Origin of the sequence: Streptomyces nymphaeiformis, from assembly GCF_014203895.1 — a bacterium.
Lineage (GTDB): Bacteria > Actinomycetota > Actinomycetes > Streptomycetales > Streptomycetaceae > Streptomyces > Streptomyces nymphaeiformis.
On sequence record NZ_JACHJY010000011.1, the window covers coordinates 1 to 55215 of the forward strand.

Genomic DNA, 55215 nt, shown 5'->3' on the forward strand with positions numbered 1-55215 from the left:
AGCGTTAGGGAAACGCCCGGTTACATTCCGAACCCGGAAGCTAAGCCTTTCAGCGCCGATGGTACTGCAGGGGGGACCCTGTGGGAGAGTAGGACGCCGCCGAACAATTTTTAGCCTCAACCCCTGGACTCTGTCCGGGGGTTGAGGCATTTTTGCGTTCTGGAGTTCTAGGGTGTGGTCATGCGATATGACTTGGTCATCTTCGACAATGACGGTGTGCTCGTGGACAGCGAGCCGATCTCCAACAAGCTGCTGGCCGGCTATCTGAGCGAGCTGGGGCATCCCACCACGTACGAGGAATCGGTACGGGATTACATGGGCTCCGCCATGCACCGCATCCACGAGCTGGTCGAGGAGCGGAGTGGGCGGAAGCTGCCCGCCGACTTCGACGACACGTTCCATTCCCGCGTCTTCGCTGCCTTCCAGGCCGAGTTGGAGGCCGTCGACGGGGCCGCCGACGTGCTCAAGGGGCTTGTCGCCGCCGGCGTTCCGTACTGTGTGGCCTCCTCCGGGAGCCATGAGCGGATCCGGGTCGGGCATCGGAAGACCGGGCTCGACGTCTGGTTCCGGGACGAGATCGTCTTCAGTGCCGACGACGTGGGTCGGGGGAAGCCGTGGCCCGATCTGTTCCTGCACGCCGCCGCGAGGATGGGGGTCGCCCCCGAGCGGTGTGTGGTGGTGGAGGACAGCGGGCCCGGGGTCCAGGCGGCCCTCGCGGCCGGGATGGACGCGTACGGGTTCACCGCGATGACGGCCGAGGAGAAGCTCGACGGGGCCAAGGGCTTCTTCCGGAGGATGGACGAGCTCCCCGCCATTTTGGGGATGTGATCCATCTACCCAGCGGTAGGTTCCGGCCGTACGCTGTGCGGCCATGACAGATGCGCGGTTGCGGCGTGGGCGGGGAGCCCTGGCGGTCAGTTTCTTCGTGCAGGGCGTCACCTTCGCCCTGCTCGTGACGCGAATACCGGCCATCCAGGACCAGTACGGGATCTCGGACGGCCTGCTGCCGGCCTTCCTCGCCGCGGTGCCGATCCTGGCCGGGGTGGCGAGCGTGGCGACCGAGAAGGTCGTCGCCCGGGTGGGGCCCGCGGTCGTGCTGCGGTGGGTGCAGCCCTTCGTTCTCCTGGCGCTCCTTGCCGTCGGCCTCGGGTCCCAGCTCTGGCACGCGGCGGTCGCCCTCGGGCTCTTCGGGCTCGCGGTCGGCGCGCTCGACGCCTCCATGAACATGCTGGGGGTCAGCCTCCAGCGGGCGTACGGCCGGAGCATCATGCTCGGCTTCCACGCCGCGTACAGCCTCGGTGGGATCGCGGGGGCCTCGCTGGCCTGGGTGGGGGCGCACTGGCACCTGTCGCTGTTCGTGTCCTACCTGCCGGTGGTGGCCGTGCTGCTGCCCGTCGCGTTCGTCGGCAGCCGGTGGTACGTGGCCGGTTCCGCGGAGGCCGGCGCGGTCGAGGCGGGGGAGGGCAAGGGGAGCGGTGTCGTCTTCAAGGTGCTGCTGCCGCTCTGCCTCGTGATGACCTTCGCGTACATCGGGGACTCGACGGTCTCCAACTGGAGCGCCAAGTACCTCCAGGACGTGCTCGGCAGTTCGGAGGAGCTGGCGACCGTCCCGTACAACGCGTACATGGTGACGACGCTGCTCGGGCGGGCCGTCGGGGACTTCGGGGTGCGGCGCTTCGGGGCCGTCGTGGTCGTCCGGGCCGGCGCGGTGCTCGCGGCGCTCGGGTTCGCGGCGGTCGCGGCGGCTCAGGGCGCCTGGGCGGGGATCGCCGGGTTCACGGTGCTCGGGCTCGGGCTGAGCGTGATCGTGCCGCAGACCTTCGCCGCGGCGGGGCGGTTGTTCCCGGGGGCCAGCGACGCGGCGGTCGCCCGGCTCAACGTCTTCAACTACGTGGGCTTTCTCGTCGGGTCTCCCCTGGTGGGGGCGCTCGGGGACGCGTGGAGCTATCGGGGGGCCATGCTGGTGCCGATGGTGCTGGTCCTGGTGACGGTGGTGTACGCCACGTCGTTCGGTTCGCGCGAGGCCCGATACCGTGGCGGGCATGAGCGGCCGCGCACTGTTGATGTGGGATGAAGCTGTCACGCAGTACGACTTCGGGTCCGAGCATCCGATGGATCCGGTACGGCTCGCGCTGACGATGTCGCTGGTGCGGGCCTACGGGCTCGACCGGGCGGTGGACGTGGTCGCGGCGAAGCCGGCGGGGGACTCGACGCTGCGGCTCGTGCACCGCGAGGACTACGTGGCGGCGGTGCGGGCGGCCTCGGCGGACCCGCGCCACGCCGACCAGGCGTACGGGCTCGGCACGGTCGACGATCCGGCGTTCGCCGGGATGCACGAGGTGTCCGCGCTGATCGCCGGGCAGTCGGTGGGCGCCGCGGAGGCCGTGTGGCGCGGGGAGGCCCGGCACGCGGTGAACTTCGCGGGCGGGCTGCACCACGCGATGCCGGGCTCGGCCTCCGGGTTCTGCATCTACAACGACGCCTCGCTCGCCATCGCCCGGCTGCTCGAGCTCGGTGCCGAGCGGGTCGCGTACGTGGACGTGGACGTGCACCACGGGGACGGGGTGCAGGCGGCGTTCTGGGAGGACCCGCGGGTGCTGACGGTGTCGCTGCACGAGCATCCGCGGACGCTGTTCCCGCAGACGGGCTGGCCCGAGGAGACGGGCGCTGCGGGGGCCGGTGAGGGCGGGGCCGTGAACGTGGCGCTGCCGGCCGGGACGGGCGACGCGGGATGGCTGCGGGCCTTCCACGCGGTCGTACCGGAGCTGCTCGCGGACTTCCGGCCGCAGGTGCTCGTGACGCAGCACGGCGCGGACACGCACTTCGAGGATCCGCTGGCGCACCTGGCGGTGTCGCTGGACGCGCAGCGGGCGGTGCAGGAGGCCTGTCACGAGCTGGCGCACGCGCACGCGGAGGGGCGCTGGCTGGCCCTGGGCGGTGGCGGGTACGCGGTGGTGGACGTCGTACCGCGGTCGTGGACGCATCTGGTGGGGATCGCGGCGCACGCCCCGGTGGATCCGGAGTCGGTGATCCCGGCGTCCTGGCGGGACGAGGTGTACGCGCGGACCCGGCAGCTCGGGCCGGCGCGGATGACGGACGGGCGGTGGCCGGTGGGCTTCCGGGACTGGGCCGAGGGGTACGACCCGGCGGACCGGCTCGACCAGGCGGTGCTCGCGACGCGGAGGGCGGCGTTCCCGCTGCGGGGGCTGCTCGCCTAGCGATCTGAGGCGTTCTTCCCGGGGCATCTAGAACGTTCTCCTGGGGGTTACGCCGACTGTGGGGTGTCCGGGAGGTTTGGACGTCCGGGCGGCGGTGTTCCGGCAGCATCGGACGGGTGTGGAGTACCGGGGCGCTGCGGGCGCATCTGTTGGCGTCGGGGTTGGCCGGGACGGTGGCGACTTCGCGGGAGGAGAACCTGCGGAGCTATCGGCTCTTCGCCGCGCGTGATCCGCGGGTGCTGCTCGGGCTCGACCCTGCGTGGGGGTGGGACGAGGCCGGGCTGCTGAGGCTGATGGCCGACAAGTGCGGGGTGTCGGGTGATCCGGCGCACCGGTCGGGGCCGGACGTGATCGATCCGGAGCGTACGGTGCGGGGGCTCGACGCCTTCGCGGCGCGCCTGGGCGCGGCGGCGGCGCGGCGGGTGCCGGTGCTGCTCGGGACGGGGCATCCGCACCGTCTGCTCGGTTTCTACGCCGCTCTCGCAGACGCCTTGTCGGCGGCGGGATGTCTTGTCCTCACACCGGCGCAGGGGAGATGTGTCGACATAACGACCCGGTTCGGCGTACGTACGTACCTCCTCGACTACGTACGCGGGGTCGCGTTGGTACGGGAACCGGGGCCGTCCGCCGGCGGGCGCGTGCCAGGGGCGCACTCCCACTCGCCGCTGCCGGTTAGGGCCGCTCTGGAGAGTGCGGCCGACGGTGGCGGGCCGCTGCCGGAGCTGGTGGTGGGGGACCACGGATGGGTCTGCGGGGCAGGTCAGCTGGGTATCGAGGCCATCGGTCTTGCCGATACGGATGATCCGGCGCTGTTCGTCGGGGAGGCGGAGGGGCAGGTGTCGGTGGCCGTTCCGCTTGATGACGGGGTGTGCTCCGCCTCGTACCTCCCGCTCACGCGCTATGTACTCAATCGAGCGTGTCTGTCACGGTAAACGGCCGATGGCAGCTCCTCTTCCCCACTCGTACCACCCGCCCCTAGTCTGGAGAGTGAGCGCTCGGCGACGAAGAGTCACCGGAGGGGAAGCCGGTGGGCGTCGCGGCGGAAGGTACAGGTGGGTCATGGCTGCTGGCGATCGACCTCTCAACGAGGTCAAGTTTCTGACCGTGGCGGAAGTCGCCTCGGTGATGCGCGTGTCGAAGATGACCGTGTACCGCTTGGTGCACAGCGGTCATCTGCCGGCGATCCGGGTGGGGAGGTCCTTCCGGGTGCCGGAACAGGCCGTTCACGAGTACCTGAGGGAGTCCTTCGTGGGGGTGGGGACCGCGTAGCGGGCGCGCTGCCGAACAGTCGGTGAGCGGAGTCCGGCCCTCGGATTACTTGCGCGGTGCTCGGGGCGGTAGGCTAGGCCGACGTAGGTCGTGTGGGCCCAGACGCCCCGCACCGATCCCCGCCGGGAGGCGGGGATGTTCCGAGAAGTGAGCGAGGGTAGTCGTGGGCTCTGTTATCAAGAAGCGGCGCAAGCGGATGGCGAAGAAGAAGCACCGCAAGCTGCTCAAGCGCACGCGCGTTCAGCGTCGCAACAAGAAGTAAGGCGACAGCTGCTTCGCAGCGTTTTGCGTCAGGCGTGGCCCTTCACCGTTCTTCGGTGGAGGGCCACGCTTTTATCCCCCGGAAATCTCCAGACGCTACGGTGGCGTCCAACGGAAGACGGACGGAAGGCGCTGATCTTGGGCAAGGTCGTGCTCGTCACCGGTGCCGCGCGGCATCTGGGCGGCCGCTTCGTGCGGCGGATCCAGCGGGACCCGGAAGTGGAGCGGGTGATCGCCGTGGACGCGGTGGACCCCGCGCACCAGCTCGGCGCCGCCGAGTTCGTACGGGCGGACATCCGCCGGCCCGAGATCGCCAAGGTGCTCGCGGAGCACGACGTCGACACGGTGGTCCATCTGGACGTCACCGGTACGGCGCTGGGCGGCGGCGGCCGGACGTCGGTCAAGGAGACCAACGTCATCGGCACGATGCAGCTCCTCGGCGCCTGCCAGAAGTCGCCGCGGATCGGGCGCCTGGTCATCAAGTCCAGTACGAGCGTCTACGGCTCCGCGCCCCGGGACCCGGCCGTCTTCACCGAGACGACGCCCGCGAAGTCCCTGCCGAGCGGCGGCTTCGCGAAGGACGCCGTCGAGGTCGAGGGGTACGTCCGGGGCTTCGCCCGGCGCAGGCCGGACGTGGCCGTGTGCGTGCTGCGGTTCGCGAACATCCTCGGGCCCCGGGTCGACTCCCCGCTCGCCGAGTACCTCGCGCTGCCGGTGCTGCCGACCGTCCTCGGCTACGACCCGCGGCTGCAGTTCGTCCACGAGGACGACGTCGTCGACGTCCTGCGCCTGGCGGCGCACGAGCCCCGCAGGGCGACCCAGAACAGCGGCACGTTCAACGTGGCCGGGGACGGGGTGCTGCTCCTGTCCCAGTGCGCGCGGCGGCTCGGGCGGCCTACGGTGCCGGTGCTGCTGCCCGCGGTCACCTGGGTGGGCACCGCGCTGCGCACGGTCGGGATCACCGACTTCGCGCCCGAGCAGATCCGGCTGCTCACCCACGGCCGGGTCGTCTCGACGGTCCACACGCGCGAGGTCCTCGGCTTCTCGCCGCGCTACTCGACGGCGGAGGCGCTCGCCGACTTCGCGCGCGGCCGGGGGCCGGGGCTGCTGCCGCCCGAGCTGCTCGCCGGGGCGGTGGACCGGCTCGCCGGGCGCCTCGCCACCCCTGACGCTTCCACCCTTCACCACGGCGCCTGAGGAGACCCGACTGCGATGGCGGACGCCAAGGTCATTCCGTTCGACGACGACCGCTCACGGGCCCGTCGGCGGCCCGCCAGGGCCGAGGGCGAGGCGGCGGCCGTGCGGGCCCTGCCGGGGCCTCAGCAGGCCCCCGGGGAGCCCGCTCCGGCTGCGGAGCCCGAGCCGGCGCCGGAGCCCGTCGCGGGTGGGGGGAGCGGCTGGGAGCGGCGGCTCGCGGGCGGGCTGGCGTTCCTGCGGCGGCGCGTCACCGGCGAGTACGAGGTCGACGAGTTCGGCTACGACGAGGAGCTCACCGACCAGGTCCTGATGTCGCTGCTCCGCCCGCTGTACGAGAAGTACTTCCGGGTGGAGGTGAAGGGCGTCGAGAACATCCCGGCCGAGGGCGGGGCGCTGATCGTCGCCAACCACTCCGGGACGCTGCCGCTGGACGGGCTGATGATGCAGGTCGCCGTCCACGACCACCATCCGGCCGGGCGGCACCTGCGGCTGCTCGCGGCGGACCTGGTCTTCGTCCTGCCCGTCGTCAACGAGCTGGCCCGCAAGGCGGGGCACACGCTGGCCTGTGCGGAGGACGCGGAGCGGCTGCTGCGGGCCGGCGAGATCGTCGGCGTCATGCCGGAGGGCTTCAAGGGGATCGGGAAGCCGTTCGGGGAGCGGTACAAGCTCCAGCGGTTCGGGCGGGGCGGCTTCGTGTCGACGGCGCTGCGGGCCGGGGTGCCGATCGTGCCCTGCTCGATCGTGGGCGCGGAGGAGATATACCCGATGCTCGGGAACGCCAAGACGCTGGCGCGGGTCCTCGGTTTCCCGTACTTCCCGCTCACCCCGACCTTCCCCTGGCTGGGGCCGCTCGGGGCGCTGCCGCTGCCGACGAAGTGGACGATCCAGTTCGGCGAGCCGATCCCGACGGACTCGTACGCGCCGGAGGCGGCGGAGGATCCGATGCTGATGTTCAACCTGACGGATCAGGTGCGGGAACAGATCCAGCACACGCTGTACAAGTTGTTGGTGCAGCGGCGGTCGGTGTTCTTCTGAGCCGTGGGGCCTGGTGGCATGAAGAAGGGGCGCCCCCCGTCCGTGGGGGCGCCCCTTCTCCTTGTCAGCGAGCGTCCTCGCTGTCGATGCCGAGGCCCGGAAGGAGGCCCGGCAGGAGTGGCGGCAGGGTCACGTCCGGCACGTCCGGGGTCGGCTGGCCCTGGGCGGGTGTCGTCGGTGTGCCCGTCGGGGACGGGTTGAGCAGTCCGCCGGTGTTGCCGCCGAGGAGGCCGTCGTCCTCGTGCGAGCCGGTGCTGCTGCCCGCGCTCGGGGTGGTTCCGGTGCTGGACCCGGACGGGCGGGGCGCGGCGGAGTGGCTGCCCGAGGGGGACGTCTCCTGGCCGGCCGGCGGACGCTGGGTGTCCGCGCCGGGGGTGTCCTTCGGGGTGCCGGGCCTGCTGCGCGGTCCCTCGGAGTCGATGGCGCCCTTGCCGGGGGTGCGGGGGAGCACCGACTGGAGCGGCTCGACGTCTTCGTCTATGGCGTCGAAGACGTCCGTCACCTCGCTGCCGACGTCCGCCAACTGGACGGGGAGCCGGTCGCGGAGGCCGTTCCAGGTGTTCCGGTGGGCCTGCGCGAAGGAGTTGAGCCGGGCCATCGGGCCGATCTCGCCGTCCCGCTCGTACGCCTCGCGGAGCAGCCTGTGGCCCTCGGAGGCGTCGTGCTTCATTCCGCCCAGGACCCGTCGGATCTCGGCGAGGGACTCGTGGTCGAGCTCCCCGGCGCGGCCGCGCTCCATGAGGCGGCGGGCCTCGCTGAGGCGGGTGGAGGCCTGGTCGAGGTAGATGCCGCCGCGGTCCGCGTCGTCGTCCGCCATGCCCAGCTTGATGTCCTCCATGCCCCGCTTGAGCCCGTAGAGCGAGTCACCGGGGAGGGCGTCGGAACTGGCAGCGGCCACTCCGCCGAAGGCGCCCGCCGCCACACCGACCGTGAGGCCGCCGGCGGCGAGGCCCTTGGTCCAGCGGGACCGGGGGCGCAGCTTCCGGAGCGGGGACGCCCGGTGGGTCCCCTTGCCGGTGGATGTCCGCTGCTCCGGCACCGTAGGGCCCCCGGCCGCGCTGCCCTCCATGAGCATCGCTTCCATGGCGGCGACGAGCTGGGCTCGCTGCACCACCTTGACCTCGGGGTCGAGCTGTGGCTTCGGCAGCTCGCCGAGGCCGTTCGCCAAGGCCAACAGCCGCCCCTGTTCGGCGGGTTCGGCCGGCTCCGCCGGGGCCTCGGGCTGTTCGGCCGCCGCGTCCTCGGACGCCCGGTCCTCCAGGGCCTGGGCGAAGGCGTTCGCCCGCCGGTGCGCCGATACGTTCGCGATCACTGGCGGCACCTCCTCTCGTCATGACGGTCGACTCCCCGGGGTGTCCGGAAGGTTGCACACCTTGAGCACATCCACACGAAAGAGTGAGTGGCTGCGGACATGGCGTGACCACAGGGAGCCTGCATCCCGCACAACGAGCGGCGCGGCACTTGGGTTACGCGCGAAAGATGATCGGACCAGTGCGTCATCGGGGCGTCACCGACTGTGAGTTGGACGGGGGTCGTGGGGATGTGGGGGGAAGGGTGGGCATGGGAGCGCGGGCCGGGGCAGGGGGGTGCGTGTGGGGGGCGCGGAGCGGTCAGCGGGCGTCGTCCGGGAGGAGGCGGGCCAGGGTGCGGACGGCCCGGTACTGGAGGGTCTTGATCGCGCCCTCGTTCTTGCCCATGACCCGGGCGGTCTCGGCGACGGAGAGGCCCTGGAGGAAGCGCAGGGTCACGCACTCCTGCTGCTGGGGGTTGAGGCGGCGGACCGCGTCGAGCAGGGCGGCGTTCGACAGGGACTCCAGGACGGAGTCCTCCGGGCTGCGCTCGACCTCGTTGGCGTCGAGCATCTCGCCGGTGGTGACTTCCAGGCGGAAGCGGCTGGACTTGAAGTGGTCGGCGACCAGGTTCCGGGCGATGGTGACGAGCCAGGCGCCGAAGTCGCGGCCCTGCCAGGTGAAGGTGGAGATCCGGCGCAGGGCGCGCAGGAAGGTCTCGCTGGTGAGGTCCTCCGCCGTCGCCTTGCCGCCGACGCGGTAGTAGATGTAGCGGTAGACCGTGTCGCTGTACTGGTCGTACAGGCGGCCGAAGGCCTCGGCCTCGCCGGCCTGGGCGCGCTCGACCAGGTCCATCATGCGGGCGCTGTCGCTGTCCGCGGTGGGGCGGCGGGCGGTGGTCGAGGCTCCTGAGCGGGCGCCGCGTCTGCTCACGGCGGCGCCGCCGTCGGCCAGGGCGTAGCAAGGGCCGACGGGTGCCGGTGCGGCGAAGGCGAAGGCGGGGACAGGGCCGGCGTACGCGGTGGGGACGAAGCCGCGCAAGTGGTCGAGGACCGTTGCGCGCAGCGTAGCCAGGCCCGAGGTGTCAACCCCGACGTGTGGGTACACGGGACTCCCAGAGGCAGAGCTTCCATCACGTGCAGTGCGGGACCGTTCACCCGTCGTGGCGACGTGAGGGGTCCTTTGTGCGTCTGAGGAGAATAACGCTTCGTACAGGCAGCGCTACACCGAGTTGCCTAAATCACCGGTTACGTCGTATCTGTTACTGCTTGTAGTCGCATCAAGGTGCGGTTCGTGACCGGTTGTTGATCGCTTTGCTTCCGACTGTGACTACGCGGGCGATGCGTTGTGCTCAAGTGCGGGGCGCGTGAGTGAACGGGGCCGCTGCGGGGTAAGGGGGCGGGAATGCCCGGGAGTCGACCTGTGCGGTGCTGTTCGACCACGGACGGGTGAGCGGGGCTGGTCCGGTGTTGTCGCAGATGATCGCAGCCGAAACGTATCGGCAGGACCCTCCCGTGAACCGGTGCCGGACCCGCGTCAGTGGCGGCGGCGGTGCAGGGCGACCGCGGCGGCCGTGCCGCCCGCCAGCGCGCCCAGGCCCGCGGCGGCGGGGATGCCGACCTTCGCGGCCTTCCGGCCGGTCCGGTAGTCGCGCAGCCGCCAGTCCCGGTCCTTCGCGTGCTTGCGCAGCTTGGTGTCCGGGTTGATCGCGTACGGATGCCCCACCAGCGACAGCATCGGGATGTCGTTGTGCGAGTCGCTGTACGCGGCGCAGCGGTTCAGATCGAGGCCCTCGGCGGCGGCCAGCGCCCGTACCGCCTCGGCCTTGGCCGGGCCGTGCAGCAGCTCGCCGACCAGCCGGCCCGTGTAGACCCCGTCCACCGACTCCGCGACCGTGCCGAGCGCGCCGGTGAGGCCGAGGCGGCGGGCGATGATCGTGGCCGTCTCGACCGGGGCGGCCGTGACCAGCCAGACCTTCTGGCCCGCGTCCAGGTGCGCCTGGGCGAGGCCGCGGGTCCCGGGCCAGATGCGGTCGGCCATGTACTCGTCGTAGATCTCCTCGCCGATCGACATCAGTTCGGAGACGCGGTGGCCCTTGACGATGGAGAGCGCGCTGTCGCGGGCCTCCTGCATGTGCGCCGGGTCCTCGACGCCGGCCAGCCGGAACCAGACCTGCGCCCAGGCGAAGCGCGCGAGTTCACGGCGCTGGAAGAACTTCCGCTTGTACAGGCCGCGGCCGAAGTGGAAGATCGCGGCGCCCTGCATCACGGTGTTGTCGAGGTCGAAGAAGGCGGCTGCGCGCACGTCGCCGACGACCGGGAACTCGGGCTCCGCGGCCTCGGGTTCGGCGGTGGTGGACTCCTCGCGCTCCTGTTCCAGCTGGAGCGAGGACTTGCGCGCCGCCTCGGCGGCGGCCTCGCCTGCCAGGACGCTGCGCGCGGTGGCGGAGCGCCTACGGGGGGTGAGCCATCCCAGTGCGGCCATGTCGTTGAGCATAGCCAGTCTGTTCGGTACTTCCCGACTTGTGAGGATGCCGTCGTGTGAACAGTGGGGACTCCACTGTTACCCGGCGCCAGAATGGACGCCATGTTCGGACGTACGAAGAAGAAGGCCGCCGCCTCGCGGACCGTCACGCTGATCGGCAAGCCGGGGTGCCATCTCTGCGACGACGCCCGCGCGGTGATCGAGGCCGTGTGCGCGGAGACCGGAGCATCCTGGGAGGAGAAGGACATCACCCGGGACGAGGAGCTCCACCGGGCGTACTGGGAGCAGATTCCCGTCGTCCTGATCGACGGTGAACAGCACACCTTCTGGCGCGTGGACGCCGGCCGGCTCCGGCGCGAACTGGGTGCCTGACCGAAAGACGGTTACCATCATGGACGTTTTGTTGGGTTTCGGGGGCGGCATCGTGAGGAGAGTGTGCGGCTTTGCCTCCTTCGGGATCTCAACGCGCTGACGCACTCCGCGGTTCCGCGACGATAGGAACCGGCCGCGTGACCCCGGTCACTTTGGGCGGACAAAACGGACACCATCTTTGTGCACGCGTTCACAAAGACATAGCCTGCATTCGACGGGGCGGTCTTGTGACGTACGGCCGCCTGCAGCCCCGCTCATCCCGCAGGAGCACCGTGGCAACTGGCCGAACTCACCGACCGGCGACCCGTAGCCGAGGAATTCCCGAGGCCACCGTCGCCCGGCTTCCGCTCTATCTCCGCGCACTCACCGCGCTCTCGGAGCGCTCCGTACCCACGGTCTCCTCCGAGGAGCTCGCGGCCGCGGCGGGGGTCAACTCCGCGAAGCTGCGCAAGGACTTCAGCTACCTCGGCTCGTACGGCACCCGCGGTGTCGGCTACGACGTCGAGTACCTCGTCTACCAGATCTCCCGTGAGCTGGGGCTCACCCAGGACTGGCCCGTCGTCATCGTCGGCATCGGCAACCTCGGTGCCGCCCTCGCCGGCTACGGAGGCTTCGCCTCCCGCGGCTTCCGCGTCGCCGCGCTCATCGACGCCGACCCCGCCATGACCGGCAAGCCGGTCGCCGGGATCCCCGTCCAGCACAGCGACGACCTCGAGAAGATCATCAGCGAGGACGGCGTCTCCATCGGCGTCATCGCGACCCCGGCCGGCGTCGCCCAGCAGGTCTGCGACCGGCTCGTGGCCGCCGGAGTCACCTCCATCCTGAACTTCGCCCCGACCGTGCTCTCCGTGCCCGACGGCGTCGACGTGCGCAAGGTCGACCTCTCCATCGAGCTGCAGATCCTCGCCTTCCACGAGCAGCGCAAGGCCGGCGAGGAGAGCAGCGCCGAGGAGGGCCCCGAGGCGCTCGCCGAGCCGGAGCCTGCCGCCGCCGTCGTGGCGCCGGCCCCCCGTGGCACCACGGGCACCACCGGTCGCAAGGGACCCGACGGGGACGTCCCCGCGGTGATGCCGGCATGAGCCTCCTCGTCGTCGGACTGAGCCACCGCAGCGCCCCCGTCTCCATCCTGGAGCGGGCCTCGCTGTCGGCGGACACCCAGGCCAAGCTGCTCCAGGACACCCTCGCCGCCGAACCGGCCGCCGAAGCCACCGTCCTGGCCACCTGCAACCGCATCGAGCTCTACGCCGACGTGGACAAGTTCCACGCCGGTGTCGCCGAGCTGTCCACGCTGCTCGCGCAGCACAGCGGCGTCGGCCTGGACGAGCTCACTCCTTATCTCTACGTGCACTACGAGGACCGGGCCGTCCACCACCTCTTCTCGGTGGCCTGCGGGCTCGACTCCATGGTCGTCGGCGAGGGCCAGATCCTCGGCCAGATCAAGGACACCCTCGCCCTCGGCCAGGACCTCCACACCGCGGGACGGCTCCTCAACGACCTGTTCCAGCAGGCCCTGAGGGTCGGCAAGCGCGCCCACAGCGAGACCGGGATCGACCGGGCCGGGCAGTCGCTCGTCACCTTCGGCCTGGAGCAGCTCGCGCAGGACGCCGACGTCGAGACCTGGGCCAAGGGCAAGAAGGCCCTCGTCATCGGCGCCGGCTCGATGTCCTCGCTCGCCGCCGCCACCCTGGCGCGCTCCGGCGTCTCCGAGATCGTCATCGCCAACCGCACCCTGGCCCGCGCCGAGCGGCTCGCGCAGATCCTGAACGAGCCCGGGGGAACGGGCGTGGCCGCACGCGCGGTCGAGATGGTTGCCGTCGGCGACGAACTGACACGTGCCGACGTCGTCGTCTCCTGCACCGGCGCCACCGGACTCGTCCTCACCGGCGAGGCCGTCGAGGACGCCGCGCGCGGACGCCGCGACCCGCTCTTCCTCCTTGACCTCGCCATGCCCCGCGACATCGACGCCGCCGCCCACCGCATCCCCGGTGCCCGGCTCGTCGACATCGAGTCGCTCGCCGAGGCCTCCGCCGACGCCCCCATGGCCTCCGACGTCGACCAGGTCCGCGGCATCGTCTCCGACGAGGTCGCCGCCTTCGGCGCGGCCCAGCGCGCCGCCCACATCACCCCGACCGTGGTCGCCCTGCGCACCATGGCCGCCGAAGTGGTCGCCGGCGAGGTCGCCCGCCTCGAAGGCCGCCTCCCCGGCCTCGACGACAAGCAGCGCGCCGAGATCACGCAGACCGTGCGCCGCGTCGTCGACAAGCTCCTGCACGCGCCGACCGTGCGGGTCAAGCAGCTGGCCAGCGAGCCCGGCGGCGCCGGGTACGCGGACGCGCTGCGGACACTCTTCGACCTCGACCCGGAGACGGTGGCTTCTGTCAGCCGGGCCGACCTGAATGACGCCGACGTCAAGAACCGAGGGCGAGTATGACCGAGAGGGCACTGAGGCTCGGGACCAGGCGCAGCAAGCTCGCCATGGCCCAGTCCGGGCACGTGGCCGACGCCGTCCGGCAGCTGACCGGCCGGCCCGTCGAGCTCGTGGAGATCACGACGTACGGGGACACCTCCCGGGAGCACCTGGCGCAGATCGGCGGCACCGGCGTCTTCGTCGCCGCGCTGCGCGACGCGCTGCTCGCCGGCGAGGTGGACTTCGCCGTGCACTCCCTGAAGGACCTGCCGACCGCCCAGCACCCCGACCTGGTGCTGGCCGCGATCCCGCTGCGCGAGGACCCGCGCGACGTACTGATCGCGGGCGAGGGCGTCACGCTGGACACGCTGCCCAAGGGCGCGCGCGTCGGCACCGGCTCCCCGCGGCGCATGGCGCAGCTCCACGCGTACGCACGCAACCACGGCCTGGACGTCACCTGCGTCCCGATCCGCGGCAACGTGGACACCCGCGTCGGCTACGTCCGCAAGGGCGAGCTCGACGCGGTCGTCCTGGCCGCAGCCGGACTCAACCGCATCGGCGGGACCGACGAGCTCCTCGGCGGCCTGACCGCCGAGCCGCTGGCCGTCGACACCGTCCTGCCCGCTCCCGGCCAGGGGGCCCTGGCCGTCGAATGCCTGGCGTCGAACACCGAACTCGTCGCCGCGCTCGCGCCGCTCGACGACCCGCACACGCGGGCCGCCGTGACCGCCGAGCGATCCCTGCTCGCCGCCCTGGAGGCCGGCTGCTCCGCACCCGTGGGTGCGCTGGCCGACCTGCTGGCCGACGACCCCGGTCACGGGCAGGTTGTCACCGAAATGCGCCTGCGCGGCGTCGTCGGCACCACCGACGGCTCGACGCTGGTGCAGCTGTCCACCACCGGACCCGTACCCACCTCGCACGACGAGGCCCTGGCGCTCGGACGCGAACTCGCGGACGAGATGCTCGCCAAGGGTGCGGCCGGTCTTATGGGGGAGCGAGCACTTTGAGCCCCACCAGCCCGACCACCAGCCCCCTGTCCCCGGCCTTCGCGGGCCATGGGCACGTCACGTTCCTCGGCGCAGGCCCGGGCGACCCCGGACTCCTGACCCTCAGGGCCGTCGAGGCCCTCGCGGGGGCGGACGTCCTGATCGCCGAGCCGGAGGTGCTCGAGGTCGTTCGCGGCCATGCGCGCGCGGGGGTGAGCACGCCTGAGCTGACGGTTGTTGACGAGGCGTCAACAGCCGCCGGTGTCCCCGTGTTGAGGGATGCGGCCAATCTTGTCATGGAGGCCGCGCGGGGCGGCAGGCGGGTCGTCCGTGCGGTGACCGGCGACCCCGGCCTCGACGGGAACGCCGGAGCCGAGATGCTCGCCTGCGCCGCCGAGGGCATCCCCTTCGAGGTCGTCCCCGGCGTCGCGACCGCCGTCGGCGTGCCCGCGTACGCCGGTGTCCCGCTGCGCGACGCGCAGGGCACCGACGTCCGCTTCGTCGACGCGCGGACCGCCGACGAGCGGTGCTGGGCCGAGGTCGGTGCCTCGGACGGGACCGTCGTCGTCTCCACGTCCCTCGACTCGGTCGCCGCGGCGGCCGGTGAGCTGGTGGCGGCTGGCCGTAAGCCGGACACCCCGCTCACCGTCACGATCGCGGGTACGACGACGCGCCAGCGCACCTGGAACGCGACCCTCGGGACGATCGCCCAGGTCTTCAAGCAGGGCAAGGTCCTCCCCTCGCCCGAGGGCCACCGGCCCGTCATAGCCGTGGTCGGCGAGCGCAGCGCCCCGGCGCAGCGGGACCAGCTGTCGTGGTTCGAGTCGAAGCCGCTCTTCGGCTGGCGGGTCCTCGTGCCGCGCACCAAGGAGCAGGCCGCGTCGCTCTCCGACCAGCTGCGCTCGTACGGCGCCGTGCCGCACGAGGTGCCGACGATCGCCGTCGAGCCGCCGCGCACGCCCCAGCAGATGGAGCGCGCGGTCAAGGGGCTCGTCACCGGCCGCTACGAGTGGATCGCCTTCACCTCCGTCAACGCGGTCAAGGCGGTGCGGGAGAAGTTCGAGGAGTACGGGCTCGACGCCCGCGCCTTCGCCGGGATCAAGGTCGCGGCGGTGGGCGAGCAGACCGCCGCCGCCCTGGTCGACTTCGGTGTGAAGCCGGACCTCGTGCCGTCGGGCGAGCAGTCCGCGGCGGGCCTCCTCGAGGACTGGCCGCCCTACGACCCGGTCTTCGACCCGATCGACCGCGTCTTCCTGCCGCGCGCCGACATCGCGACCGAGACGCTGGTCGCCGGCCTCATCGAGCTCGGGTGGGAGGTCGACGACGTCACCGCCTACCGGACGGTGCGCGCGTCGCCGCCGCCGGCGGACACGCGGGAGGCGATCAAGGGCGGCGGTTTCGACGCCGTGCTCTTCACCTCCTCGTCGACCGTGCGGAACCTGGTCGGCATCGCGGGCAAGCCGCACAACGTGACGGTCATCGCCTGCATCGGGCCCGCCACGGCCAAGACGGCCGAGGAGCACGGGCTGCGCGTCGACGTGCTCTCGCCCGAGCCGTCGGTCCACAAGCTCGCGGAGGCGCTGGCCGACTTCGGGCTCCGTCGCCGGGAGTCGGCGCTGGAGGCGGGGGATCCGGTGACGCGGCCTTCGGAGCGGCGACCGGGTGCCAGGCGGCGTCGGACGACGTAGGCGGCGTAGCGGTTCTTTCGGGGCGCGGGTCCGGTTCACGGGCCCGCGCCCCGCTGCTGTGCGGGCGGGGCGTATGCCCACAAGGTGTTGGTAAAGGCACGGTGGGGGCAGGCGTAGCCTCGGGGCTATGAACTCGTACGGATCCTTTCCCGGGGCGCGGCCGCGGCGGCTGCGGACGACACCTGCCATGCGTCGGATGGTGGCCGAGACGCGGCTGCATCCCGCCGACCTGATCCTTCCCGCGTTCGTGCGCGAGGGGATCACCGAGCCCGTGCCGATCCAGGCCATGCCCGGGGTCGTGCAGCACACGCGGGACACCCTGCGGAAGGCCGCCGTGGAGGCGCTGGAGGCCGGGGTCTCCGGGATCATGCTCTTCGGCGTGCCCGAGGACGAGAAGAAGGACGCCGCCGGCACTGCCGGCACGGACCCGGACGGGATCCTTCAGGTCGCCATCCGGGACGTGAAGGCCGAGGTCGGCGACGAGCTCGTCATCATGTCCGACCTGTGCCTCGACGAGTTCACCGACCACGGCCACTGCGGCGTCCTGGACGCCGACGGCCGCGTCGACAACGACGCCACGCTGGAACGTTACGCCGAGATGGCCCAGGTCCAGGCCGACGCCGGCGTCCACGTCGTCGGCCCCTCCGGAATGATGGACGGGCAGGTCGGAGTCGTCCGCGACGCCCTCGACACCATCGGCAAGGAGGACGTGTCGATCCTCGCGTACACCGCGAAGTACTCCTCCGCCTTCTACGGCCCGTTCCGCGAGGCCGTCGGCTCCTCCCTCAAGGGCGACCGCAAGACCTACCAGCAGGACCCCGCCAACCTCCACGAGTCCCTGCGCGAGCTGGCACTCGACCTGGAGGAGGGCGCCGACATGGTCATGGTCAAGCCCGCGGGCCCCTACCTGGACGTGCTCGCCAAGGTCGCCGCCTCCGTCGACGTCCCCGTCGCCGCGTACCAGATCAGCGGGGAGTACTCCATGGTCGAGGCCGCCGCCGAGAAGGGCTGGATCGACCGCGAGAAGGCGATCCTGGAGACCCTCACCGGCATCCGCCGCGCCGGTGGCCAGATGATCCTCACCTACTGGGCGACCGAGGCCGCGCAGTGGCTGTCCGCCGGGCGCCGCTGACCGGGACCTAGTCCCACCAGAAGGTCCACACCGGAGTGTCCAGGAGGGCCTTCTCGGCGTACCAGCGCAAGCCGCCGTGCGGGCCCTGGTCGATGTTGTCCGGGCAGAACGCGTAGTGCTCCGCCGCCACCGCCCCGGCCTCCTCCAGGGTCCGGGGCGGTGCCGCCACCGAGACCACCAGCTGGTCGAAGGTGAGCGCCACGACCCGCGCGCCGAAACGGTCCTCCCACGAGCGCAGCACCGCGCACAGACGCGCCACGTCGTTCTCGTGGTTCAGCGGCCCGCCCCAGCCGATCACCGCCGGTATGTCCGCGCTGCGCCGCGCCGGAACCAGCGCCGGCCGGGCGTCCTCCAGCCAGAAACCCGGCTCTGTCAGCATCTCCGCGACGGTGGCCGCCGCCCGGTCGGGGTCCGTGTCGACCGGCTGCGCCGGAGCCGGCCCCGGCCAGCCGCCCTCCCCGCGAGACCCCCAGAACCCGGCCAGAACCTCGTCCGCCTCGTGGTCGGCCGGGTCGCTCATCCGCCCCGGCTCCAGCTCCCACTCCTCCAGGCTCCGGTCGACGCCCAGCAGCACCGGCAGCAGCCCCGCCGTACGGGCCGCCGGACGCAGCGCGCCCCACGCGGCGGGCCCCGCCGGACCGTGCCCTGACCAGAGGTACGGGTCGTCCGCAGGGCCCCGGAGGGCGCCGGGCGGCAGGTCGAGGCCGAAGGAGCGGCCCGTCGGATCGGACACGAGCTTCGGCAGCTGGTTCGGGATCATCGCCATGATCAGAAGGTAGGCGGCCCCACTGACAACGGGGCGAGTGGTGGGGCGGCAGCGGGCGGCGCACCCTGGAGTGGTAGCCGACAGGTCCTCGGTGGAGGTGGTCCTCATGATGCACACGCTTGTCGGATGGCATGTGGAGATGGAATTCAAGGAGGAAGGTGACCGGACGCGGGCCGCGGCCATGGTCCGGCTCACCGACGGCACCGAGTTCCGGGCCCACGGCACCGCGAACCGGCACCCCTCGGACCCGGACCAGCTTCGGGTGGGCGAGGAGATCGCCGGCGCACGCGCCCTCATGGACCTCGCCTCGCAGCTGCTCCAGAAGGCCCACAAGGAGATCGACGAGGTGTCCGGCCGGACCTCTCACGCCATCCGCTGACGACGCGGACACGACGAAGCCCCCGGCACGGCGTTCCGTACCGGGGGCTTCGCTTCCGGATGTGTCAGAGGCGCTCGGGCGTCCGGATGCCGAGCAGGGCCATGCCCTGGTGCAGCGTGCGGGCCGTGAGCTCGCACAGGAACAGACGGTTCTCGACCTGCTCCGGGGTGTCCGCCTTCAGGACCGGGCACTCCGAGTAGAACGTCGTGTAGTGCGAGGCCAGCTGGTACAGGTACGCCGCCAGCTTGTGCGGCGCGTACTCCGCGGCCGTCTCCGCGATCAGCTCGCCGAAACCGTCCAGGTGCAGACCGAGGGCCCGCTCCGAGGCGGCCAGGCCCAGCTCCCGGTGCGCGACCGGCTTCGCGTCGCCGGCCTTCCGCAGGATCGACTGGATACGCGCGTACGCGTACTGCAGGTACACCGAGGTGTCGCCGTTCAGCGAGACCATCTGGTCCAGGTCGAACTTGTAGTCGCGGGCCGCCGACGTCGACAGGTCCGCGTACTTCACCGCGCCGATGCCCACCTGAGCACCACGCTCGGCGATCTCCGCCTCCGTGAGGTCCTGGGCCTTCTCCCGGACCACGGCCGAGGCACGGTCGATCGCCTCGTCCAGCAGGTCCACCAGCCGCACCGTCTCGCCCTCACGGGTCTTGAACGGCTTGCCGTCCTTGCCCAGGACCGTGCCGAAGGCCAGCTGGACGGCCTTCACCTCGTCGTTCAGCCAGCCGGCGCGGCGGGCCGTCTCGAAGACCATCTTGAAGTGCAGCGACTGGCGGGCGTCCACCACGTACAGCAGCGACGTCGCCTTCAGGTTCTGCACCCGGTCCCGGATCGCCGACAGGTCCGTCGCCGCGTAGCCGAAGCCGCCGTCGGACTTCTGCACGATCAGCGGCACCGGGTTGCCGTCCGGGCCCTTCACGTCGTCGAAGAAGACGCACAGCGCGCCCTCGGAGCGGACCGCGACGCCCGACTCCTCGAGGATGCGGCAGGTCTCCACCAGCATGTCGTTGTAGCCGGACTCGCCGACGACGTCGCCGTCCCGGATGTCCATGTCCAGCTTGTCGAAGACCGAGTAGAAGTAGATCTTCGACTCGTCGACGAACCGCTGCCAGAGCGCCAGGGTCTCCTCGTCGCCCGCCTGGAGGTCCACCACCCGGGCGCGGGCCCGGGTCTTGAACTCCTCGTCCGAGTCGAACAGGGCACGCGAGGCCTTGTACAGCCGGTTCAGGTTCGACATGGCCTCCTCGCCGGAGACCTCCGACTCCGAGGAGTGGTCCAGCTCGTGCGGGTGCTCGATCAGGAACTGGATGAGCATGCCGAACTGGGTGCCCCAGTCGCCGATGTGGTGGCGCCGGACCACCGTCTCGCCGGTGAACTCCAGGATCTCGACCATCGCCGCGCCGATCACCGCGGACCGCAGGTGGCCGACGTGCATCTCCTTCGCCACGTTCGGCTGGGCGTAGTCGATGACCGTCGTGCCCGCCGACTCGTTGAACGGCACGCCGAGACGCGCGTCCGCCGCACGGGCCGCGAGGGTGTCGATGATCGCCGAGTCGGTCACCGTGATGTTCAGGAAGCCGGGGCCCGAGACCTCGATCTCCTTCAGGACGTCGTTGGCCGGGATGGCCTCGACGACCTTCGTCGCCAGCTCACGCGGATTGCCCTTGAGCTGCTTGGCGAGCGCCAGGATGCCGTTGGCCTGGAAGTCGGCCCGGTCGCTTCGTCGCAGCAGCGGGTCGGCGGACGCGGCGTCCGGCAGAGCCGCCGAGAGGCCGTCCGCGAGGCGCTGCTGCACGGTCGAAGCGAGGGAAGGGACCGAGGCCATGAGCTTCCGTTCCTGTTGAGTCCGTCAGGTCTAATTCGCTTGTCAAGTGTCCCACGGCGGCGCAACGTGATTTCCCCGCCTGTGGACAACCTCGGAGAGTGTCGTTCCGTCTGGGAGAATGGTCCTCGTAGGGCTGACAGGCAGAACCCCTCAGGAAGAAGGACGTACCGACCGTGGCTCAGAGCAGCACCGAGACCGACTGGGTCTCCCGTTTCGCGGACGAGGTCATCGCCGAGTCGGAGCGACGTGCGCCTGGCAAACCGGTCGTCGTCGCCTCCGGACTCTCCCCCTCCGGTCCGATCCACCTCGGCAACCTCCGCGAGGTCATGACCCCGCACCTGGTCGCCGACGAGATCCGCCGCCGCGGGTACGAGGTCCGGCACCTCATCTCCTGGGACGACTACGACCGCTACCGCAAGGTCCCGAACGGCATCGAGGGCATCGACGCCTCCTGGGCCGAGCACATCGGCAAGCCGCTGACCTCGGTTCCGGCCCCCGCCGGCTCGCCCCACCCCAACTGGGCCGAGCACTTCAAGGCCGCCATGGTCGAGTCCCTCGCGGAGCTCGGCGTCGAGTACGACCCGATCAGCCAGACCGAGCAGTACACGGCCGGCGTCTACCGCGAGCAGATCCTGCACGCCATGAAGCACCGCGGCGACATCGACGCCATCCTCGACCAGTACCGGACGAAGAAGGCCCCGAAGAAGCAGTCCCAGAAGCCCCTCGACGAGGCCGAGCTGGAGGCCGAGGAGGGCTCCGGCGCCGCGGCCGAGGACGACGGCTCCGGCGGCGCCTCCGGCTACTTCCCGTACAAGCCCTACTGCGGTCAGTGCGAGAAGGACCTCACCACCGTCACGTCCTACGACGACGACACCACCGAGCTCGCCTACACCTGCACGAACTGCGGCTTCGCCGAGACCGTCAAGCTCAGCGAGTTCAACCGGGGCAAGCTGGTCTGGAAGGTCGACTGGCCCATGCGCTGGGCCTACGAGGGCGTCATCTTCGAGCCCTCCGGCGTCGACCACTCCTCGCCCGGCTCGTCCTTCCAGGTCGGCGGGCAGATCGTCGGCATCTTCGACGGCGTCCAGCCCATCGGTCCCATGTACGCCTTCGTCGGCATCAGCGGCATGGCCAAGATGTCCTCCTCCCGCGGCGGCGTGCCCACCGCGGCGGACGCCCTGAAGATCATGGAGCCGCAGCTGCTGCGCTGGCTGTACGCCCGCCGGCGGCCCAACCAGTCCTTCAAGATCGCCTTCGACCAGGAGATCCAGCGGCTCTACGACGAGTGGGACAAGCTGGAGGCCAAGGTCGCCGACGGCTCCGTCCTGCCCGCCGACGCCGCCGCCCACTCCCGCGCCGCCCGCACGGCCGCCGGCGAGCTGCCGCGCACCCCGCGCCCGCTCCCGTACCGCACCCTCGCCTCCGTCATGGACATCACCGCCGGCCATGACGAGCAGACCCTGCGGATCCTCACCGAACTCGACCCCGAGAACCCGGTGACCTCCCTCGACGAGGTCCGGCCGCGCCTCGACCGCGCCGAGAACTGGATCACCAACCAGGTCCCGGCCGACCAGCGCACCATCGTCCGCGAGGAGCCCGACACCGAGCTCCTCGGCACCCTCGACGACCAGGGCCGCGAGTCGCTCCGCCTGCTCCTGGAGGGCCTCGACACCCACTGGTCGCTCGACGGACTCACCACCCTCGTCTACGGCGTCCCGAAGGTCATGGCCGGTCTCGACCCCGAGGCCAAGCCGACGCCCGAGCTGAAGCTCGCCCAGCGCGCCTTCTTCGCCCTGCTCTACAAGCTCCTCGTCAGCCGTGAGACGGGCCCCCGCCTGCCCACGCTGCTGCTCGCGGTCGGCGCGGACCGGGTGCGCAAGCTGCTCGGTGCGTGAGTGTGTGACCTGAGTGCGTGAAAGGGCCGCCACCCGGATCCGGGTGGCGGCCCTTTCACGTGCGACGTCTCTCCTACGGGGTGTCCACGTCGGCCCTCGCCTGCTGGACGCGCTCCTGCGCACTCGGCACCGCCTGCCGCAGCAGGTCGATGTCGTTCGGCGGGAACTCCGGAAGGCCGTACTGCTCGGCCACCAGTCGTGCCAGCTCGGCCTCGGCCGGGAACTGCTCGTGCTCGAGCACGTACGACCCCATGACCTTGTAGACGACGTCCTCGAAGTCGTCGACCCGCTGCTCCGGCTGCTCCACGTACTCCGGGTACTCCACGAACTCCTCCGGACCCGCCGGCGGCACGTCCTCCGGTCCCTGCGGAACCGGGACCGGCATGGGTTCGAGGCCCTCCACGATCTGCGGGTTGTACGTGCCCTCGTACGACTCCGGGGAGACCTGCGTGGCGTCGAACCACGGACTCTCGTGATTCACCGGCCCGACCGAGGCCTGCTCCTGTCCGGGAACCTGCACCTGCCCGGGAACCTGCGCCTGGACCTGCGCCGGGACCTGGCCCTGGACCTGCGCCGGCAGCGCCGCCTGCTGCGGCGACTCCGCCAGTGCGACCGGCTGCGGCAGCGGCGACAGCGGATCCGCAGGCAGGACGACCGGCTCGATGCCCGCCGCCGCCAGGCCCTCCGGCGCCGTCTCCGCCAGCGGCACCCCGTACCGGGCGAGACGCAGCGGCATCAGCGCCTCCACCGGAGCCTTGCGCCGCCACCCCCGCCCGAAACGCGCCTGCAGCCGCGCCTGGTAGACCAGCCGCTCCTGCTCCAGCTTGATCACCTGCTCGTACGAGCGGAGCTCCCACAGCTTCATCCGCCGCCACAGCCGGAACGTCGGCACCGGCGACAGCAGCCAGCGGGTGATCCGGACGCCCTCCATGTGCTTGTCGGCCGTGATGTCCGCGATCCGGCCCACCGCGTGCCGCGCGGCCTCCACCGACACCACGAACAGCACCGGGATCACCGCGTGCATCCCCACGCCCAGCGGGTCCGGCCAGGCCGCCGCGCCGTTGAAGGCGATCGTCGCGGCCGTCAGCACCCAGGCGGTCTGGCGCAGCAGGGGGAACGGGATCCGCAGCCAGGTCAGCAGCAGGTCCAGCGCGAGCAGCACACAGATGCCCGCGTCGATGCCGATCGGGAAGAAGTACGAGAAGGTGCCGAAGCCCTTCTGCAGGGCGAGCTCGCGCACGGCGGCGTACGAACCCGCGAAACCGATCCCCGCGATGATCAGCGCACCGCCGATGACGAGGCCGATGAGTATCCGGTGTGTGCGTGTCAGCTGCATCGCGGCCACCCGCGAACCCTCCCGTCAATCGACATCCGGCGCGCACAGAGTGGCACATGTGAGCGAAGCCCGGCCCTCGGGGGAGGGACGGGCTCCGCGCGAATGTGGCACTCTGCGCTGGTTTGTGACTACTTGTTGGCTGCGGCGACCGCCGCCACGGCCTCCTTGACCGCGGTCCCCGCACCGTTCGTGATCGTCTTCTCCGACGGCGTCTCGGCACCCGCGTAACCGGCGCCGTTGTACGACAGCAGAACCAGCACGTTGCCCGTCCGCACCAGGACCGACGTGTACTGGAAGTCCTCGTCCGTCTTGCGCAGCTGGTACGTGACGGTCTTCGCCTCGTCCCCGATGCCGTTCGCCGTGACGGTCTTCAGCTTCTTCGCGCCCGGCGTCTCCTGGACCTTCGCCAGCTCCTTCGCCAGGTTCTCCTGGGCGCGCTCCTGACCGCTGCCGAGCACCGCGTCGGAGTCGTAGCGGTAGAAGGACACGTCCAGCCAGCGGTACTGAGAGCCCTTCACGCCCTTGTCGTCGAGCCCGTTCCACGAGCAGCCGCCACGGCTGGCCAGGTCACTGGAGGCCGCCGGCGTGCCGCCCTTCGTCTTCGCCTTCGGCACCAGCGACGCCGTCGTCTTCGCCGAGATCGCCTTGCAGACCTGCGGGAGCTTCGCGAACTTCGCCGGCTCGACCTTCTTCGTCGACTGCGAGGGCGACGGCGTCACGGAGGCCGACGCCGACGTCTGGCCCTGACCCTGCTGCCCCTCCCCCTGCGTCTTGCCGGAGTCCCCGGAATCCGAGGAGGAGCACCCCGCGGCGACGAGCATCACCGGGACGGCGGCGCAGGCGAGTATGCGGGAGAGACGCGTTCGCGGAGCTGATCGCTGCATGGTTCCTTCAGTCGCTTGTCGTACGGTCGGCCGGTGACCCGTCGGCCGGAGCCACGGGCGCGGCCATGGCCACGGCCACGGGTACGCCGACACGTTACGTGGTCGCCGTCCGCTCACGGATCGCAGCCGAACGGCTACTCCTCCAGCCGCTCGGCCAGCTGCCGGGCCAGATTCCGGGCCTTTTCCTGCAGTTCCGCACTGTCCGGGTCCTCCGCGGAACCCGTGGTCTGCTCCCGGTACGAGATCGTCACGATCACGTTCGATGTGCGGAAGACCACGCTGACGGCACGCTGATGACTGTTCGCGCCCGTCGTGCTGAGGACGTCGTCGACGAACGCGATGTCCCCGAGACCCTCGAGGACGCGCGGCTCCAGACCGGTCGCCGACTCCGTGGCGTCCGGGTCGGCGGGGCCGCCCGTCGGCGTCTTGGCCGGCGGAGCCGTGGTCGCGGCGGTGGCGGTGGCGGAGGTGGTCGGGCTGCCCGTGGGGGGTGCCGTCGCCGTCGCCGTCGGGCTCGGCGGCGCCGTGGGCGGTACCGGGATGCCCGCCGCGAGCTGCTTGCGGACGTACACCTCCTGCGCCCGGTCGTCATCGCTGACCGCCGCGTCGTACGACACCACCCGCTCGATGTCGAGGGACAGCCGGTGCGAGGTGTCCGGGGTGTCGGCCTTCCACGTGCAGCCCACGCGCCGGTCCGTGTCGTACGTGACCGCCGCGACGCCCCGGTACGCCTTGTCGCGCTCGGCGTCGGGCAGCGCGGCCGCGCCCGGGAGCAGGTCCTTGAGGGTGGCCTGCGGGACGGCGCCGCAGGGCTCGAAGAGGGTGCGGTAGCGGCCGGGGGGCGCGACGGGGGCGGAGGCCTGGCCTGCCTTGGCGTCGACGGCGATGTCGTCGGCGGGGGTCCCGGCGGAGCACGCGGTGAGGCCGGCGCCCAGGCCGAGGCCGAGTGCGAGGGCGACGGCGGTGCGAGCCGCGGACCCGGTGCGGCCGGGTGCGTACCTCTTTCGCTGCACGGTCCCAGGCTCCCTTCACCCGAAGTCTTTCCCGAAAACTGTTTGCCGCGCGAACTCGGCCGATGGACACAATGTCTATCGCACACGCAGCCGTTGATGCCGGTCCGCTGTCACCTGTACGGGCTTTGGCTCCGGTTTTTGCGTTATCAGGCTTTTCGGGGGAAGTGGGGAAGTATGTCGTACGTAGAGGTACCCGGCGCGAAAGTACCGATCAGGATGTGGGCCGACCCCGCCTCGGTCGAGGGCGGCGCCATGCAGCAGCTGCAGAACGTGGCGACGCTGCCGTGGATCAAGGGCCTGGCCGTGATGCCGGACGTGCACTACGGCAAGGGCGCGACCGTCGGCTCGGTGATCGCGATGCAGGGTGCGGTCTGTCCGGCGGCGGTCGGCGTGGACATCGGCTGCGGCATGTCGGCGGTCAGGACGTCCCTGACGGCGAACGACCTGCCGGGCGACCTGTCCCGCCTCCGCTCGAAGATCGAGCAGGCGATCCCGGTGGGCCGGGGCCTCCACCGCGAGGAGGTGGACCCGAAGCGGCTGTACCAGTTCCCCGCGGCGGGGTGGGAGGACTTCTGGGCGCGGTTCGACGGGGTCGCGGACGCGGTGAAGTTCCGTCGGGAGCGGGCGGCCCTGCAGATGGGGACGCTCGGATCCGGCAACCACTTCGTGGAGTTCTGCATCGACGAGTCCGGCTCGGTGTGGCTCATGCTGCATTCCGGGTCGCGGAACATCGGCAAGGAGCTCGCCGAGCACCACATCGGCCAGGCGCAGAAGCTGCCGCACAACCAGGGCCTCGTCGACCGCGACCTGGCGGTGTTCGTCGCGGACACCCCGCAGATGGCGGACTACCGGCACGACCTGTTCTGGGCGCAGGAGTACGCGAAGTACAACCGCGCGATCATGATGGCGCTCTACCAGGAGGTCGTCCGGAGGGAGTTCCGCAAGGCCAGGGTGACCTTCGACCCGGTGATCTCCTGCCACCACAACTACGTGGCGGAGGAGCGGTACGAGGGCATGGACCTGCTGGTCACGCGGAAGGGCGCGATCCGGGCCGGCTCCGGGGAGTTCGGGATCATCCCGGGCTCGATGGGCACGGGCTCGTACATCGTGAAGGGCCTCGGGAACGCGGCGTCGTTCAACTCCGCCTCGCACGGCGCCGGCCGGAAGATGAGCCGGAGCGCGGCGAAGCGGCGCTTCTCGACGCGGGACCTGGAGGAGCAGACGCGGGGCGTGGAGTGCCGCAAGGACTCCGGCGTCGTCGACGAGATCCCGGGCGCCTACAAGTCGATCGAGAAGGTCATCGACCAGCAGCGGGACCTGGTGGAGGTCGTCGCCAAGCTGAAGCAGGTCATCTGTGTGAAGGGCTGAGGGGTTCCCTTCAGGGACGAGAGGGGCCGGTGCGGTGCACCGGCCCCTCTCGCGCGTCCGGGTCCTACAGCTCGCGGTGGACCTTGGTGTTGGAGGCCTGGGCTCGGGGGCGGACCACCAGGAGGTCGATGTTGACGTGCGGGGGGCGGGTGCAGGCCCAGGTGATGGTGTCGGCGACGTCGTCGGCGGTGAGGGGCTCGGCGACGCCCGCGTAGACCTTGGCCGCCTTGTCGGTGTCGCCGCGGAAGCGGGTCGTGGCGAACTCGTCGGTCTTGACCATGCCGGGGGCGACCTCGATGACGCGGACGGGGGTGCCGACGATCTCCAGGCGGAGGGTCTCGGCGAGGACGCGGGCGCCGTTCTTCGCGGCGACGTAGCCCGCGCCGCCCTCGTAGGTGGAGTGGCCGGCGGTGGAGGAGAGGACGACCACCGTGCCGTCGCCGCTCGCGGTGAGGGCGGGGAGCAGGGCCTGGGTCATGTGGAGGGTGCCGAGGACGTTGACCTCGTACATCCGGCGCCAGTCCTCGGGGTCTCCGGTGGCGACCGGGTCGGCGCCGAGGGCGCCGCCGGCGTTGTTGACGAGGACGGCGAGGGTGCGGAAGGCGGTGGCGAACTCGTCGACGGCGGCGCGGTCGGTGACGTCGAGGGCGTAGGCCGTGGCCTGGTGGCCGGCTTCGTTGATCTCGGCGGCGAGGGCCTCGATGCGGTCCTTGCGGCGGGCGGTGAGGACCACGCGGTAGCCGGCGGCGGCCAGCTGTCGGGCGGTGGCGGCGCCGATTCCGCTGCTCGCTCCGGTGATGACGGCGATGGGGGTGCCGGCGGCAGTCATGACGTGCTCCTCGCGCGTGTGGTCGATTGCGGGTGGATCGCCTGGTCAGGATAGGCGGGCGTGGTCAGCGGCCTCGTGGGGCGTACATGATCACGGCCATGCCGGCGAGGCAGATGAGGGCGCCGGTGACGTCCCAGCGGTCGGGGCGGTAGCCGTCGGCGGCCATGCCCCAGGCGAGGGAGCCGGCGACGAACACCCCGCCGTAGGCGGCGAGGACGCGGCCGAACTCGGCGTCGGGCTGGAGGGTGGCGACGAAGCCGTAGACACCGAGGGCGATGACTCCCGCGCCGATCCAGATCCAGCCGCGGTGCTCCCGCACGCCCTGCCAGACGAGCCAGGCGCCGCCGATCTCGAAGAGGGCGGCGAGGACGAACAGGGCGATGGAGCGGGCGATCAGCATGAGGGCAGGGTGTCATGCCGGGGGACACGCGGGCTGATGAGTTGTCAGACTATGTGATCGGTCGTCGGTATTTTGTGCTTATGCGTGGATTTTGGAAGGGTTTGGTAGGGGTCGTTCTCGCGGCCGTGACGGTGGTGGGTGCGGGCGGGAGTGCCGGTGCCGTGGGGCCGGTGGCCGGGCCCGAGGCGGATCTGTCCCATCACGGGCACGTCTCCCTCTGGGAGGGGAGGGTCGGCGTCTGGCTCGTCAGTGAGAACCACGGGCCTTCCGACATCCCCCAGGCGACGGTCCGGATCGCCTTCTCCGAGCCGATGGCGGGGGGCGAGGAGCTGCCGCCGGCCTGTCTGTGGAGCAGCGACCGGGTGGTGTCCTGCCGGACGGGCGCGCTCGGGGCCGCTGGGGGCACCGGCGAGCTGGCGCTCGACCTGCGGACCGCGGCCCTCCCGGACGAGATGACGGTCGAGGTCACGACGGCCTGGAGGGACGGGGTGGCCGACCGGAACCGGTTGAACGACCGCCATCGTGTTCTCGTGCTCGCCACCGGGGATCCTTACGTCTTCTGAGTCCGGGCCGGTCCGGGCCTCCTTTCAGTTGCTCGTCCAGTGGACGTAGCCGTCGGGGCGGATCAGTACGGCGGCCTTCTTCGCCGGGTCCGTCCAGGTGGCCCGTACGAGGTGCTTCGGGGTGACGGGGGTGCCGGCCGGCGGGGCCGGGTTCGCTCCCTCCGGGGCGATCAGGACGAACTCGCCCTGGCGGAGCAGCTCGTAGAGCCGGCCTTCGCGCAGGTGGGCGTCGGGTGCGCGGCGGCCCGAGGGGCGGCGGCTGCCGGGCGCGGGGGCGTAGGAGATGCCGATGCCGCTGATCATGCCCACGGCGCGGGCCGAGGCGGGCCGGATCGCGCCCAGGAGTCGGACGGCGAGGGAGCGGGCGGCTCGGGTGAGCGGGGTGTGGGCCATCGCGAGGCGGACGATCGCGCCGCTGCTGCGGAGCACCATGGTGCCGACGGGGTGGCGCTCGGACTGGTAGCTGTCGAGGAGGGCCTCGGGGTCGGGCGCCTCGCCGCGGAGCACGGCGGTGAGCTTCCAGGAGAGGTTGGCGGCGTCCTGGAGGCCGGTGTTCATGCCCTGGCCGCCGGCGGGGGAGTGGACGTGGGCGGCGTCTCCGGCGAGGAAGGCGCGGCCGACGCGGTAGGCGGGGGCCTGGCGCTCGTCGCTGTGGAAGCGGGAGATCCAGCGGGCGTCGTGCATGCCGTGGTCCGTTCCGAGGGCCTTGCGGGCGATCTCGCGGACCTCTTCGAGGTCGACGGGCTCGCTGTCGTCGACCTGGCGGGTGCGGGTCCAGCCCATGACCCGGTACCAGCCGTCGCCGAAGGGGGCGATGAAGGCGAAGGTGTCCCCGGCGCCGGCGACGCTGAAGGAGTCGGTGGGCGCGTCGGTCAGGCGCACGTCGGCGAGGACGATGGAGCGGATCACGGACCGGCCGGGGAAGGGCAGGCCGAGGGCGGTGCGGACCGAGCTGCGGTGGCCGTCCGTGCCGACCAGGTAGCGGGCGCGGAGCGTGAGCGGGGTGCCGTCGGGGTCGGTGAGTTCGGCGGTGACGCCGTCGGCGTCCTGGCGCAGTCCGCGCAGCTCCGTCCCGTACCGGAAGGTGACGCCCGCGTCGACCGCGCGGCGCTCCAGGAGGCGCTCGACCTCGTACTGCGGGGTGACGAGCAGGTGGTTGAAGCGGGTGGGCAGTCGGGTCATGTCCATGTCCAGGCGGCCGAAGAGCCGTGCGCTGGTCAGGGTGGTGCCGGTGGCGAGGAGTTCGTTCGCGAGGCCGCGGGCGTCGAGCTGCTCGAGGGTGCGGGCGTGGACGCCGAAGGCGCGGGTCATGTTGCCCAGGCCGTGCGGTCGGCGCTCGACGAGGGTGACGTCGATGCCGGCGGCGGCGAGGTCGCCGGCGAGCAGGAGGCCGGTGGGGCCCGCGCCGATGACGAGTACGTCCGTGTCCGTGGTGCTGTTGGTGCGCATGGCTGCCTCCAGGGTGCCCACGATCGTTTGCCAACGGATGTTGGTCAACAGGTGTTGGTCAACATCCGTTGGCAACGGTAGGGCGGCTCGGATGGCGTGTCAACACCTGTTGGCCTACAGTTGTTGGTATGACGACCGTCCGCCGTTCCGACGCCACCCGGGCCGCCATCCTGGAGGCCGCCCGCGAGCGCTTCGCCTCCGACGGATACGAGCGCGCCACCATCCGGGCCATCGCCCGCGACGCCGGGATCGACCCGTCGATGGTGATGCGCTACTACGGCAGCAAGCAGGGGCTTTTCGCCGCCGCGTCCGCCATCGAGATCGGCATGCCCGAGCTGGGCGCCCTGCCCGCGCAGCACGTCGGGGTCGCCCTCGTCACCCACTTCCTGGACCGCTGGGAGAGCGACGAGGCCCTCACCGCGATGCTGCGGGTGGGGGTCACCAACGAGGTCGGGGCCGCGCGCGTGCACGAGATCTTCGCCGCGCAGCTCGGCCCGGTCACCCGCGGCGTCTGCCCCGACCCGGCGGACGCGCCCCGCCGTGCGGCGCTCGTCGCGTCCCAGATCCTCGGCATGGCGCTCGTCCGCTACGTGCTGCTGCTGCCGCCGGCCGTCGAGATGTCCGCCGAGGAGGTCGTGGCCTGGCTGGCACCCACCGTGCAGCGCTATCTCACCGCCGAGGCGCCCTGAGCCGCCGAGGCGCCCTGAGCCGCCGAGGCGCCCTGAGGCGCCGGGGTCGTGCCTGATGCCGGGGTGGCTCCTGCCGGCGTGACGTCGCGGTGCCTGGTTCGTACAATCTCTGCATGACGCAGAAGAGTTCCGTCCGGCGCGAGGCGCTCATGACCGAGCTGTACGGGGAGGCCCGGCGCTACATGGCCGCCTACGCCCTGTTCAACCAGGCCGTCGCCGACCACTTGGGGCTCCACCCGACCGACGTGCAGTGCCTGAACCTCCTCAGCCTGGAGGAAGAGCCCGTGACCACCGGACGGGTCGCCGAGCTGACCGGGCTCACCACCGGCTCCGCGACCCGCCTCGTCGACCGCCTCGAACGCGCCGGCTACGTGACCCGCGAGCGCGACACCGAGGACCGGCGCCGGGTCCTGGTGGCCCTCGTCCCCGAGCGGATGGCGGAGCTCGGCGAGCTCTGGCGCAAGCTCAACAGCACCTGGGGCACGATGTTCGACGTCTACAGCGACGCCGAGGTCGCGCTGCTCATCGCCCACATGCGGCGCACCGTGGAGGTCAGTGCCGCGCAGGTCGAGCGGCTGCGCGGGGGTGACCTCGGCTGACCCGGGGCCTCTGACCCGGGGCCTCCGCCCCGGGGTGCTTCCTCTTAGTGCGCCGCCGCCCCGCCGAACTCCCGCACCGCGTCCGAGACGATCGCCTCCAGGCGGGCGTGGTGCGCTCCGCGCCAGTAGACCCGGCCGCACTCACCGCACTGGGCGAACACGTCGTACGTCTTCTCCGTGCCCTGCTCCAGACGCTCCCGCACCGTGTCCTTGTCGGCGTCGGTCAGCTCCCCGTTGCACGCCGTGCAGCGCGTCCACGGCGCGAGCCGCGGCGCGAACCTCTCCAGCACGTCGCGGAGCTGGTCGTCCGGGCGGTCGCTGTAGATGTAGGCGCCCGCCCACAGTTCCCGGCGGCGCAGCAGGCCGCGGTCCCGCGACAGCATCACGCGCCGCTCGCTCGCGGAGAGCGCGGCGAGGGCGGGGTCGCCGATGTCCTCGCTCTCGTACGCCGCGTCCACGCCCAGTAGGCGCAGCCGGCGGGCCAGCGTGCCGAGGTGCACGTCCAGGAGGAAGCGGAGCGGGGCGCCGGGCGGTGCCTGCTGGGGGCGGACCACGTCCTCCACCTCGACGGTCTCGCCCGCGCCGGGCACGTGCGAGGCGTCCACCGGGTGCCCGTCGACCAGCAGTCGTCCTGCCTCCGTGAGCGGCACGCCCAGCGACTCCACCACGTGGCCGAGCGACGAGGTGCCGTCGGTGGTGAGGGGGGTGCGGCCGGTGCGGCGTTCCGCCGGGACGAAGAGGTGGAGGGCGGGGGCGAAGCTGATCTGGATCTGGGGTCCGTTCACGGGGCCAGGATGGCATTGCGGGCCGGCGGGGGGCCAGGGAATTCGGTTCCGGTGGGGTGCGGGCCCGCAACGGGCGGCGGGCGGGGGCCCGCAGCGGTGCCTTACGCGCGGAAGGCCTCCGCGTGGTCCTCGGTCCAGGTCGTGAACGTGCGGGGCGGGTGGCCCGTCAGGGTCTCGATCGTTCCGGTCAGGGGGGTCGGGCGGCCGTCGTGGGAGGACCAGTAGGCGAGCAGGGCGTTCGCGAACGGGGCCGGGAGGAAGGGGGACACCGACTCCTTCCACTCCTCCGGGGTGACCGTTCTGTACGGCGCGGGGCGGCCCGTCGTCTTCGCCAGGATCGCCAGCTGCTCCGTGAAGTCCAGCGACTCGGGGCCCGTCAGGTGGTACGCGGAGCCTCGCAGCCGGGGCTCGGTGAGCACCGCGAAGGCGGCCTCGGCGACGTCCCGCTCGTGGATCGGGTCGACGTGCGCGTGCGGGTACGGCAGGGCCGGTCCGTGGCCGTCCTTGAGTGCCCACGCCCACTGCAGGGCGTTCGTGGCGAAGGCGCCGGGGCGGAGGAGGGTGGTCTCGAAGGCGCCCGAATCGGCGGCGGTCGACAGGGCTTGCTCGGCCGCCAGGTGGGACGACGCGATCGGGTTCTCGGCTGCGTCCGGGGCGAGGACCGAGCTGGAGGAGAGCAGGACGACGTGCTCGACGCCGGCAGCGCGGGCCCGGTCCGCGAACGTGTCGGCGTGCGCCGCCTCCGCGTACAGGAAGACCGCGTCCACGCCGTCCAGCGCGGTGTCGAAGGTGGCCGGATCCGTGAGGTCGCACCGCGCGGTGTCGACGTTCGGGGGTGGGGAGAGGTCCGCCGGTTTCTTCGATCCGGCCCTGGCCTCGATGCCCGCCGCGTCGAGCAGGGCGAGCAGGGTGGCGGCGACCCGGCCGCGGCTTCCGGTGACGAGGACGGTCATGTGAGGCTCCTTGGAAGGCTGTAGCTGCGTTGCGCATTCTCTGTGCTGTGCAGATAAATATCCGAGGTTCCGTCTTTTCCGTCAACCCTGAAAAAACCTGGGGTACCGTCCCCGACATGAAGATCATCGACCTCGCCCCGGGCGATCCCCGGCTGGAGAGCGACCTCCTGCCCGTGCTCTCCGAGCTCCGCCCCCACCTCACCCCGGAGCTCTTCCGCGAGGTCTACGAGGGCGGGCACCCCCAGGGGCTGCGGTTCAGCGCCGCCTACACGGACGGCGGCCGCTGCGTCGGCGCGGCCGGCTGGCGGATCGTCGTCAACACCAGCTCCCTGCGCCAGCTCTACGTCGACGACCTCGTCACCGCCGCCGCCGACCGCTCCACCGGCGTCGGCCACGCGCTCATCGCCCACCTGGAGGACCACGCCCGCGCGGCCGGCTGCCACGAGCTCAACCTGGACTCCGGCACCCACCGCACCGGCGCCCACCGCTTCTACCTGCGCGAGCGCTTCGACATCGTCGCCTTCCACTTCGTCCGGCCGCTGACCGCGCCGGACGCCGGCTAACCCAGGTCGAACCGCCAGTCGTTGCAGCGCATCGGGCGTCCCGGCGGGTACTCGAAGTCCCGCTCGCCGAGCAGCTCGAACCCGGCCTTGCGGCACACCGCGTTCGACGCGGCGTTGTCCGCGGACGGGAACGCGTGCAGATGGCGGTGCCGCCCCGCCGCCCGCGCCTCGGCCACCACCGCGCGCGTGGCGGACGTGGCGAGGCCCCGGCCCTGGAAGCCCGGCAGCACCGCCCATCCCGTCTCGTACACCGGCTCGCCGTCCCAGGTCTGCGCCCAGAAACCGATGCTGCCCACCACGGCCCGCTCCGGCAGCAGCACGATCCGGAACATGCGCCCCGCGCCCGTGTCGTCGGAGCTCAGGTCCACGTACCGCCGGTGCCGCCGGACCAGCTGCTCCTCGGTCTCCGGCCCGCCGAGGTGGTGCATCAGATCCGGCGCGTTCAGGGCGCGCAGCAGGCCGGCGTCCTCCTCGGACCAGGGCTCCAGGCGTACGGGTGAGGTGTCGTCGTCCATGTCCGTACGCTAGGTCAGGGCACTGACACCGCGCGGGCGTACGCCGTGGGCGGCACCCCGATCGTCGCCGTGAAGTCCCGTACGAGATGGGCCTGGTCGCTGTAGCCCAGCTCCGCGGCGAGGCCCGCCCAGTCGGGGACCCCCGCCGCCTCCGCGCGCTCCAGGGCCTCGTGGAACCGGTAGCGCAGGATCACCCACTTCGGGCCGACCCCGACGTGGCCGGCGAACAGGCGCTGGAGCGAGCGCGCCGACAGGCCGCTCGCGGCGGCCAGCCGGGCCACCGTGCGGACCGTCCGGTCCGAACGGACCAGGTCAACCAGCTCCATGGCCTGCTCCGCGGCCGGGTCCGGTGCCGGTCCGTGGGCCAGGAGGAACGCGTCGAGCGCCGCCACGCGCGCGTGGTCGTCCTCGGGAGACAGCACGGCGGCCAGGGGGCTCGCGCCCCCGCCCGGGAACACGTCTCCCAGCGGCACCCGCCGGCCCGTCCACTCCGACACCGGCCACGCGGGCGCGAAGGGCCTGAAGCCGCCCGGTCGGAACTGCACCCCGCAGACCCGGCCCGTCTCCGTCAGCTTCTGCGTGAACAGGCCCAGCCCCACCCCCGACACCTCGGCCCAGGCCCTCGCGTCCTCCGCCGGGGCGCCCAGCCGTCCGTACCTCTGGAAGACGACGTTCACCGACGGGTGCGGGACGAGATGGCTCGCGTACGGCTCCGGCAGCTCCCAGTCCATCAGCCAGTAGTGCTCCAGGTACGGCCGCAGCTCCGGCGCCGGGACGTGGCGGCGGAAGCGGACCCGGGAGAGCAGCTCGGCGGGGTCGACGATGCCCCGGGTGTCCCGTCGGGGTCGGGGAGCGGAGGCGGACATGGTCCGCATGCTAGATGCGGAGCGCGGCCCGGTCAGTGCAGGTGGCCCGCCGGGCCCAGGGTGAGCCGGGAGACGACCTGGCCGAACGCGTGCTCCTCCTCGGGGGTCAGGGGCACCGATTCCTGCGGGTGCCAGATCCGCTCCAGCGGGGTGACCGCCGGCTCGCGGCGGGCGCGCGCCCTGGCGCGCAGGTTCAGCGCCAGCCACGCCACCGTCGAGACGGCGAGCAGGCCGAAGAGCGTGATCACGCGGGGGTCCGGGAACGGGCCGGGCAACGACATGGCGCACTCCAGGTTCCTACTGCTTCCTCCCGACCCGTTCAGTTAACACCCCTTGGGGCGGTTTCGGCAGGGGTGGCCCGGGAGGCAGGCCCTCTTGTGCGGTCCGGGGAAGCGCTCCAAGGTGACGGACGAGGGAGATTCCGGCCGGGGAGGGAGCAGCCGCATGTCCGGAACAGAGGGATGGGGATTCACGGACGACAGGGGTACGGAGCTGGGGGCCGCCCGCGTGCCGCTGCGCGTCGTCGCGTACGTGCGGGCCGGGGCGGCGCTGCTCGACCTGGGCGTGGCGCCGGTCGCCGTGTACGGCTCCGGGCACGACGGCGCGGCGCTCGATCCGGCCAAGGCGGGCGGTCTCGGGGCGGCCGGAGTGCCGTACCTCGGGCCCGGCCGAGCCCTGGACGAGGAGGTGCTGCGCGCGCTGCGCCCGGACGTGATCGTCGACGTGACCTATGACGGCAAGAGTCCGTACGCGCTCGACGAGGCGGTCGCCGAGCGGCTCGGGGTCCCGCTCGCCGCGCTCTCCGTCGGCAACGAGCTCACCCTGCCGGCGATCCTCGACCGCTTCTCCGCGCTGGCCACGAGCCTCGGCACCGAACCCCTCGAAGACGCCTCCGGCGCGGAGCACCTCGCCTCCGCCGAGGCCGCCCTCCGGGACCTCGCCGCCCGCTCCCGTCTCGACGTGCTCGCGCTCTCCGGCGCCGGGCCCGAACAGGTGCACCTCGCCCGGCCGCAGGCCTGGCCCGAGCTGGCGCATCTCGCCGGGCTCGGCGTGCGGCTGCTCGACCCCGGCCCGGGGCCCGGCGCCAACTGGCTCACCGGCGACTGGGACCGGGTCGCCGCGCTCCGGCCCGGCCTCGTCCTCTTCGACGAGCGGGCGAACGCGACCCCGCCGTACGAGCTTCCTTCCGGGGTCCGCCTCACTCCCTGGAACCCCGAGACCCCGCCCAGCCCCACCGCGTACGCCCGCTTCTTCCGCGTCCTCGGAGAAGCGCTGGCGGCGTAGGCCCTAGGCCAGGCTGGTGCGGAGGGAGTCGGCGAACTCCTCCGCGCGGGCCAGCTGGGCCCGCAGTTCGGCGACGCGCTCCGCCGCTGCCGTCTCGTAGCGGCGGACGCGGGCCGTCAGTGCCGCCCGCTCGTCCGGTTCGAGTCCGCCGTCGGACAGCCGGTCGACGGCCGTGAGGAGTTCGCGGGTCTCGTCGAGGGTGAAACCGAGCGGCTTCATCCGGCGGACCACCATCAGCCGGGACACGTCCGCGTCCGTGTAGAGGGGGAAGCCGCCCGGCGAGGCCGCGGAGGGGACCACCAGGCCGCTGTCCTCGTACTGCCGGATGGTCCGCAGCGACAGTTCGGTCCGTGCGGCGACCTCGGCGATCTGCAGGGGCCGGCCGGCCATGCGTACTGCGCTCACGCGTCTCGTCCTTCCTCGTGCGGGGATCCCCAGGGCGTGCGGGCTCCCCTCAGGGCGCGGCTTCCGCGCATTACATACCATTCGTCCTAACTTCAGCACTTATGAGAGCTGGAAGTGCGGCGAAACGCCTGCTCGTAGGTCGTCCGTTGGACACCGGGCGGCTCGGGGAGACGCTGCTGCCCAAGCGGATCGCCCTCCCCGTCTTCTGCAGCGACCCGCTCTCCTCCGTCGCCTACGCCACCGAGGAGATCCTGCTCGTCCTCGGCCTCGGCGGTCTCGCCGTGCTCCATCTGGCCTGGTACGCGGCGGCCGGCATCGTCGTGCTGCTCGTGGTCGTCGTCGCCTCCTACCGGCAGACCTGCTACGCCTACCCGGGCGGCGGCGGGGCCTATGTCGTCTCCGCCGAGAACCTCGGCCGCAGGGCGGCGCTCACCGCCGCGTCCGCGCTGCTCATCGACTACGTGATGACCGTCGCCGTCTCCGTCGTCTCCGGGGTCGCCGCCATCACCTCCGCGGCCCCCTCGCTCGACGGGCACGCCGTGTCCCTTTCGGTGTTCTTCGTCGTGGTCCTCGCGTGGATGAACCTGCGCGGGGTCCGCGAGTCGGGGCGCTGGTTCGCCGCCCCCACGTACGCCTTCATCGCCGTCGTCTACCTGATGTTCGCCGTGGCCGCGGTGCGGATGGCGATGGGCACGACGATCCGCGCCGAGTCCGCCGACCTGCCCGTGGAAGAGGTCTCCACCTACGCGGGCATCGCGCTCGTGCTGCTCGCCCTGCGCGCCTTCGCCTCCGGCTGCACCGCGCTGACCGGTGTCGAGGCCGTCAGCAACGGCGTCCCGGCCTTCGCGAAGCCGAAGAGCCGCAACGCGGCCATGACGCTCGCGATCATGGGCGCGCTCTCCGCGACCATGTTCTTCGGGATCACCGTGCTCGCCATGGTCTACGAGGTCCACGTCGCGGAGGACCCCACGGAGCTCGGGCTCGCCCCCGGCACCCCGATGCCCACCGCGCTCGCCCAGATCGGCCGGGCCACCTTCGGCGACTGGCACGTCCTCTTCTACGCGCTCCAGGCCGTCACCGCGGGCGTCCTGATCCTGGCGGCCAACACCGCCTTCAACGGCTTCCCGATGCTCGCCTCGGTCCTCGGCCGGGACCGCTACGCGCCCCGCCAGCTCGTCCACCGCGGCGACCGGCTCGTCTACTCCAACGGCATCGTCCTCCTCGCGCTCGCCGCGATCGCCCTCATCGTGGCCTTCGACGCACAGCTGACCCGCCTCATCCAGCTGTACATCATCGGCGTCTTCGTCTCCTTCACCCTTTCCCAGGCCGGCATGGTCAAGCACTGGAGGCGAGAACTCGCCAGCCCCTCCGGAACCGGGGCCGCCGACCGCCGCACCGTCCACCGCCGGCTCGCGATCAATGCCTTCGGCGCCTGCCTGACGGCGGTCGTCCTCGTCATCGTCCTGATCACCAAGTTCACCCACGGCGCCTGGCTGGTCGTCATCGCGATGCCGCTGCTCTACGCCGGGATGAAGGCCGTCCGGCGGCACTACGACACCGTCGCCGCCGAGGTCGCCGTCGCACCGGGGGACCGGCCCCACACCCTCGCCGAGAACCACATCCTCGTCCTCGTGGCCTCCGTCAACGCCCCGAGCCTCCGCGCGCTGTCGTACGCCAGGACCCTGCGCCCCGACTCGCTCACCGCCGTCACCGTCGCCGAGGACCCGGCGGAGGCGGAGGTGCTCCGCGCGACCTGGGAGGCGCACGGCATCGACGTACCGCTGAGGGTGCTCAGCTCCCCGTACCGCTCGATCGTCCAGCCCGTCCTGCGGCACGTCCGGGACGCGCCCGAGCGGACGGGGGAGTCGGTGGTCTCGGTGGTCATCCCCGAGTACGTGGTCGGGCACTGGTGGGAGCGGCCGCTGCACAACCAGATCGCGCTGCGCCTCAAGGCCCGTCTGCTGTTCGTGCAGAACGTCGTGGTCATCGACGTGCCCTACCGGCTCGCCTCCGCCCGCGAGCTGGCCGCCGAGCGCGCCGGAACCCCCTCGCCGTAGGAGGTCAGGGCCAGACCAGGCAGTACGGCTGGTGTCCCGCCTCGTGGAGGCGGACCGAGAAGTCCTGCCACTCGTGGAGGAGCTGGTAGACGTCGAAGGCGTCGCGCGGGCCGCCGCGGTCCGGGACCGTCGACCAGATGAAGGCGGCGGCGCCGACCGACTCCTCGCCGATCCCGCGCAGCGGGTCGACGACGGTCATCGGCAGCTTCACGACCGCGTAGTCGGGGTGCAGCACGACCAGCTCGAGCGGCGGCACCTTGTGCAGGGGCATGCCCTGGATGCCGGTGAGGACCATGGCCGCTATCGTCTCGGGCTTGATCTTGGTGAACATGCCGCCCATGCCGAGCTCGTCCCCGCCGAGCTCCTCGGGGCGCATCGAGATCGGGACCTGGGCCGCCGTGGCGCTGTTGGGCGCGCCGAAGTACTTGTACGTCACCCCCAAGCTCCGGCCCCCGGTCGTCGGGGCCGATTCCGCAGGGGGCTCCGGGTTCGGCCGGCGCTCCGAAGCGGTCGGCTCCTCGGTGCGCCTGCGCCGGTGCCTCCCCCGCCGGGCAGACTCCGGACCCAGATCGTCCGTCCCCTCGCCCGGTCCGCCACCGCGATGCATATCTCCACCCGACTGCTTTTTCTCGGCAACACGACCCCGCCGCGCAACCCGATCATCGTGTCAGTGACCTCCCCCGCGTTCGTACGGTGAAACACCTGTCCGCAAGAACGCCGTGGCCTCTGACACCATGGATTCCGTGAGTCATCCCTATGACGCCCCAGTTTCGCAGACGCGGACGGGGAGCGCCTCGGCGTAACAGACAGGATGCTCACCGCCGTCCCTCCGTTCCCGATGTCGTGCCCGAAGTCGTTCTCGCAGGTCAGGATCACAGTGCCGTATTCATACGAAGCCCCAGTCTCACAGACGCTTTTCGACCGCGCTTCCCTCGTGACGCCCGGCGGCGTGAACTCACCGGTGCGTGCCTTCCGGGCCGTGGGCGGAACGCCCCGGTTCATGGTGTCCGGTACCGGTCCGTACCTCACCGACGCGGACGGTCGTGAGTACGTCGACCTCGTCTGCTCGTGGGGGCCGATGATTCTCGGCCACGCGCACCCCGAGGTGACCGCCGCCGTGCAGGCCGCGGTGGCCCGCGGCACCTCCTTCGGGACGCCCGGCGAGGGCGAGGTCGCGCTCGGCGAGGAGATCGTCGCGCGGATCGAGCCGGTCGAGCAGGTGCGCCTCGTCTCCTCCGGTACGGAGGCCACGATGTCCGCGATCCGGCTCGCCCGCGGGTTCACCGGGCGCGCCAAGGTCGTCAAGTTCGCGGGCTGCTACCACGGCCACGTGGACGCGCTGCTCGCCGCGGCCGGTTCCGGTCTGGCGACCTTCGGCCTCCCGGACACGCCCGGGGTGACCGGCGCTCAGGCCGGCGACACGATCGTGCTGCCGTACAACGACCTGGACGCGGTGCGGGCGGCGTTCGCCGCGCACCCGGGCGAGATCGCCTGTGTGATCACCGAGGCCTCGCCCGGCAACATGGGCGTGGTTCCGCCGCTGCCCGGCTTCAACCAGGGCCTCGCGGACCTGTGCCGGGAGAACGGCGCGCTGTACATCTCCGACGAGGTGATGACCGGTTTCCGTACGAGCCGGGCCGGCTGGTACGGCGTCGACGGCGTGAAGCCCGACCTGATGACCTTCGGCAAGGTCATGGGCGGCGGCTTCCCGGCCGCGGCGTTCGGCGGCCGCGCCGACGTCATGGGGCACCTCGCCCCGGCCGGCCCGGTCTACCAGGCGGGCACCCTGTCGGGCAACCCGGTCGCGACCGCCGCGGGCCTCGCGCAGCTGCGGCTGCTCGACGAGGCCGCGTACGAGAAGGTCGACGCCGTCTCGGCGGAGATCCAGGGCCTGGTCACGGGCGCGCTGGCCAAGGAGGGCGTGGCGCACCGGCTGCAGACCGCGTCCAACATGTTCTCGGTGTTCTTCACCGCGGACGAGGTGCGGAACTACGACGACGCCAAGAAGCAGGAGGCGTTCCGCTTCAACGCCTTCTTCCACTCGATGCTGGCCGACGGCGTGTACCTGCCGCCGTCCGCGTTCGAGTCCTGGTTCGTGTCGACCGCGCACGACGAGCGGGCGATCGAGCGCATCGCCGCCGCGCTCCCGGCCGCGGCCCGCGCCGCCGCGGAGGCCACGGCATGAGCGACCAGCACTACGGCGACGAGGACATCACCGTCGTCCACCTGATGCGGCACGGCGAGGTCCACAACCCCGACGGCGTGCTGTACGGGCGCCGCGCCGGCTACCACCTGTCCGAGCTGGGCCGTCAGATGGCGGACCGGGTCGCCGAGCACCTGGCCGAGCGGGACGTCACGTACGTCGTGGCCTCCCCGCTGGAGCGGGCGCAGGAGACGGCGACGCCGATCGCGAAGACGCACGGTCTGGATCTGGCCAGTGACGAGCGGCTCATCGAGGCGGCGAACGTCTTCGAGGGCAAGACCTTCGGCGTCGGCGACGGCGCGCTGAAGAAGCCGGGCAACTGGAAGCACCTCACCAACCCGTTCAAGCCGTCCTGGGGCGAGCCGTACGTCGAGCAGGTCGTGCGCATGATGGGCGCGCTCGACGCGGCGAAGGACGCGGCGCGGGGGCACGAGGCGGTCTGCGTCAGCCACCAGCTGCCGATCTGGATCGTGCGGAGCTTCGTGGAGAAGCGGCGGCTCTGGCACGACCCGCGGCGCCGGCAGTGCACGCTGGCCTCGCTGACCTCGTTCACGTACCGCGGCGACAAGATCGTCTCGGTCGGGTACAGCGAGCCGGCCCGGGACCTGGTCCCGGCGCACCTCCTCGCGGGTGCGAAGCCGGTCAAGGGGAAGTCGAAGGCCTTCGGGGCGTAGCCCCGCGCGCCGAGGGGCCCGGCCCCGCGCCGAGGGGCCCGGCCCCGCGCGCCGAAGGGCGTGATCCCCGTCGGGGTTCCCTCGTCCCCTCTGGACAGGGGGGTCCCCGAGCGCCACAGTTCAGGGCGGTCGGATGATGTTCATGTCATCCGATCGCCCTAAAATTTTTGTGCGATTTTCCGGAACCTCCGTGTTCCTCCCGGCATCTCACTCATTGTCGGTTTGGATGACGTTTAGGTCATACGTCAGCGCGAATGGGGATGTCATGCGCGGGATCAGTGGGATCAGTCGAAGGGGGCTCCTCGGGGCGGGCGTTGGGGCCGCCGCGGCGATGGGTCTCGCGGCATGCAGTACCAACAATCAGGACAAGTCTGGACGTTCCGGACCGGGTAAGGGGGGTGACGTCTCGGCGGACCCGGGCACGCCCACCCCGACCAAGGACGACGCCCGCCCGATCGGCGACGGTTCCACCGCCGACACCGGCAAGCAGCCGCACCAGCCCGACGCCCCCGTCCCGCTCGAACCCGGCCAGACCCCTCCCCAGTTCGTGATCTTCTCCTGGGACGGCGCCGGCGAGGTCGGCAACGGCCTCTTCCCGCGCTTCCTCGAACTCGCCAAGAACAACGACGCGGCGATGACCTTCTTCCTCTCCGGGATCTACCTCCTCCCCGAGTCGAAGAAGGACCTCTACCGCCCGCCGAATAACCGCGTCGGCGCCTCCGACATCGGCTACCTCACCGACGAGCACATCAAGGAGACCCTGAAGCACGTCCGGCAGGCCTGGCTCGACGGCCACGAGATCGGCACCCACTTCAACGGGCACTTCTGCGGCGGCTCCGGCTCCGTCGGCAACTGGACCCCGGCCCAGTGGCAGAGCGAGATCGACCAGGCCATGAAGTTCGTCACCGAGTGGAAGACCAACAGCGGCTGGACCGACCTCGACCCGCTGCCCTTCGACTACTCCAAGGAGCTCGTCGGCGGCCGCACCCCCTGCCTCCTCGGCCAGGAGAACCTGCTGCCCACCGCCAAGCGCCTGGGCTGGCGCTACGACGCCAGCTCGCCCGGCGGCCGCCAGACGTGGCCGACCAAGCGCCAGGGCATCTGGGACCTGCCGCTGCAGGCCGTGCCCTTCCCCGGGCACTCCTTCGAAGTCCTCTCCATGGACTACAACATGCTCGCCAACCAGTCGAAGAACACGACCAAGGGCATGCCCTCGCGCTATCCCGGCTGGCGCAGGCAGGCCGCCGACGCGTACCTTTCCGGCTTCACGCGCGCGTACGAGTCGAATCGCGCGCCCTTCTTCATCGGCAACCACTTCGAGCAGTGGAACGGCGGCATCTACATGGACGCCGTCGAAGAGGCGCTCAAGGGAATGGCCGGAAAGAAGGACGTGCGGCTCGTCTCCTTCAAGCAGTTCGTGGACTGGCTCGACGTCCAGGACCCGAAGATCCTGGAGAAACTGCGCACTCTGGAGGTGGGTCAGAAGCCCGCCGGCGGGTGGAACGCATTCCTCCGGCCCGACGCCCCGACCGTGAACCCGACCGCCACCTCCACCCCGACCGCCTAGTTCTTCCGACCCACCGCTTAGGCGATCTTGACAAGGGGCTTTACGGGCACGTAGGGGGGTGCCCAAGATCCCCCAAACGCCCATGCGAAACTTTTCACATGAGCCTTAGCCGTGCCCCCCGACGCACCCGGCGCACCCTGACCGCCGTCGGGCTGCTGTCCGCCGCCGCCCTCGTGCTCTCGGCCTGCGGTGGCGAGAACAACGGCAAGTCCGGCGGCGGTGGCAACACCAACTTCGTGACCAACACCGGTGGCATCTCCACCGTCGCCAAGGGCGAGCGCACGGCCCCCAACGAGATCGCCGGTGAGACCCTCGAAGGCAAGCGGCTCGACGTCGCCGACCTCAAGGGCAACGTCGTCGTCCTCAACGTCTGGGGCTCCTGGTGCGCCCCGTGCCGCGCCGAGGCCAAGCACTTCGCGAAGGTCTCCAAGGACTTCGAGGGCAAGGGCGTCGAGTTCGTCGGGCTCAACACCCGCGACCCCAACCAGCAGCCCGCGCTCGCCTTCGAGGAGGACTACGGGATCCCCTACCCGAGCCTCTACGACCCGCAGGGCAAGCTGATCCTCTTCGGCTTCCCCAAGGGCACGCTCAACCCGCAGGCCATCCCCTCCACCGTCGTCCTCGACAAGGAGGGCAAGATCGCCGCCCGCTCCCTCATGGCGCTCGACGAGAAGAAGCTCCGGTCGATGATCGAGCCCCTCCTCAAGGAGAAGTGAGCCGGTGAACGAGACGGTCACCAGCGGAGCCCTGCTGCTCGCCCTGCCCCTCGCGGTCCTCGGCGGCCTGGTCTCCTTCTTCTCCCCCTGCGTCCTGCCGCTCGTCCCCGGCTACCTGAGCTACGTGACCGGCGTCACCGGCACCGACCTCGCCGAGAGCCGCCGAGGCCGGATGACCGCGGGTGCCGTCCTGTTCGTCCTCGGCTTCACCGCCGTGTTCGTCTCCGGCGGCGCGCTCTTCGGCTACTTCGGGGCGACGCTCCAGGAGTACCGCGAGACGCTCACCACCATCCTCGGCGTGCTCATGATCCTCATGGGCGTGTTCTTCATGGGCCTGATGCCCTGGTTCACCCAGCGGGAGTTCCGCTTCCACAAGAAGCCCGTCGCCGGACTGATCGGCGCCCCGCTCCTCGGCGCGCTCTTCGGCATCGGCTGGACCCCGTGCATCGGTCCGACGCTCGCCTCGGTCAACGCCCTCGCCCTGGAGCAGGCCAGCGCCGGCCGCGGGGCGATACTCGCCTTCGCGTACTGCCTCGGCCTCGGCGTCCCGTTCGTGCTCGCCGCCATCGCCTTCCGCAAGGCGCTCGGCGCGTTCGGATGGGTGAAGAAGCACTATGTGTGGGTCATGCGGATCGGCGGCGGCATGATGATCGTCACCGGTGTCCTGCTCCTGACGGGCGCGTGGGACAGCATGGTGGCCACGATGCAGGGCTGGTCCAGCGGTTTCACGGTGGGGATCTGAGTTCCATGAGCAAGACCGATACGAGCGAGACCGGGCGTGCCGCCGAGGAGGCGGCCGGGGCCCGGCTCTCGACCGCTCCTCAGGAGGAGACCGACGCCGCCATCGGCGGCCCCGCCCTCGGGGTCATCGGCTGGATCCGCTGGTTCTGGCGGCAGCTGACCTCCATGCGGGTCGCGCTGATCCTCCTCTTCATGCTCTCCCTGGGCGCCGTCCCCGGCTCCCTCATCCCGCAGAACAGCGCGGACGAGCTGAAGGTGCAGACCTTCAAGGCCGCCCACGAGACCCTCACCCCGCTGTACGAGAAGCTCCAGTTCTTCGACGTCTACAGCTCCGTGTGGTTCTCCGCGATCTACATCCTGCTGTTCGTCTCCCTCATCGGCTGCATCGTGCCGCGCAGCTGGCAGTTCGTCGGCCAGCTCCGCAGCCGCCCGCCGGGCGCCCCCCGGCGCCTCGACCGGCTCCCCGCGTACACCACCTGGCGCACCGGGGCCGAGCCCGAGCAGGTCCGCGAGGCCGCGCTCACCGTCCTCAAGGGCCGCCGCTTCCGCGCCCACACCGTCGGGAACGCGGTCGCAGCGGAGAAGGGCTATCTGCGCGAGGCCGGGAACCTGATCTTCCACGTCGCCCTGATCGTCATCCTCGTGGCCTTCGCCGTCGGCCAGCTCTTCAAGTCCGAGGGCGGCAAGCTGATCGTCGAGGGCGACGGCTTCTCCAACACGCTCACCCAGTACGACGACTTCAAGTCCGGCTCCTTGTTCGGCACCGACGACCTGGAGCCGTTCAGCTTCAAGCTGGACTCCTTCACCGGCACGTACGAGAAGAACGGCCCCCAGCGCGGCACCCCCCGCACCTTCGAGGCGGCCGTCACCTGGTCGCAGGGCGGCCCGGACAAGAAGGCGGTCATCCGGGTCAACCAGCCGCTGGAGGTCGGCGGCTCCAAGGTCTACCTGATCGCCCACGGGTACGCGCCCGTCGTCACCGTCAAGGACGGCCGCGGCAAGACCGTCTTCCACGGCGCGGTGCCGCTGCTGCCCATCGACAACAACATCACGTCCACCGGCGCCATCAAGGTCATGGACGGCTACCGCGACAAGAACGGCAAGAAGGAGCAGCTGGGCTTCCAGGCCTTCTTCGTGCCGACCTTCGCGGGAGCCGGCAAGGGCACGATGTTCTCGCAGTTCCCCGCGCTCGACTTCCCCGTCATGGCGCTCACCGGCTTCCACGGCGACCTGCGCGTGAACTCCGGCCTGCCGCAGAACGTGTACCAGCTCGACAAGTCCAAGATGACCCAGTTCAAGGACGGCTCCGGCAACAAGCTCGCGCAGCGCATGCTGCCCGGCGAGACCATGACGCTGCCCGGCGGCGCCGGCTCGATCACCTTCGAGAAGGACGTCAAGGAATGGGCGAGCTTCCAGATCTCGCAGCAGCCCGGCAACGGCCTCGCCCTCGCGGGCGCGATCGCCGCGATCGCCGGTCTGAGCGGTTCGCTCTTCATCCAGCGGCGCCGCGTCTGGGTGCGTGCCGTGCGCGGTGAGGACGGCGTGACCGTCGTCGAGATGGCCGGCCTCGGCCGCAGCGAGTCCGCCAGGCTGCCCGAGGAGCTGGGCGACCTCGCGGTCGTGCTCACCGCGGACGCGCCCCCCGCACCGGAACCCGCGGAAGAACCCGCAGAAGACCCTGCCCCTTCTGGAGAGGCCGACAAGTGATCCTCGCCGCCACCGCGACCAACGAGAGCCTGGCGCAGCTGAGCGACCTGCTCATCTACTCCTCGATGGCCGTCTACACCCTGGCCTTCTTCGCCCACATCGCCGAGTGGGTGTTCGGCAGCCGCAGCAAGGTCGGCCGCACCGCCGCCGCCCTCACCTCCGCTCCGAAGGCCGCCCCCGCCGCCGGCGTGACCGTGAAGGTCAAGCAGGCCGGAGGCACCGCCGTCCTCGACAAGCCGAAGGTCGTCACGCGCTCCGCGGCCGGCACCCGTGACGTGCCGGACGGTCCCGGCGCGGCCGGCGGCACGGTCAAGGGCGACCTGTACGGCCGCATCGCCATCTCGCTGACCGTCCTCGCCTTCGCCATCGAGGCGGCGGGCGTGGTCAGCCGGGCGCTCTCCGTGCAGCGGGCCCCCTGGGGCAACATGTACGAGTTCTCCACCACCTTCTCCACGGTGGCGGTCGGCGCGTACCTCGGCTTCCTCGTCGCGAAGAAGAACGTCCGCTGGATCGGCCTCCCGCTGGTCACGACCGTCCTGCTCGACCTGGGCATGGCCGTCACCTGGCTGAAGACCCCCAGCGACCAGCTGGTCCCGGCGCTCGACTCGTACTGGCTGTGGATCCACGTCTCCACCGCGATCTTCTGCGGCGCGGTCTTCTACATCGGCGCGGTCGCGACCCTGCTGTACCTCTTCCGCGACTCGTACGAGAACAAGCTCGCGACCGGCGGCAACCCCGGCTCCTTCGCCCGCTCCGTCATGGAGCGGCTGCCCTCCGCGGCCTCGCTCGACAAGTTCTCGTACCGGGTCAACGCGGCCGTCTTCCCGCTCTGGACGTTCACGATCATCGCCGGCGCGATCTGGGCCGGCGACGCGTGGGGCCGCTACTGGGGCTGGGACGCCAAGGAGGTCTGGTCCTTCATCACGTGGGTCGGTTACGCGGCGTACCTGCACGCGCGCGCGACGGCCGGCTGGAAGGGGCGGAAGGCCGCGTACATCGCGCTCATCGCCTTCGCCTGCTTCCTCTTCAACTACTACGGCGTCAACATCTTCGTGAGCAGCAAGCACTCCTACGCCGGCGTCTGAGCTGGCACGGGACCTGTCCCGGGGTGACGCTGGAGGTATGAGCGAGATCCCCCGGGGCAGGAGCGAGACCCACGACGGCGACCGGCATCTGCTGCATTTCGTCGTGGACCTTCCGCAGCCGATGCCGGTGGTCTGGGCGGCCGTCGCCTCGCCCGAGGGCCTGCCGGGCTGGCTGTGCGAGGCGGACCCGCTGGAGCCGCGGCTCGGCGGGAAGGTCACCCTCCGCTGGCTGAACAGTGAGACGGAGGTCTCGGGGCGGGTGACCGCCTGGGATCCCGACGTGGTGGCCGAGTACACGGTCGATCCGGCGACGCACGGACGGATGCGGTTCCATCTGGAACCGGGGTCCGGGGGCGGCGGATCGACCGTTCTGCGTTTCACGAACGAGGTGCGGGGGACGCCGGAGTACCGGCTCGACTGTCTCGCCGGGTGGCACGACCACTTCGAGCGGCTCGCCGCGGCGCTGTCCGGTCATCCGACGGACTGGCGGGACTGGTCGCCGGAGCGGTGGCGGCACCTGCGGGAGCTGTACGAGCGCGACGACGCCCCCTGGCCCAAATGGGTGCCGTAGGGCGGCTCACCCCTTCTTCGGCGGCAGGCAGGTGGAGGTCGGAGGCCTGCCCTCCGGCCAGGCCGTCTGGACGAAGCGCGGTGAGCCGTCCTGGGCGAGTTCCACGATCGGGACCGCCTTGTTGTACGGGTTGCCGTAGTTGTCCAGGCAGATCCAGCCGCTCGCGCCCTGGACCCGCAGGGAGCCCTTGACCTGGGGCCACTGCGTACCGACGTCCTCCTTCGACGGGTACGCCACGCCTTCCGGGGTGGCCTGGCGGATGGCGTGGACCGCCGTCGCCATCGCGTCGTACGCGATGATCGCCTGGCCGTCCGAGAGCGGCACCGGCCTGTCCTTCGGGGCCGCCTTCGCGATGTCCGCCAGGAAGTCCGCGTACGCCTGCGGGGAGCCTCCCGTGCGGGGGATCTGCCGCCCGGGCGCCGGCTGCCAGGCGTCGGGGTGGGCGAGGGCCGCGTACCGCACGGTCACCTTCTTCTTCAGGGCCTTCCGGTCGAGCTTCTCGTCCGCTCCGAGGTACGAGCCCTCGTCGCCGGTCAGGACCGTGAAGGCGCGGTCGACGCAGCCGCGGTCGCCGAGCGCGTTGATGAACTGGCGCAGCTGGGTGTGGCGGCCCGCGAAGAAGACGGTCTCGGTGCGGGTGTCGCAGATGAGGTGCGTGATGTTGACGAAGGTGTTGGCGGTGGTGCCCTCCTGGGTGGAGTCGGGGGCCGAGGTGAACTCCTGCGGTTCGAGGGGCGCCTGCTTGAGGGACTGGGCGAAGGCCGCCTTCAGGGTGTCGACGTAGTGGTCGCCGCTGCGGGTGTCCTGGACGAGGAGGGCCTTGGCGGCGTCGACGCGGCCGAAGTTCGCGAGCGCCCTGGCCTCGTCGCTGTTGGTGGGGGAGACGCGGGCGAGGCCGGGGAAGGGCTTGCGGCCGGGGCCGTTGGCGATGTCGTCGGCGGTGATGGTGGTGCCGACGACGGCGACCTTGGCGTGGGTGAGGGCGGCCACCGCCTCCCGCATCTCCCCGGAGGAGGTGGCGATGCCGGAGACGGCACGCAGCCGGTCGGGGCCGTCGGCCATGGCGACGAGCCGGTCGACGACGGTGCGCCAGTGGGCGTTGCCCTGGCCGGTGTTGGCGAGGACGAGGCGGATCGTGGGCCGCTGCCCGTTGGACTCCTGGTTGGCCCGCCGCTGGTAGGCGTACGCGCCCTGGACCTCGTGCAGGACCTTGACCCGCATGCCGCTGTCGGTGGAGGTCAGGGGCAGGAGGACGGCGACGGTGACGTACTCGCCGGCCTTGAGGGAGGCGTTCTCGGCGCGGATGCTCTCGGCGACGTCCTTGAGGTCGGCCTCGCCGAAGTCATGGCCGGAGCCGTTGACGCCGATGCATTCGGCGCTGTCGAGGGGACGGGCCACGCCCTCGGCACAGGAACGGTTCTCCGGGGTGGTGAGCCGGGTGAAGCCGTAAGTGCCGAAGCCGAGGACGACGGAGGCGGTGACGGCCGTGGCGACGAACTTCTGGCGGGGGGTGCGGACGTGCCGGCGCAGCCGGGCGGTGAAACGGTCGGGCATGGCGTCAGACTCCGTTCTCACGGCCCGGCGGCAGCGACGGCTCCCGCCAGGCACGGATGTCGCGCGGCCAGTGGCCTGCCGCGTCCCAGAGTGAACCGCTGCCCGTCAGATGGCGGCCGGAGAGCCGGCGCAGCTCGTGCGCGAGCCGGTCGGCGACCTCGTCGTCGGGCAGGGCGAGCGGATCGGTGAGCAGCCACAGGGCGTGCAGCAGCCGCCGTACGGACAGATGGAGTTCGGTGGTGTCGGGGTCGAGGCCGGCGGGCAGCGCGGCGGTCGGCTCCTGGCCGAGGGCGACCGCCCGGCGCGGGTCGGGGCCCGGCCGGTCCCGCTCGCGGGGGTACGGGGCGGCGGCGATGAACCGCAGCCGGCCGAGCCAGCCGAGGACGTCCTGCCCGGGGAAGGTCTCCCGCAGGTGCGTCACGGCCTCCTCCGCGTGGCCGAGGGCGAGGCCGTGGTGGAGGCGGTACGGGCCGGGGCCGGGCCCGTAGTGCCGGTACAGGGTCTCGTGGACGGCGTGCCAGGCGGCGTACCGCGGATGGTCGCCGTCCTCGAAGCGCAGCCGGTACAGGAGCAGCGCGCGCAGCAGCGGGTCGGCGACGAAGTGGCCGGGGCCCTCGCCCCAGTCCTCGGCGCGCAGCTGGTCGCGGACCCGCAGCGCCACGTCCCCGTCCAGGGACTCGGCCTGGAGCCGGGCGTGCGCCAGCATCCGGGCGGACTCCTCGTCGTGGGTCGCGGCGAGCACGGCGTACGGCCCCGGGCGGCGCACCGGCAGGAGTTCGGCGAGGAGCGTCGGGGCGACGGGCACCGGCCGGGCGTCCTCACGCAGCTCCACCGCCAGGTCGAGCAGCCGGCCCGGGGTGAGGCCGTCCCGCAGCTCGGCGGGGGCCTGCCCGGCGGCCCGGCCGAGGAGGGCCACGCCGAGGGGGCGGCCGCCGGTCAGCCGGTGGACGGCGCGGGCCAGTTCTGCGGGGACGCGGCCCGCCGGATCGTGGTGGTCGAAGGCGGACCGGGTCTGGGCGGGGGAGAGCGGGGTCAGCTCGACGGCGAGGATGCCGGAGCCGACGCTCGTCCCGCGCGGGCAGGGCGCCCGGTGCGCGGTCTCCGGCAGCTTGGTGCGGGTGGCCTGCCGCAGGCCTTCGTGGTCGCGGACCCGGGAGGTGGCGAGGACGACGACCTTGTCGCGGCGGCCCTCGGCGGAGCGGGCGCGCAGGATCGGCTCGACGAGCTGCCGGCCGAGCGGTTCGTGCGCGTTGTCGAGGAGGAGCACGGGCCGGCCGATGCGGGCGCCGCGCTGGAGTCCGGTGTAGGCGTGGCGGAGGTCCTCGGTGAGGGCGCCGACGAGGAAGGCCTCGGCCTCGCGGCGGCGCCTGCCGTCGTGCTCGAAGTCGACGGCGAGCTGCTGGAGCCCGGCCTTGCCGCGGCCGCCGGCGTTGCGGTAGCTGCCGTACCAGTTCTCGGAGGAGCGCTGGAGGCGGCCGAACACCTCCTCCAGGACGGTCTCCACGGTCGCCTCGGCGAGCAGCCCGGCGAGCGGGGCGGCGGCGTCGGCGAAGGTGGCGGCGAGCTTGGTGAGGACCTTGCCGACCCAGTTGGTGGCGGCGCCCCTGGTCGCGTCGACGGTCGCGAGGAGCGGCCCGAGGCGCTGGAGGTCGCGCCGGGCCCGCTCGTCGTCCTCCTGGGACCAGGCGAGCGAGGCGACCGCGACCAGGCCGAGCGACAGCCGGGGGAACCGCACGGGCCGGGCGCCGAGGACCTTCGGCGACAGCTGCACGGCCAGCTCGGACAGGGCGCCCGTGACCGGGGTCCAGCCGGGGCCGTGGTCGGCGGGCGGCTCGATGTGGGCGCAGTCGAGGAGGGCGAGCGGGGTGTAGCCCTTGTAGCGGTTGCGGACCTCCTTGAGCAGGGCGGTCTTCCCCATGCCGCGCCCGCCGGTGAAGACCGTCACCGGCGGGTCGTCCCCGTGCTCGTACGCGACCCGCGCGGTCCCGTGCCGGGTGAGCCCGACGAGCCGTGCGGCGAGCCCGCCCTCGTCCAGGACCGCCTCGCGGCCGTACAGCTCCCTGTCCACGCCCCTGCCACCCCCGTCACAGTCAACTCAAGGATATCGACGGGGTGTTGGTAAAGCGGTCGCCTTTTCGACTCGGTTTCCGGGGGATATCAATCCGTTGCGATGGCGTCGAGCTGGGCCCGCAGATAGCCGTGCGACTCGATGCCGTGGATCGTGGTCCCTGGGGTGCACTCGTAGAAGTACACCAGCGACATCAGCTCCTCCGCGGGCGCGTCGGCCGGCGGCGGCAGCACGCGGTGCCGTCCGGACCGCCACCGCCCGCCGGTCCAACCGGCCATCAGGTCGCCGATGTTGACGGTGAACGCGGCGGGGTCGTACGGGGCGTCCTGCCAGCCCCCGGCGTCGGTGAACACCTGGAGCCCGCCCTTGCCCGCCTCCCGGTCCAGGACGGTGACCGTGCCGAAGTCCGTGTGGGGGCCGATGCGGAACTGCCCCGGCTCCGGTGCGCCGGTCCGCTCCAGCCCCGGATACCAGTTGATGTTGAAGCCGAACGTGGGGTGCCCGGTGTGCCGGGTGAAGAAGTCCCGCTCCTCGCCGAGCGCCGTGCCGAGCAGGTCGAGCACGCGGTCCGAGAGCTCCTTCATCTGCGCCAGGTAGGTGTCGAGGAGCGGCTTCAGCGCGGGCACCTCGGTGGGCCAGGTGTTCGGCAGGAACCACTCGGCGTCCACCGCCGGGTCCCCGGTCGGCTCCTCCGCCGCGAAGGAGAGCGACTCCTTCAGGTCGGGCGGGGTCGCCGTCCCCTCCGCGTATCCGTTGGCCTCCGCACCCGGCCCGAGCCACCCCCGCCCGCCGACCCGCACGGCGTACGGCTCCTTGACGGCGGCGGGCAGGTGGAAGAAGGCCCGGGCCGTCTCGCGGATGGCGGCCCGCAGACCGGGGTCCACCCCGTGCCCGGTGACCAGCAGGAACCCGGCGTCCCGGAGGGCGCGGTCGACGGCGGGGAGCTGCGGGGCGGGGTCGCGCCGCAGGTCGATGGTGGGAAGGCGGGCTTCACTCATCGCCGATGTCCTCGTTCCAGAGCGCCGGTCGGGCGGCGATGAACTCCCGCATGAGTGCGGCGCATTCGGCGTCGTCGAGCACGACGACCTCGACCCCGTGCCCGGCGAGCCAGTCGTGTCCGCCGTGGAAGGTCTCCGCCTCCCCGACGACCACCCGCGAGATCCCGAACTGCCGCACGAGGCCGGAGCAGTACCAGCAGGGCGACAGGGTGGTGACCATCGTCGTCCCCCGGTACGAGCGCTGCCGCCCGGCGGCCCGGAAGGCGTCGGTCTCGGCATGCGCCGAAGGGTCCCCGTCCTGCACGCGCCGGTTCCGCCCCCGCCCGAGCAGCGCCCCGTCGGCGCCGTAGAGGGCGGCCCCGATGGGGATGCCGCCCTCGTCGAGCCCGGCGCGGGCCTCGTCGAGCGCGGTGCGAAGCCACCGGCGGGCCTGTTCCTGATCCATGGGGGGAGCCTTCCCCGCCGGACCCCGGGCGTCACACCCTCTGGTGCGGGACCTGTGGTGCCGGTCCCGTGGCCCCTCACGCGACCGCGCCGGCCTCCTCCTCGTAGGGGAACAGGGCGAGCGGGGTCTCGCCCTGGAAGAAGGTCTTGGCGCGGAGCATCGCCTGTTCGTCGGCGCGGACGCGGCCGGGGCGGGAGCCCGTGCCGGTCAGGACGCCGCCGAAGCGCATCCGCAGGTAGGCCGCCGAGTGGTTCAGGCTGGTGACCAGGCCCTCCGCGACCTCGTGCTCCTCGTGCGCCAGGGCCGTCACCCCCCACAGCGTGCCGCCCGCCATGCGCTCCTTGAAGTCCGAACCGGGCACGTTCAGCCAGCCCGACCAGTAGTCCAGGTAGCGCTTGGTCTGCGCGGAGAGGCTGTACCAGTACAGGGGCGAGACGATCACGATGTCCGTGGCCCCCACCGTCGCCTGCCGCAGCAGTTCCTCGGTCTCGCCGGCCCGCCGGCCGGCGTCCTCGTGCCGGCCGTCCTGGAAGTCGGGCAGGACCAGTTCATTGAGGTCCACCCAGCGCTGTGGGACGTCGGCGGGCAGTTGTGCGGCCGCCGCGCGGGCCAGGATCTCGGAGTTGCCGTCGGCGCGGGAGCTGCCGAGCACGAAGAGGAACGAGCGGTCCGGGCGGTCCGGGCCGGGTGCGGTGTCCAGGGTCATGTCTGCTGCTCCGGTGTCGTGGGTATCCGGTGCCAACCCCGCCTCCCCCGGACGTATTCCGGCCCCATCGGACCCGCCGATCGCCCCCATCGGCAGGACGCCCCACTGGCCCGTGGACCGCCCCCGGCCCCCGTTCGTAGCGTCGTTCCCATGAGAAACGAGACCAGGGGAACCCTTGAACTGACCCTCGCCATGGTGCTCTCCGGCACCCTCGGCGTCTTCGTCGTCGAGTCCGGCGCCTCGCCCTTCGAGGTGGTGTTCTTCCGGTGCCTCTTCGGGGCCGTCGCGCTCGGCGCGTACAGCCTCCTGCGGGGGTTCTTCACCGGCCACGGGTTCACGCCCAGGAAGCTGGGACTCGCCGCGCTCGGCGGGGTGTTCATCGTCTTCAACTGGGTGTTCCTGTTCGAGGCCTACCGGGCGACCTCGATCTCGCTGGCCACCGTCGTCTACCACACCCAGCCGTTCTTCCTCGTCCTGCTCGGCGCCCTCTTCCTGCGGGAGCGGATCTCCGGGGCCAAGATCGGGTGGCTCGTGCTCGCCTTCCTCGGGCTCGTCCTCGTGTCCGGCGTGCGGCCCGGCGACACCGCCTCCCTGGCCGGGCTCGGGTACGCGCTCGCCGCCGCCGTGCTCTACGCCCTCGCGACCTTCGTCACCAAGCGGATCACCGGCGTGCGCCCCCATCTGATCGCGCTCGTCCAGGTCGTCGTCGGGATGCCGCTGCTGCTGCCCTTCGTCGAGTTCGGGGGCGTCGGCGGCGGCGGGTGGGGCTGGCTCGTCGGGCTCGGGTTCATCCACACCGGGCTCATGTACGTGCTCATGTACGCCGCCTACGCCAAGCTGCCCACCGCCAAGATCGCCGTCCTCGCCTTCACCTACCCCGCCGTCGCCATGGGCGTCGACTGGGCGGTGTACGGGCATCACATCGGGCTCGTCCAGGCCCTCGGCGTCCCGCTGATCGTCCTCGCCAGCCTCAAGGTGACTCTCGTACGAGCCGCCGCGCCTGCTCCACGAACAGCCGCACATGCGCCGGAAGCCGCTTCCCCCGCCGCCACGCGAGCTGCGTGAAGAGCGTGAACGGCGCCTCCCAGGGGAGTTCCACCAGCACCCCGGCCGCCAGTTCCTCCGCGACCGTCACGCGCGGCAGCAGCGCCACCCCCAGGCCCGCCGCCACGCCCCGCTTCGTCGCCTCGATCGTGCCGAACTCCATGAACGGCGGCTCCCACTCCCGCAGCTCCGCCTCGAAGAGGTCGCGGTACGCGCAGCCCGGTTCGGTGCCCAGGAGCTGCGCCGCCGCCAGGTCCGCGGTCGTCAGGTCCGTACGGCCGGAGAGGGGGTGGCCCGGGGCTCCCACCAGGGACAGCGGCTCCGGGGCCAGGACCTCCGTCTCCAGGCCCTCGTGCTCCGTCTCCGGCTCCATCA

General features: G+C 71.7%; 56 protein-coding genes and 1 rRNA gene (1 of these 57 only partly in view). 33 read left to right on the forward strand and 24 right to left on the reverse strand.

All coding sequences use genetic code 11. The features are described 5' to 3' along the window. The 9 genes from rrf to GGE06_RS33285 form a co-directional block, all read left to right on the forward strand. Nucleotides 1-105: ribosomal RNA gene (gene rrf / locus GGE06_RS33245) — 5S ribosomal RNA — on the forward strand; the annotation flags it as partial. Nucleotides 106-180: 75 nt separating this feature from the next. Then, the gene (locus GGE06_RS33250) at nt 181-828 is read left to right on the forward strand and encodes an HAD family hydrolase (protein WP_116165464.1); all 648 of its coding nucleotides are present in this window, start codon (nt 181-183) and stop codon (nt 826-828) included. A gap of 43 nt (nt 829-871) precedes the next feature. Then, complete coding sequence (locus GGE06_RS33255) at nt 872-2074, forward strand: MFS transporter (protein WP_116160364.1); 1203 nt, start codon at nt 872-874, stop codon at nt 2072-2074. Further along, nucleotides 2043-3218: an acetoin utilization protein AcuC gene (locus GGE06_RS33260; protein ID WP_116160365.1), complete on the forward strand. Its 1176-nt coding sequence runs from the start codon at nt 2043-2045 to the stop codon at nt 3216-3218. The genes GGE06_RS33255 and GGE06_RS33260 overlap by 32 nt, the downstream gene beginning before the upstream one ends. Before the next feature lie 116 nt (nt 3219-3334). Then, nucleotides 3335-4150, forward strand: a complete 816-nt coding sequence (locus tag GGE06_RS33265) for a phosphatase (RefSeq protein ID WP_116160366.1) — start codon at nt 3335-3337, stop codon at nt 4148-4150. Nucleotides 4151-4277: 127 nt separating this feature from the next. Then, complete coding sequence (locus GGE06_RS33270; protein WP_030223786.1) at nt 4278-4487, forward strand: helix-turn-helix domain-containing protein; 210 nt, start codon at nt 4278-4280, stop codon at nt 4485-4487. A gap of 163 nt (nt 4488-4650) precedes the next feature. Next, nucleotides 4651-4749 carry a 30S ribosomal protein bS22 gene (locus GGE06_RS33275; protein WP_003948845.1) on the forward strand — a complete coding sequence of 33 codons (99 nt, stop codon included), beginning with the start codon at nt 4651-4653 and terminating at the stop codon, nt 4747-4749. Nucleotides 4750-4886: 137 nt separating this feature from the next. Then, nucleotides 4887-5945 carry an NAD-dependent epimerase/dehydratase family protein gene (locus tag GGE06_RS33280; RefSeq protein ID WP_184932540.1) on the forward strand — a complete coding sequence of 353 codons (1059 nt, stop codon included), beginning with the start codon at nt 4887-4889 and terminating at the stop codon, nt 5943-5945. 15 nt (nt 5946-5960) lie between these two features. Continuing rightward, nucleotides 5961-6980: a lysophospholipid acyltransferase family protein gene (locus GGE06_RS33285; protein ID WP_116160368.1), complete on the forward strand. Its 1020-nt coding sequence runs from the start codon at nt 5961-5963 to the stop codon at nt 6978-6980. 64 nt (nt 6981-7044) lie between these two features. On the opposite strand, the gene GGE06_RS33290 is transcribed toward GGE06_RS33285, so the two are convergent. The 3 genes from GGE06_RS33290 to GGE06_RS33300 form a co-directional block, all read right to left on the reverse strand. Further along, entirely contained in the window at nt 7045-8292 is a 1248-nt protein-coding gene (locus tag GGE06_RS33290; RefSeq protein ID WP_116160369.1) for a DUF5667 domain-containing protein, read from the reverse strand. A gap of 298 nt (nt 8293-8590) precedes the next feature. Next, nucleotides 8591-9376: an ECF subfamily RNA polymerase sigma factor, BldN family gene (locus GGE06_RS33295; RefSeq protein WP_116160370.1), complete on the reverse strand. Its 786-nt coding sequence runs from the start codon at nt 9374-9376 to the stop codon at nt 8591-8593. Nucleotides 9377-9805: 429 nt separating this feature from the next. Continuing rightward, complete coding sequence (locus GGE06_RS33300) at nt 9806-10753, reverse strand: HAD family hydrolase (protein WP_116165465.1); 948 nt, start codon at nt 10751-10753, stop codon at nt 9806-9808. A gap of 93 nt (nt 10754-10846) precedes the next feature. Here GGE06_RS33300 and GGE06_RS33305 point away from each other — a divergent pair, with 93 nt between their 5' ends. The 6 genes from GGE06_RS33305 (at nt 10847) to hemB (ending at nt 17338) form a co-directional block, all read left to right on the forward strand. Next, nucleotides 10847-11125 carry a glutaredoxin family protein gene (locus tag GGE06_RS33305; RefSeq protein ID WP_116160371.1) on the forward strand — a complete coding sequence of 93 codons (279 nt, stop codon included), beginning with the start codon at nt 10847-10849 and terminating at the stop codon, nt 11123-11125. A 272-nt stretch (nt 11126-11397) separates the two neighbouring features. Continuing rightward, complete coding sequence (locus tag GGE06_RS33310; protein ID WP_184932541.1) at nt 11398-12204, forward strand: redox-sensing transcriptional repressor Rex; 807 nt, start codon at nt 11398-11400, stop codon at nt 12202-12204. After that, complete coding sequence (locus GGE06_RS33315) at nt 12201-13556, forward strand: glutamyl-tRNA reductase (RefSeq protein WP_116160373.1); 1356 nt, start codon at nt 12201-12203, stop codon at nt 13554-13556. The genes GGE06_RS33310 and GGE06_RS33315 overlap by 4 nt, the downstream gene beginning before the upstream one ends. Then, nucleotides 13553-14539 carry a hydroxymethylbilane synthase gene (hemC, locus tag GGE06_RS33320; RefSeq protein ID WP_116160374.1) on the forward strand — a complete coding sequence of 329 codons (987 nt, stop codon included), beginning with the start codon at nt 13553-13555 and terminating at the stop codon, nt 14537-14539. Before GGE06_RS33315 ends, hemC begins: the two co-directional genes overlap by 4 nt. Beyond that, nucleotides 14536-16206, forward strand: coding sequence for a bifunctional uroporphyrinogen-III C-methyltransferase/uroporphyrinogen-III synthase (locus tag GGE06_RS33325; protein WP_116160375.1), 1671 nt, complete (start codon nt 14536-14538; stop codon nt 16204-16206). Before hemC ends, GGE06_RS33325 begins: the two co-directional genes overlap by 4 nt. A 127-nt stretch (nt 16207-16333) precedes the next feature. Further along, entirely contained in the window at nt 16334-17338 is a 1005-nt protein-coding gene (hemB, locus tag GGE06_RS33330) for a porphobilinogen synthase (RefSeq protein ID WP_116160376.1), read from the forward strand. Nucleotides 17339-17345: 7 nt separating this feature from the next. Here hemB and GGE06_RS33335 read toward each other — a convergent pair whose 3' ends face one another. Then, on the reverse strand, nt 17346-18104 hold the full coding sequence (locus GGE06_RS33335; RefSeq protein ID WP_184932542.1) for a DUF4253 domain-containing protein: 759 nt from the start codon (nt 18102-18104) through the stop codon (nt 17346-17348). Between the two features lie 109 nt (nt 18105-18213). Here GGE06_RS33335 and GGE06_RS33340 point away from each other — a divergent pair, with 109 nt between their 5' ends. Continuing rightward, nucleotides 18214-18483, forward strand: coding sequence for a DUF1876 domain-containing protein (locus tag GGE06_RS33340; protein WP_116165466.1), 270 nt, complete (start codon nt 18214-18216; stop codon nt 18481-18483). Nucleotides 18484-18547: 64 nt separating this feature from the next. Here GGE06_RS33340 and argS read toward each other — a convergent pair whose 3' ends face one another. After that, nucleotides 18548-20308 (reverse strand): arginine--tRNA ligase, encoded by a 1761-nt coding sequence (argS, locus tag GGE06_RS33345; RefSeq protein ID WP_116160378.1) that lies wholly within the window; start codon nt 20306-20308, stop codon nt 18548-18550. Nucleotides 20309-20481: 173 nt separating this feature from the next. Between argS and lysS the strand changes: the two genes are divergently transcribed. Continuing rightward, nucleotides 20482-22203, forward strand: a complete 1722-nt coding sequence (gene lysS, locus GGE06_RS33350; protein WP_116160379.1) for a lysine--tRNA ligase — start codon at nt 20482-20484, stop codon at nt 22201-22203. A gap of 73 nt (nt 22204-22276) precedes the next feature. On the opposite strand, the gene GGE06_RS33355 is transcribed toward lysS, so the two are convergent. The 3 genes from GGE06_RS33355 to GGE06_RS33365 all read right to left on the reverse strand — a co-directional run bounded on the left by GGE06_RS33355 (nt 22277) and on the right by GGE06_RS33365 (nt 25436). Then, nucleotides 22277-23548 carry a DUF2637 domain-containing protein gene (locus tag GGE06_RS33355; RefSeq protein ID WP_184932543.1) on the reverse strand — a complete coding sequence of 424 codons (1272 nt, stop codon included), beginning with the start codon at nt 23546-23548 and terminating at the stop codon, nt 22277-22279. A gap of 119 nt (nt 23549-23667) precedes the next feature. Beyond that, nucleotides 23668-24423, reverse strand: coding sequence for a DUF3558 domain-containing protein (locus GGE06_RS33360; RefSeq protein ID WP_116160380.1), 756 nt, complete (start codon nt 24421-24423; stop codon nt 23668-23670). Nucleotides 24424-24557: 134 nt separating this feature from the next. After that, the gene (locus tag GGE06_RS33365; protein WP_116160381.1) at nt 24558-25436 is read right to left on the reverse strand and encodes a DUF3558 domain-containing protein; all 879 of its coding nucleotides are present in this window, start codon (nt 25434-25436) and stop codon (nt 24558-24560) included. 174 nt (nt 25437-25610) lie between these two features. Between GGE06_RS33365 and GGE06_RS33370 the strand changes: the two genes are divergently transcribed. Then, nucleotides 25611-26804, forward strand: a complete 1194-nt coding sequence (locus GGE06_RS33370; protein WP_116160382.1) for an RtcB family protein — start codon at nt 25611-25613, stop codon at nt 26802-26804. A gap of 64 nt (nt 26805-26868) precedes the next feature. Here the strand turns inward: GGE06_RS33370 and GGE06_RS33375 are convergent, their stop codons facing one another. Together GGE06_RS33375 and GGE06_RS33380 are read right to left on the reverse strand one after the other, a co-directional pair. Next, nucleotides 26869-27633, reverse strand: a complete 765-nt coding sequence (locus GGE06_RS33375; protein ID WP_116160383.1) for an SDR family NAD(P)-dependent oxidoreductase — start codon at nt 27631-27633, stop codon at nt 26869-26871. 64 nt (nt 27634-27697) lie between these two features. Next, nucleotides 27698-28033, reverse strand: a complete 336-nt coding sequence (locus GGE06_RS33380; protein WP_116160384.1) for a YnfA family protein — start codon at nt 28031-28033, stop codon at nt 27698-27700. A 170-nt stretch (nt 28034-28203) separates the two neighbouring features. Between GGE06_RS33380 and GGE06_RS33385 the strand changes: the two genes are divergently transcribed. Beyond that, nucleotides 28204-28596 (forward strand): hypothetical protein, encoded by a 393-nt coding sequence (locus tag GGE06_RS33385; RefSeq protein ID WP_312883391.1) that lies wholly within the window; start codon nt 28204-28206, stop codon nt 28594-28596. Between the two features lie 24 nt (nt 28597-28620). Here the strand turns inward: GGE06_RS33385 and GGE06_RS33390 are convergent, their stop codons facing one another. Continuing rightward, the gene (locus tag GGE06_RS33390) at nt 28621-30045 is read right to left on the reverse strand and encodes an FAD-dependent oxidoreductase (protein WP_184932544.1); all 1425 of its coding nucleotides are present in this window, start codon (nt 30043-30045) and stop codon (nt 28621-28623) included. 128 nt (nt 30046-30173) lie between these two features. On the opposite strand from GGE06_RS33390, the gene GGE06_RS33395 reads away from it, so the two are divergent. Both GGE06_RS33395 and GGE06_RS33400 read left to right on the forward strand, forming a co-directional pair. Continuing rightward, a complete protein-coding gene (locus GGE06_RS33395) occupies nt 30174-30734 on the forward strand; it encodes a TetR/AcrR family transcriptional regulator (protein WP_116160386.1) in 561 nt (186 codons plus the stop codon). A gap of 113 nt (nt 30735-30847) precedes the next feature. Then, a complete protein-coding gene (locus tag GGE06_RS33400; RefSeq protein ID WP_116160387.1) occupies nt 30848-31333 on the forward strand; it encodes a MarR family winged helix-turn-helix transcriptional regulator in 486 nt (161 codons plus the stop codon). Nucleotides 31334-31377: 44 nt separating this feature from the next. Here GGE06_RS33400 and GGE06_RS33405 read toward each other — a convergent pair whose 3' ends face one another. Continuing rightward, nucleotides 31378-32118, reverse strand: coding sequence for a Mut7-C RNAse domain-containing protein (locus tag GGE06_RS33405; protein WP_116160388.1), 741 nt, complete (start codon nt 32116-32118; stop codon nt 31378-31380). Nucleotides 32119-32219: 101 nt separating this feature from the next. Then, nucleotides 32220-33071: an NAD(P)H-binding protein gene (locus GGE06_RS33410; RefSeq protein WP_184932545.1), complete on the reverse strand. Its 852-nt coding sequence runs from the start codon at nt 33069-33071 to the stop codon at nt 32220-32222. A 116-nt stretch (nt 33072-33187) separates the two neighbouring features. Between GGE06_RS33410 and GGE06_RS33415 the strand changes: the two genes are divergently transcribed. Continuing rightward, nucleotides 33188-33634, forward strand: a complete 447-nt coding sequence (locus GGE06_RS33415; RefSeq protein ID WP_116160390.1) for a GNAT family N-acetyltransferase — start codon at nt 33188-33190, stop codon at nt 33632-33634. Here GGE06_RS33415 and GGE06_RS33420 read toward each other — a convergent pair. Genes GGE06_RS33420 through GGE06_RS33430 form a run of 3 tightly spaced genes read right to left on the reverse strand, consistent with a single transcriptional unit; the run spans nt 33631 to nt 35296 of the window. Beyond that, complete coding sequence (locus tag GGE06_RS33420; protein ID WP_184932546.1) at nt 33631-34149, reverse strand: GNAT family N-acetyltransferase; 519 nt, start codon at nt 34147-34149, stop codon at nt 33631-33633. The genes GGE06_RS33415 and GGE06_RS33420 overlap by 4 nt on opposite strands. Nucleotides 34150-34163: 14 nt before the next feature. After that, on the reverse strand, nt 34164-35015 hold the full coding sequence (locus tag GGE06_RS33425; RefSeq protein ID WP_184932547.1) for a helix-turn-helix domain-containing protein: 852 nt from the start codon (nt 35013-35015) through the stop codon (nt 34164-34166). A 32-nt stretch (nt 35016-35047) separates the two neighbouring features. After that, a complete protein-coding gene (locus GGE06_RS33430; RefSeq protein WP_116160393.1) occupies nt 35048-35296 on the reverse strand; it encodes a hypothetical protein in 249 nt (82 codons plus the stop codon). A 163-nt stretch (nt 35297-35459) separates the two neighbouring features. Here GGE06_RS33430 and GGE06_RS33435 point away from each other — a divergent pair, with 163 nt between their 5' ends. Then, on the forward strand, nt 35460-36299 hold the full coding sequence (locus tag GGE06_RS33435; RefSeq protein WP_184932548.1) for a substrate-binding domain-containing protein: 840 nt from the start codon (nt 35460-35462) through the stop codon (nt 36297-36299). A 3-nt stretch (nt 36300-36302) separates the two neighbouring features. Here GGE06_RS33435 and GGE06_RS33440 read toward each other — a convergent pair whose 3' ends face one another. Continuing rightward, nucleotides 36303-36689, reverse strand: a complete 387-nt coding sequence (locus tag GGE06_RS33440; protein ID WP_184932649.1) for a MerR family transcriptional regulator — start codon at nt 36687-36689, stop codon at nt 36303-36305. Nucleotides 36690-36805: 116 nt separating this feature from the next. Between GGE06_RS33440 and GGE06_RS33445 the strand changes: the two genes are divergently transcribed. Then, the gene (locus tag GGE06_RS33445) at nt 36806-38761 is read left to right on the forward strand and encodes an APC family permease (RefSeq protein WP_184932549.1); all 1956 of its coding nucleotides are present in this window, start codon (nt 36806-36808) and stop codon (nt 38759-38761) included. 4 nt (nt 38762-38765) lie between these two features. Here the strand turns inward: GGE06_RS33445 and GGE06_RS33450 are convergent, their stop codons facing one another. Then, nucleotides 38766-39368, reverse strand: a complete 603-nt coding sequence (locus GGE06_RS33450; RefSeq protein WP_116160397.1) for a hypothetical protein — start codon at nt 39366-39368, stop codon at nt 38766-38768. A gap of 231 nt (nt 39369-39599) precedes the next feature. Between GGE06_RS33450 and hemL the strand changes: the two genes are divergently transcribed. The 8 genes from hemL (at nt 39600) to GGE06_RS33490 (ending at nt 48025) form a co-directional block, all read left to right on the forward strand. Continuing rightward, on the forward strand, nt 39600-40946 hold the full coding sequence (gene hemL / locus GGE06_RS33455; protein WP_116165469.1) for a glutamate-1-semialdehyde 2,1-aminomutase: 1347 nt from the start codon (nt 39600-39602) through the stop codon (nt 40944-40946). Next, on the forward strand, nt 40943-41638 hold the full coding sequence (locus GGE06_RS33460; RefSeq protein WP_116160398.1) for a histidine phosphatase family protein: 696 nt from the start codon (nt 40943-40945) through the stop codon (nt 41636-41638). The genes hemL and GGE06_RS33460 overlap by 4 nt, the downstream gene beginning before the upstream one ends. Nucleotides 41639-41903: 265 nt before the next feature. Next, nucleotides 41904-43205, forward strand: coding sequence for a polysaccharide deacetylase family protein (locus GGE06_RS33465; RefSeq protein WP_221518828.1), 1302 nt, complete (start codon nt 41904-41906; stop codon nt 43203-43205). 98 nt (nt 43206-43303) lie between these two features. Continuing rightward, complete coding sequence (locus GGE06_RS33470) at nt 43304-43921, forward strand: TlpA family protein disulfide reductase (protein ID WP_184932550.1); 618 nt, start codon at nt 43304-43306, stop codon at nt 43919-43921. Between the two features lie 4 nt (nt 43922-43925). After that, nucleotides 43926-44663: a cytochrome c biogenesis CcdA family protein gene (locus tag GGE06_RS33475; RefSeq protein WP_184932551.1), complete on the forward strand. Its 738-nt coding sequence runs from the start codon at nt 43926-43928 to the stop codon at nt 44661-44663. Between the two features lie 5 nt (nt 44664-44668). Then, complete coding sequence (gene resB, locus GGE06_RS33480) at nt 44669-46369, forward strand: cytochrome c biogenesis protein ResB (RefSeq protein WP_181924607.1); 1701 nt, start codon at nt 44669-44671, stop codon at nt 46367-46369. Then, a complete protein-coding gene (gene ccsB, locus GGE06_RS33485) occupies nt 46369-47454 on the forward strand; it encodes a c-type cytochrome biogenesis protein CcsB (protein WP_181924886.1) in 1086 nt (361 codons plus the stop codon). The genes resB and ccsB overlap by 1 nt, the downstream gene beginning before the upstream one ends. Nucleotides 47455-47491: 37 nt before the next feature. After that, entirely contained in the window at nt 47492-48025 is a 534-nt protein-coding gene (locus tag GGE06_RS33490) for an SRPBCC domain-containing protein (protein ID WP_116160402.1), read from the forward strand. A gap of 6 nt (nt 48026-48031) precedes the next feature. Here the strand turns inward: GGE06_RS33490 and GGE06_RS33495 are convergent, their stop codons facing one another. From GGE06_RS33495 to GGE06_RS33515, 5 genes are all read right to left on the reverse strand, one after another. After that, nucleotides 48032-49579: an ABC transporter substrate-binding protein gene (locus GGE06_RS33495; RefSeq protein WP_116160403.1), complete on the reverse strand. Its 1548-nt coding sequence runs from the start codon at nt 49577-49579 to the stop codon at nt 48032-48034. A gap of 4 nt (nt 49580-49583) precedes the next feature. Continuing rightward, nucleotides 49584-51647: a hypothetical protein gene (locus tag GGE06_RS33500; protein WP_116160404.1), complete on the reverse strand. Its 2064-nt coding sequence runs from the start codon at nt 51645-51647 to the stop codon at nt 49584-49586. A gap of 89 nt (nt 51648-51736) precedes the next feature. After that, entirely contained in the window at nt 51737-52645 is a 909-nt protein-coding gene (locus GGE06_RS33505) for an isopenicillin N synthase family dioxygenase (protein ID WP_184932552.1), read from the reverse strand. Then, nucleotides 52638-53090: a nucleoside deaminase gene (locus GGE06_RS33510; RefSeq protein ID WP_116160406.1), complete on the reverse strand. Its 453-nt coding sequence runs from the start codon at nt 53088-53090 to the stop codon at nt 52638-52640. Before GGE06_RS33510 ends, GGE06_RS33505 begins: the two co-directional genes overlap by 8 nt. A 76-nt stretch (nt 53091-53166) precedes the next feature. After that, nucleotides 53167-53796 carry a flavodoxin family protein gene (locus GGE06_RS33515; protein WP_116160407.1) on the reverse strand — a complete coding sequence of 210 codons (630 nt, stop codon included), beginning with the start codon at nt 53794-53796 and terminating at the stop codon, nt 53167-53169. A 150-nt stretch (nt 53797-53946) separates the two neighbouring features. Between GGE06_RS33515 and GGE06_RS33520 the strand changes: the two genes are divergently transcribed. Next, the gene (locus GGE06_RS33520; protein ID WP_116160408.1) at nt 53947-54861 is read left to right on the forward strand and encodes a DMT family transporter; all 915 of its coding nucleotides are present in this window, start codon (nt 53947-53949) and stop codon (nt 54859-54861) included. On the opposite strand, the gene GGE06_RS33525 is transcribed toward GGE06_RS33520, so the two are convergent. Then, nucleotides 54767-55215, reverse strand: the 3' portion of a protein-coding gene (locus GGE06_RS33525; protein WP_184932553.1) for a LysR family transcriptional regulator. It continues 433 nt past the right edge of the window; 449 of the gene's 882 nt are visible here — the last part of the coding sequence; the start codon falls outside the window, past its right edge — the gene reads right to left on this strand; its stop codon occupies nt 54767-54769. The genes GGE06_RS33520 and GGE06_RS33525 overlap by 95 nt on opposite strands.

Bases quoted from the DNA above. Each gene is read 5' to 3' on its own strand.
- GGE06_RS33495 (WP_116160403.1), bottom strand. From the start codon at position 49,579: ATGCCCGACCGTTTCACCGCCCGGCTGCGCCGGCACGTCCGCACCCCC.
- GGE06_RS33250 (WP_116165464.1), top strand. From the start codon at position 181: ATGCGATATGACTTGGTCATCTTCGACAATGACGGTGTGCTCGTGGAC.
- GGE06_RS33440 (WP_184932649.1), bottom strand. From the start codon at position 36,689: ATGGCCGGCCGGCCCCTGCAGATCGCCGAGGTCGCCGCACGGACCGAA.
- GGE06_RS33470 (WP_184932550.1), top strand. From the start codon at position 43,304: ATGAGCCTTAGCCGTGCCCCCCGACGCACCCGGCGCACCCTGACCGCC.
- hemB (WP_116160376.1), top strand. From the start codon at position 16,334: ATGAACTCGTACGGATCCTTTCCCGGGGCGCGGCCGCGGCGGCTGCGG.
- GGE06_RS33300 (WP_116165465.1), bottom strand. From the start codon at position 10,753: ATGGCCGCACTGGGATGGCTCACCCCCCGTAGGCGCTCCGCCACCGCG.
- hemC (WP_116160374.1), top strand. From the start codon at position 13,553: ATGACCGAGAGGGCACTGAGGCTCGGGACCAGGCGCAGCAAGCTCGCC.
- GGE06_RS33255 (WP_116160364.1), top strand. From the start codon at position 872: ATGACAGATGCGCGGTTGCGGCGTGGGCGGGGAGCCCTGGCGGTCAGT.
- GGE06_RS33515 (WP_116160407.1), bottom strand. From the start codon at position 53,796: ATGACCCTGGACACCGCACCCGGCCCGGACCGCCCGGACCGCTCGTTC.
- GGE06_RS33305 (WP_116160371.1), top strand. From the start codon at position 10,847: ATGGACGCCATGTTCGGACGTACGAAGAAGAAGGCCGCCGCCTCGCGG.
- GGE06_RS33395 (WP_116160386.1), top strand. From the start codon at position 30,174: ATGACGACCGTCCGCCGTTCCGACGCCACCCGGGCCGCCATCCTGGAG.
- GGE06_RS33375 (WP_116160383.1), bottom strand. From the start codon at position 27,633: ATGACTGCCGCCGGCACCCCCATCGCCGTCATCACCGGAGCGAGCAGC.
- GGE06_RS33450 (WP_116160397.1), bottom strand. From the start codon at position 39,368: ATGCATCGCGGTGGCGGACCGGGCGAGGGGACGGACGATCTGGGTCCG.
- GGE06_RS33410 (WP_184932545.1), bottom strand. From the start codon at position 33,071: ATGACCGTCCTCGTCACCGGAAGCCGCGGCCGGGTCGCCGCCACCCTG.
- GGE06_RS33270 (WP_030223786.1), top strand. From the start codon at position 4,278: ATGGCTGCTGGCGATCGACCTCTCAACGAGGTCAAGTTTCTGACCGTG.
- GGE06_RS33360 (WP_116160380.1), bottom strand. From the start codon at position 24,423: ATGCAGCGATCAGCTCCGCGAACGCGTCTCTCCCGCATACTCGCCTGC.
- GGE06_RS33505 (WP_184932552.1), bottom strand. From the start codon at position 52,645: ATGAGTGAAGCCCGCCTTCCCACCATCGACCTGCGGCGCGACCCCGCC.
- GGE06_RS33315 (WP_116160373.1), top strand. From the start codon at position 12,201: ATGAGCCTCCTCGTCGTCGGACTGAGCCACCGCAGCGCCCCCGTCTCC.
- GGE06_RS33370 (WP_116160382.1), top strand. From the start codon at position 25,611: ATGTCGTACGTAGAGGTACCCGGCGCGAAAGTACCGATCAGGATGTGG.
- GGE06_RS33285 (WP_116160368.1), top strand. From the start codon at position 5,961: ATGGCGGACGCCAAGGTCATTCCGTTCGACGACGACCGCTCACGGGCC.
- GGE06_RS33415 (WP_116160390.1), top strand. From the start codon at position 33,188: ATGAAGATCATCGACCTCGCCCCGGGCGATCCCCGGCTGGAGAGCGAC.
- GGE06_RS33520 (WP_116160408.1), top strand. From the start codon at position 53,947: ATGAGAAACGAGACCAGGGGAACCCTTGAACTGACCCTCGCCATGGTG.
- GGE06_RS33435 (WP_184932548.1), top strand. From the start codon at position 35,460: ATGTCCGGAACAGAGGGATGGGGATTCACGGACGACAGGGGTACGGAG.
- GGE06_RS33425 (WP_184932547.1), bottom strand. From the start codon at position 35,015: ATGTCCGCCTCCGCTCCCCGACCCCGACGGGACACCCGGGGCATCGTC.
- GGE06_RS33380 (WP_116160384.1), bottom strand. From the start codon at position 28,033: ATGCTGATCGCCCGCTCCATCGCCCTGTTCGTCCTCGCCGCCCTCTTC.
- GGE06_RS33490 (WP_116160402.1), top strand. From the start codon at position 47,492: ATGAGCGAGATCCCCCGGGGCAGGAGCGAGACCCACGACGGCGACCGG.
- GGE06_RS33390 (WP_184932544.1), bottom strand. From the start codon at position 30,045: ATGCGCACCAACAGCACCACGGACACGGACGTACTCGTCATCGGCGCG.
- GGE06_RS33465 (WP_221518828.1), top strand. From the start codon at position 41,904: ATGCGCGGGATCAGTGGGATCAGTCGAAGGGGGCTCCTCGGGGCGGGC.
- hemL (WP_116165469.1), top strand. From the start codon at position 39,600: ATGTCGTGCCCGAAGTCGTTCTCGCAGGTCAGGATCACAGTGCCGTAT.
- GGE06_RS33260 (WP_116160365.1), top strand. From the start codon at position 2,043: ATGAGCGGCCGCGCACTGTTGATGTGGGATGAAGCTGTCACGCAGTAC.
- GGE06_RS33400 (WP_116160387.1), top strand. From the start codon at position 30,848: ATGACGCAGAAGAGTTCCGTCCGGCGCGAGGCGCTCATGACCGAGCTG.
- GGE06_RS33340 (WP_116165466.1), top strand. From the start codon at position 18,214: ATGCACACGCTTGTCGGATGGCATGTGGAGATGGAATTCAAGGAGGAA.
- GGE06_RS33460 (WP_116160398.1), top strand. From the start codon at position 40,943: ATGAGCGACCAGCACTACGGCGACGAGGACATCACCGTCGTCCACCTG.
- GGE06_RS33510 (WP_116160406.1), bottom strand. From the start codon at position 53,090: ATGGATCAGGAACAGGCCCGCCGGTGGCTTCGCACCGCGCTCGACGAG.
- resB (WP_181924607.1), top strand. From the start codon at position 44,669: ATGAGCAAGACCGATACGAGCGAGACCGGGCGTGCCGCCGAGGAGGCG.
- GGE06_RS33335 (WP_184932542.1), bottom strand. From the start codon at position 18,104: ATGGCGATGATCCCGAACCAGCTGCCGAAGCTCGTGTCCGATCCGACG.
- GGE06_RS33420 (WP_184932546.1), bottom strand. From the start codon at position 34,149: ATGGACGACGACACCTCACCCGTACGCCTGGAGCCCTGGTCCGAGGAG.
- GGE06_RS33445 (WP_184932549.1), top strand. From the start codon at position 36,806: ATGAGAGCTGGAAGTGCGGCGAAACGCCTGCTCGTAGGTCGTCCGTTG.
- GGE06_RS33430 (WP_116160393.1), bottom strand. From the start codon at position 35,296: ATGTCGTTGCCCGGCCCGTTCCCGGACCCCCGCGTGATCACGCTCTTC.
- argS (WP_116160378.1), bottom strand. From the start codon at position 20,308: ATGGCCTCGGTCCCTTCCCTCGCTTCGACCGTGCAGCAGCGCCTCGCG.